This is a genomic window from Ruminococcus sp. SR1/5 (assembly GCF_000209835.1).
GTDB classification, from domain to species: domain Bacteria; phylum Bacillota; class Clostridia; order Lachnospirales; family Lachnospiraceae; genus Blautia_A; species Blautia_A fusiformis.
This window is the reverse complement of the sequence record NC_021014.1, coordinates 1,492,718-1,550,388: the sequence shown is the minus strand read 5'-3', so window position 1 is coordinate 1,550,388 and position 57,671 is coordinate 1,492,718. Positions and strand designations below refer to the sequence as shown.

At 46.0% G+C, this 57,671-nt stretch carries 43 protein-coding genes and 4 pseudogenes (2 of these 47 running past the window's edge); 13 read left to right on the top strand and 34 right to left on the bottom strand.

Going from position 1 to position 57,671, the window contains the following annotated elements; all coding sequences use genetic code 11:
• From gatA to purF, 10 genes and pseudogenes are all read right to left on the bottom strand, one after another.
• Positions 1-1,428: the 5' portion of an Asp-tRNA(Asn)/Glu-tRNA(Gln) amidotransferase subunit GatA gene (gatA, locus tag CK1_RS07980; RefSeq protein ID WP_015525752.1), read on the bottom strand. The gene continues 45 nt to the left of window position 1, outside the view; the window shows 1,428 of its 1,473 coding nt (coding positions 1-1,428); the start codon lies at positions 1,426-1,428; the stop codon falls past the left edge of the window.
• Between the two features lie 15 nt (positions 1,429-1,443).
• Positions 1,444-1,737, bottom strand: coding sequence for an Asp-tRNA(Asn)/Glu-tRNA(Gln) amidotransferase subunit GatC (gene gatC / locus CK1_RS07975; protein ID WP_015525751.1), 294 nt, complete (start codon positions 1,735-1,737; stop codon positions 1,444-1,446).
• 14 nt (positions 1,738-1,751) lie between these two features.
• A complete protein-coding gene (aspS, locus tag CK1_RS07970; RefSeq protein WP_015525750.1) occupies positions 1,752-3,083 on the bottom strand; it encodes an aspartate--tRNA(Asn) ligase in 1,332 nt (443 codons plus the stop codon).
• 121 nt (positions 3,084-3,204) lie between these two features.
• A complete protein-coding gene (locus CK1_RS07965; protein ID WP_015525749.1) occupies positions 3,205-3,759 on the bottom strand; it encodes an ANTAR domain-containing response regulator in 555 nt (184 codons plus the stop codon).
• 38 nt (positions 3,760-3,797) lie between these two features.
• A pseudogene (gene glnA / locus CK1_RS07960) lies at positions 3,798-5,119 on the bottom strand (type I glutamate--ammonia ligase).
• 229 nt (positions 5,120-5,348) lie between these two features.
• A complete protein-coding gene (locus CK1_RS07955) occupies positions 5,349-6,836 on the bottom strand; it encodes a glutamate synthase subunit beta (RefSeq protein ID WP_015525747.1) in 1,488 nt (495 codons plus the stop codon).
• Between the two features lie 13 nt (positions 6,837-6,849).
• Positions 6,850-11,403 carry a glutamate synthase large subunit gene (gene gltB / locus CK1_RS07950; RefSeq protein WP_015525746.1) on the bottom strand — a complete coding sequence of 1,518 codons (4,554 nt, stop codon included), beginning with the start codon at positions 11,401-11,403 and terminating at the stop codon, positions 6,850-6,852.
• Positions 11,400-13,028: a CTP synthase gene (pyrG, locus tag CK1_RS07945; RefSeq protein ID WP_015525745.1), complete on the bottom strand. Its 1,629-nt coding sequence runs from the start codon at positions 13,026-13,028 to the stop codon at positions 11,400-11,402. Before pyrG ends, gltB begins: the two co-directional genes overlap by 4 nt.
• Before the next feature lie 319 nt (positions 13,029-13,347).
• Entirely contained in the window at positions 13,348-13,554 is a 207-nt protein-coding gene (locus CK1_RS07940; protein WP_353611145.1) for an HPr family phosphocarrier protein, read from the bottom strand.
• Between the two features lie 303 nt (positions 13,555-13,857).
• Complete coding sequence (gene purF / locus CK1_RS07935; RefSeq protein ID WP_015525743.1) at positions 13,858-15,252, bottom strand: amidophosphoribosyltransferase; 1,395 nt, start codon at positions 15,250-15,252, stop codon at positions 13,858-13,860.
• A gap of 391 nt (positions 15,253-15,643) precedes the next feature.
• Between purF and CK1_RS07930 the strand changes: the two genes are divergently transcribed.
• A complete protein-coding gene (locus tag CK1_RS07930; protein ID WP_015525742.1) occupies positions 15,644-17,746 on the top strand; it encodes a glutamine synthetase III family protein in 2,103 nt (700 codons plus the stop codon).
• 292 nt (positions 17,747-18,038) lie between these two features.
• A pseudogene (locus CK1_RS07925) lies at positions 18,039-19,762 on the top strand (ammonium transporter).
• A 110-nt stretch (positions 19,763-19,872) separates the two neighbouring features.
• Here CK1_RS07925 and CK1_RS07920 read toward each other — a convergent pair.
• The 9 genes and pseudogenes from CK1_RS07920 to CK1_RS07880 form a co-directional block, all read right to left on the bottom strand.
• Positions 19,873-20,523: a trimeric intracellular cation channel family protein gene (locus CK1_RS07920; RefSeq protein ID WP_044961278.1), complete on the bottom strand. Its 651-nt coding sequence runs from the start codon at positions 20,521-20,523 to the stop codon at positions 19,873-19,875.
• Positions 20,524-20,740: 217 nt separating this feature from the next.
• Positions 20,741-21,253, bottom strand: a complete 513-nt coding sequence (locus CK1_RS07915) for a transcription repressor NadR (protein ID WP_015525738.1) — start codon at positions 21,251-21,253, stop codon at positions 20,741-20,743.
• Between the two features lie 192 nt (positions 21,254-21,445).
• Positions 21,446-22,299 (bottom strand): annotated as a pseudogene (gene nadC / locus CK1_RS07910) (carboxylating nicotinate-nucleotide diphosphorylase).
• A gap of 101 nt (positions 22,300-22,400) precedes the next feature.
• Positions 22,401-23,660, bottom strand: coding sequence for an FAD-binding protein (locus CK1_RS07905; RefSeq protein WP_015525734.1), 1,260 nt, complete (start codon positions 23,658-23,660; stop codon positions 22,401-22,403).
• A 73-nt stretch (positions 23,661-23,733) separates the two neighbouring features.
• Positions 23,734-24,648: a quinolinate synthase NadA gene (nadA, locus tag CK1_RS07900; protein ID WP_353611144.1), complete on the bottom strand. Its 915-nt coding sequence runs from the start codon at positions 24,646-24,648 to the stop codon at positions 23,734-23,736.
• A 428-nt stretch (positions 24,649-25,076) separates the two neighbouring features.
• Positions 25,077-25,997, bottom strand: coding sequence for a sugar phosphate isomerase/epimerase family protein (locus CK1_RS07895; RefSeq protein ID WP_015525733.1), 921 nt, complete (start codon positions 25,995-25,997; stop codon positions 25,077-25,079).
• Positions 25,994-28,102, bottom strand: a complete 2,109-nt coding sequence (locus CK1_RS07890; RefSeq protein ID WP_015525732.1) for a cytidylate kinase family protein — start codon at positions 28,100-28,102, stop codon at positions 25,994-25,996. Before CK1_RS07890 ends, CK1_RS07895 begins: the two co-directional genes overlap by 4 nt.
• A gap of 45 nt (positions 28,103-28,147) precedes the next feature.
• On the bottom strand, positions 28,148-28,981 hold the full coding sequence (locus tag CK1_RS07885) for a sugar phosphate isomerase/epimerase family protein (RefSeq protein ID WP_015525731.1): 834 nt from the start codon (positions 28,979-28,981) through the stop codon (positions 28,148-28,150).
• Positions 28,982-29,183: 202 nt separating this feature from the next.
• Positions 29,184-30,188 (bottom strand): Gfo/Idh/MocA family protein, encoded by a 1,005-nt coding sequence (locus CK1_RS07880; RefSeq protein ID WP_015525730.1) that lies wholly within the window; start codon positions 30,186-30,188, stop codon positions 29,184-29,186.
• Between the two features lie 587 nt (positions 30,189-30,775).
• Here CK1_RS07880 and CK1_RS07875 point away from each other — a divergent pair.
• Positions 30,776-32,059 (top strand): O-acetylhomoserine aminocarboxypropyltransferase/cysteine synthase family protein, encoded by a 1,284-nt coding sequence (locus CK1_RS07875; protein ID WP_021651113.1) that lies wholly within the window; start codon positions 30,776-30,778, stop codon positions 32,057-32,059.
• A 189-nt stretch (positions 32,060-32,248) separates the two neighbouring features.
• Here CK1_RS07875 and CK1_RS07870 read toward each other — a convergent pair whose 3' ends face one another.
• From CK1_RS07870 to CK1_RS07860, 3 genes are all read right to left on the bottom strand, one after another.
• A complete protein-coding gene (locus CK1_RS07870; RefSeq protein WP_015525728.1) occupies positions 32,249-32,542 on the bottom strand; it encodes a phage holin family protein in 294 nt (97 codons plus the stop codon).
• Positions 32,543-32,751: 209 nt separating this feature from the next.
• On the bottom strand, positions 32,752-33,762 hold the full coding sequence (locus CK1_RS07865; RefSeq protein WP_015525727.1) for a GGGtGRT protein: 1,011 nt from the start codon (positions 33,760-33,762) through the stop codon (positions 32,752-32,754).
• A gap of 40 nt (positions 33,763-33,802) precedes the next feature.
• Positions 33,803-34,495 carry an iron-sulfur cluster assembly scaffold protein gene (locus CK1_RS07860; RefSeq protein ID WP_015525726.1) on the bottom strand — a complete coding sequence of 231 codons (693 nt, stop codon included), beginning with the start codon at positions 34,493-34,495 and terminating at the stop codon, positions 33,803-33,805.
• A 246-nt stretch (positions 34,496-34,741) separates the two neighbouring features.
• Between CK1_RS07860 and CK1_RS07855 the strand changes: the two genes are divergently transcribed.
• A complete protein-coding gene (locus tag CK1_RS07855; protein ID WP_015525725.1) occupies positions 34,742-35,479 on the top strand; it encodes a TraX family protein in 738 nt (245 codons plus the stop codon).
• 124 nt (positions 35,480-35,603) lie between these two features.
• Here CK1_RS07855 and CK1_RS07850 read toward each other — a convergent pair whose 3' ends face one another.
• The 7 genes and pseudogenes from CK1_RS07850 to CK1_RS07820 all read right to left on the bottom strand — a co-directional run bounded on the left by CK1_RS07850 (position 35,604) and on the right by CK1_RS07820 (position 42,969).
• Positions 35,604-36,272: an LbetaH domain-containing protein gene (locus CK1_RS07850; protein ID WP_015525724.1), complete on the bottom strand. Its 669-nt coding sequence runs from the start codon at positions 36,270-36,272 to the stop codon at positions 35,604-35,606.
• A pseudogene (locus tag CK1_RS07845) lies at positions 36,269-38,319 on the bottom strand (DNA topoisomerase). The gene CK1_RS07850 and the pseudogene CK1_RS07845 overlap by 4 nt, the downstream one beginning before the upstream one ends.
• 1 nt (position 38,320) lies before the next feature.
• Positions 38,321-39,076: a formate/nitrite transporter family protein gene (locus CK1_RS07840; RefSeq protein ID WP_015525722.1), complete on the bottom strand. Its 756-nt coding sequence runs from the start codon at positions 39,074-39,076 to the stop codon at positions 38,321-38,323.
• A gap of 181 nt (positions 39,077-39,257) precedes the next feature.
• Positions 39,258-39,494: a putative Se/S carrier protein gene (locus CK1_RS07835; RefSeq protein ID WP_015525721.1), complete on the bottom strand. Its 237-nt coding sequence runs from the start codon at positions 39,492-39,494 to the stop codon at positions 39,258-39,260.
• 99 nt (positions 39,495-39,593) lie between these two features.
• Entirely contained in the window at positions 39,594-40,679 is a 1,086-nt protein-coding gene (asd, locus tag CK1_RS07830) for an aspartate-semialdehyde dehydrogenase (RefSeq protein ID WP_015525720.1), read from the bottom strand.
• 93 nt (positions 40,680-40,772) lie between these two features.
• Positions 40,773-42,152: an argininosuccinate lyase gene (gene argH / locus CK1_RS07825; RefSeq protein ID WP_015525719.1), complete on the bottom strand. Its 1,380-nt coding sequence runs from the start codon at positions 42,150-42,152 to the stop codon at positions 40,773-40,775.
• A 151-nt stretch (positions 42,153-42,303) separates the two neighbouring features.
• On the bottom strand, positions 42,304-42,969 hold the full coding sequence (locus tag CK1_RS07820) for an epoxyqueuosine reductase QueH (RefSeq protein ID WP_278654722.1): 666 nt from the start codon (positions 42,967-42,969) through the stop codon (positions 42,304-42,306).
• A gap of 129 nt (positions 42,970-43,098) precedes the next feature.
• Between CK1_RS07820 and CK1_RS07815 the strand changes: the two genes are divergently transcribed.
• Genes CK1_RS07815 through CK1_RS07810 form a run of 3 tightly spaced genes read left to right on the top strand, consistent with a single transcriptional unit; the run spans position 43,099 to position 44,650 of the window.
• Positions 43,099-43,866, top strand: coding sequence for an ABC transporter ATP-binding protein (locus CK1_RS07815; protein ID WP_015525718.1), 768 nt, complete (start codon positions 43,099-43,101; stop codon positions 43,864-43,866).
• 26 nt (positions 43,867-43,892) lie between these two features.
• The gene (locus CK1_RS18140) at positions 43,893-44,123 is read left to right on the top strand and encodes an ABC transporter permease family protein (RefSeq protein WP_353611143.1); all 231 of its coding nucleotides are present in this window, start codon (positions 43,893-43,895) and stop codon (positions 44,121-44,123) included.
• Positions 44,120-44,650, top strand: coding sequence for an ABC transporter permease (locus CK1_RS07810; protein WP_353611142.1), 531 nt, complete (start codon positions 44,120-44,122; stop codon positions 44,648-44,650). The genes CK1_RS18140 and CK1_RS07810 overlap by 4 nt, the downstream gene beginning before the upstream one ends.
• 29 nt (positions 44,651-44,679) lie before the next feature.
• Here CK1_RS07810 and CK1_RS07805 read toward each other — a convergent pair whose 3' ends face one another.
• Both CK1_RS07805 and CK1_RS07800 read right to left on the bottom strand, forming a co-directional pair.
• Positions 44,680-47,106 carry a putative bifunctional diguanylate cyclase/phosphodiesterase gene (locus CK1_RS07805; protein WP_242981896.1) on the bottom strand — a complete coding sequence of 809 codons (2,427 nt, stop codon included), beginning with the start codon at positions 47,104-47,106 and terminating at the stop codon, positions 44,680-44,682.
• A gap of 159 nt (positions 47,107-47,265) precedes the next feature.
• Complete coding sequence (locus CK1_RS07800; RefSeq protein ID WP_015525717.1) at positions 47,266-47,919, bottom strand: DUF3786 domain-containing protein; 654 nt, start codon at positions 47,917-47,919, stop codon at positions 47,266-47,268.
• A 354-nt stretch (positions 47,920-48,273) separates the two neighbouring features.
• Here CK1_RS07800 and CK1_RS07795 point away from each other — a divergent pair, with 354 nt between their 5' ends.
• Entirely contained in the window at positions 48,274-49,413 is a 1,140-nt protein-coding gene (locus CK1_RS07795) for a glucose-1-phosphate adenylyltransferase (RefSeq protein ID WP_021651100.1), read from the top strand.
• Position 49,414: 1 nt separating this feature from the next.
• Positions 49,415-50,536 (top strand): glucose-1-phosphate adenylyltransferase subunit GlgD, encoded by a 1,122-nt coding sequence (glgD, locus tag CK1_RS07790; RefSeq protein ID WP_015525715.1) that lies wholly within the window; start codon positions 49,415-49,417, stop codon positions 50,534-50,536.
• Between the two features lie 86 nt (positions 50,537-50,622).
• Here glgD and CK1_RS07785 read toward each other — a convergent pair whose 3' ends face one another.
• Positions 50,623-51,333, bottom strand: a complete 711-nt coding sequence (locus tag CK1_RS07785; RefSeq protein ID WP_015525714.1) for a hypothetical protein — start codon at positions 51,331-51,333, stop codon at positions 50,623-50,625.
• Positions 51,334-51,503: 170 nt separating this feature from the next.
• Positions 51,504-52,502: an acyltransferase gene (locus CK1_RS07780; RefSeq protein ID WP_015525713.1), complete on the bottom strand. Its 999-nt coding sequence runs from the start codon at positions 52,500-52,502 to the stop codon at positions 51,504-51,506.
• 234 nt (positions 52,503-52,736) lie between these two features.
• On the opposite strand from CK1_RS07780, the gene CK1_RS07775 reads away from it, so the two are divergent.
• The 4 genes from CK1_RS07775 (at position 52,737) to rfbD (ending at position 57,001) form a co-directional block, all read left to right on the top strand.
• Positions 52,737-53,918, top strand: coding sequence for a MerR family transcriptional regulator (locus CK1_RS07775; RefSeq protein ID WP_015525712.1), 1,182 nt, complete (start codon positions 52,737-52,739; stop codon positions 53,916-53,918).
• A 129-nt stretch (positions 53,919-54,047) separates the two neighbouring features.
• Positions 54,048-54,944 (top strand): glucose-1-phosphate thymidylyltransferase RfbA, encoded by an 897-nt coding sequence (gene rfbA, locus CK1_RS07770; protein WP_015525711.1) that lies wholly within the window; start codon positions 54,048-54,050, stop codon positions 54,942-54,944.
• 93 nt (positions 54,945-55,037) lie between these two features.
• Positions 55,038-56,072, top strand: coding sequence for a dTDP-glucose 4,6-dehydratase (gene rfbB, locus CK1_RS07765; RefSeq protein WP_015525710.1), 1,035 nt, complete (start codon positions 55,038-55,040; stop codon positions 56,070-56,072).
• Positions 56,069-57,001, top strand: a complete 933-nt coding sequence (gene rfbD, locus CK1_RS07760) for a dTDP-4-dehydrorhamnose reductase (protein ID WP_015525709.1) — start codon at positions 56,069-56,071, stop codon at positions 56,999-57,001. Before rfbB ends, rfbD begins: the two co-directional genes overlap by 4 nt.
• A 119-nt stretch (positions 57,002-57,120) precedes the next feature.
• On the opposite strand, the gene CK1_RS07755 is transcribed toward rfbD, so the two are convergent.
• Positions 57,121-57,671, bottom strand: partial view of an LCP family glycopolymer transferase gene (locus CK1_RS07755; RefSeq protein ID WP_015525708.1) — the 3' portion only. The gene runs 1,075 nt beyond the window's last position; 551 of the gene's 1,626 nt are visible here — the last part of the coding sequence; the start codon falls outside the window, past its right edge — the gene reads right to left on this strand; it ends in the stop codon at positions 57,121-57,123.

The following is a 57,671-nucleotide window of genomic DNA, read 5'->3' as shown; positions in this document are numbered from 1 at the left end:
TTTTTTCTCATAGGCGTGTGCTGCGCGGAACAGGTTGTTTTCTTTGAAGCAGTCGCCGATCATCTGGATCCCGATTGGAAGTCCTGCTGCGTCTTTTCCGCATGGAACTGTGATTCCGGGAAGTCCGCACAGGTTTACTGCTACCGTATAAATATCGCCAAGATACATGGCAAGAGGATCTTTCAGACTCTCTCCCAGCTTCGGCGCCGTAAAGGGTGATGCCGGGGCAAGAAGAACGTCATATTTGGAAAAGGCCTGATCAAATTCCTTTTTGATAAGGGCTTTTGTGCGAAGTGCTTTCAGATAGTAAGCATCGTAGTAACCGGAGCTTAACACAAAGGAGCCAAGCATGATACGGCGTTTTACTTCCTCGCCGAAACCTTCAGTCCTTGTCTTCTTGTACATATCATGAAGTCCCTCGTACTCTTTTGCACGGAAGCCGTACTTCACACCGTCAAAGCGCTCCAGATTGGAGCTGGCCTCTGCGCTGGCAATGATGTAGTAGGCAGGGATCATATATTCTGTTGTCTTCATGGAGAAAAATTCTACCACTGCGCCCATCTCGGTAAGGCTCTTCAGCGTATTCATAAAGGCCTCTTTTACCTCCGGGTTCAGTCCCTCTGAGAGATATTCCTTCGGCACGCCGAATTTCATTCCCACGATCTTATCTGTCATAGAAGCGGAGAAGTCAAGATTCTCTCTCTTCATGGAGGTGCTGTCCTTGGCATCGTGTCCGGCAATGATCTCAAGGAGTGCCGCACAGTCTGCAACATCCTTTCCTACCGGTCCGATCTGATCCAGAGAGGATGCATAGGCAACCAGTCCGTAACGGGATACTGTTCCGTAGGTCGGTTTGATTCCGGTAACACCGCAGTAGGAGCTTGGCTGACGGATGGAACCGCCGGTATCAGAACCCAGTGCCAGGTAAGTCTCTCCTGCTGCCACTGCCGCACAGGAGCCGCCGGAGGAGCCGCCCGGAACATGCTCCAGATCCCACGGGTTTCTGGTGACGCCGTAAGCGGATGTCTCTGTGGTACTTCCCATGGCGAACTCATCCATGTTTGTCTTTCCGATGATCACAAGACCTGCCTGTTCCAGACGGTCAATAACCTCGGCATTGTACTGCGGCACAAAATTCTCAAGGATCTTTGATGCACAGGTAGTTGTTTTTCCCTTAATGCAGATATTATCCTTAATTGCAATAGGTACACCGGCAAGAGGTCCTGTATAGGTTCCATCCTCAATGCCCTTCTGTACCTCTTTTGCTCTTGCATAGGCTTCTTTTTTGTAAGTATCAAGATAAGCGTGGACCTTGTCCTCTTTTGCTTCGATCTGATTAAATACGTATTTCACACCGTCCAGGACGCTTATCTGATGCTGCTTGATCTTTTCCGCAAGCTGTAATGCGGTTAATTTTCCCAAATCCATGTCCTGTCTCCTGTCTTATCCAATTGTTTTCGGAACCTGATACTGGTTTTCTTTCTGCTTCGGTGCATTGGCAAGCATTGCCTCATGATTATCTCCGTTTGTCACAACATCCTCACGGAATACATTTTCGTCCTCAAAAATATGGGACATGGGCTCTACGGAAGAAGTATCAAGCTCATCCAGCTTGTCTACATAGTCCAGCATCTTCTGCATGTCCTCTTTTGCTTTTTCCTTTTCATCCTCTGTCAGAGAAAGCTTTGCAAGGATGCAGACATTTTCCATTGTTTCATCATCGATTATCTTTGCCATCTTTTTTCTCCTTATTACGGCTCAAGTCTGTTCATATCACGTGGGAACAGACAGGTCTCACGAACGTTTTCTTCTCCGAGGATCTGCATGGTAAGACGTTCCAGTCCGATTCCAAGTCCTCCGTGAGGCGGCATTCCATGCTTGAAGGTATCCAGGTACTGCTCCATACCCTCTTCATCCATACCACGGGCTGCGATCTTATCCTTCAGCATCTGATAATCATGGATACGCTGTCCGCCTGTAGTTACCTCAAGTCCCTTGAACAGAAGGTCAAAGCTTAATGTAAATTTCTCATCTGACGGATCATCCATTGCGTAGAACGGACGCTTCTTAGACGGATAATGTGTGACAAAAACAAAATCAGCATCATATTCTTCTTTGAAATATCTTCCAATCAGCGCTTCTTCCTCCGGCTCCAGATCATATGGGTTGCGGATCTTACGATTATATTTTTCAGCTACCAGCTCTTTGGCCTTGTCAAAACGTACTGCCGGGATCTTGTCCACCTTCGGAAGCTCCACCTTCAGAATGGAAAGCTCATGAGCGTAGTCTTTCTTAAGAAGTTCTACCGCATACTGGAGAAATCCGGTTTCCATCTCCATGATATCCTCAAATCCGTTGATATAGCCCATCTCAAAATCAAGGCTTGTATATTCATTCAGATGACGTTTTGTGTTATGCTTCTCTGCACGGAATACAGGGCCGGTCTCAAATACACGGTCAAAAACACCTACCATCATCTGTTTATAAAACTGCGGGCTCTGTGCCAGAACTGCCGGTTTATGGAAATAACTCAGCTTGAACAGGTTTGCACCACCCTCTGCACCTCTGGCTCCGATCTTCGGTGTGTGGATCTCGGTGAACCCCTTCTCATAGAGGTAATCACGAAATGCCCGCACCAGAGCCTCCTGGATCTTGAATTTTGCACGCTCCTGCACATTACGCAGGGCAATAGGACGATAATTCAGCTTTGCCTCCAGGGAAGTGTTCAGCTTCCATTTGTCGATGGCCAGCGGAAGAGACTCTGCAGGTGAGGAAAGGATCTCCACATGGCTGATGCGGAGTTCTCTTCCGTGAGGCGCTCTTTCTTCCTCATGAAGAGTTCCTGTGAGACGCACACACATTGCCTCCTTCAGATCATGAATGGAAACATTTGTCTTGTCGTTTTCATATACGGTCTGAAAAAGCCCTTCTTTTTTTCGAAGTATCACAAATGCCACGTCACCCATATTACGGATGCTGTGTATTGCACCTTCCACTGTTGCTTCCTGGTCTTTCATGCTCTCGGAAAGAAGCACATCCCAGGCACATTCTCTAGTCTTACAGATTCCATCCATAAATTCCATTCCCTCATCCTCCAATTCAAAGTAGTTTCACCGAATCAGGAAATCCCCTGCGGAATTTTTCCCGATTCGGTGTGATATCAGGCATTCAAAGCAGATCATTTCTGTCCGCCCTATTGTTTTTTTACACAGAATCATATAAAAGCATCAGAACCATCTGGGCTGTCTCCACCATATTGGTCCCGGAATCCATACTGCATTTCTGGATATAGCGGTATGCGTCATCCTCGCTCAGGTGATTTCTTTCCATTAGAAGCATCTTTGCATTTGAAATATAATTCTGTTCTTTCCATGAACGCTGTTTCGGCTTTTTCTTATCTTTTTTCCAACGCCTTTCGATCTGGGAAAGCATCATGCTTACCGTATTTACCAGATCTCCGACTTTCAGAGGCATTCCCACGCATAAAATGGATGTTGGCGCCTCACTGATCACTCCCCGGGAAGCCATAAGCAGCATTTCAAAATAATCCGGCATATAGTCCAGAAGATCACGGTAGTACATATCCTGAAGATGATAACCGCAAAGCAGAACGCCGCCATCAAGCTCCGAGATACTGGCAAGGGCATTGGCACCTGAATTGCATACTGCCGCCACCGTGAATCCATATCGGTTAAGGACTGTGCGGATCTTTTTTGCATCTTCTATTTTCGGTAATGCAATCACGATACTCGTGTTCATAAGCCGCCACTCTCTTTCGTCCCATTATGCCTCGTTCATCAGATCCGATACAGATACTCCTCGATCTCCCAGTCGGAAATCTCCTGGGAATAACGTAGCCACTCTTTTCTCTTGGCCTGCGCATACTGTTTGCAGAAAGCTTCTCCAAGGATTTCCTTCATCCAGCTGCTGTCCTCAAACAGTGTGATCGCTTCCCGCAGGTTCTCCGGTAAATTCTCGATACCCTGTTCCTTCTGATCCGACTCGGAAAGAGAACGGTTAGAAGCTTTTGTAGGATAGATCTTCTTCTGGATTCCATCCAGGCCCGCTGCCAGGCATACCGCAAAAACAAGGTATGGGTTGGATGCAGCATCCGGGCTTCGAAGCTCGATCCTGGTATCAGCACCATTGACTCTCGGGATCCTTACCAGTGAATTCTGGTTATTTCTCGTCCAGGTCAGCTCTGTAGGCGCATCAAATCCAGGTACAAGACGCTTATAAGAATTTACAAGCGGATTGGTGATCAGAGTCATCTCACGGCTGTGAGCCAGAAGACCTCCGATAAAATAGTATGCCTCTTCACTTAATCTGGACGGATCCTCCGGATCCACGAAAATATTTTTCCATTTTTAAACAGTGAAAAATGGATATGCATGGCTGAACCGTTTACTTCCCGTCTTGGCTTCGGCATAAATGTCGCATGAAGTCCATGACGTTTGGCTACAGTTCTTACTGCCATCTTAAAGGTTATAACTTCGTCTGCCATCTCACGTGCTTCCCCGTAATGAAGGGCGATCTCATGCTGTGCAGGTGCTGTCTCATGATGAGAGGATTCCACCTCAAATCCCATATCCTCAAGAGTCAGTACCATGTCACGTCTTGCATTTTCGCCTAAGTCCACCGGACTTACATCCAGATATCCGGCCTTTTCGTGAGAAACCGTTGTAGGCATTCCGTTATCATCAATATGAAACAGGAAAAACTCGCATTCCGGGTCAACATAACAGGTATACCCTGCCTCCTCTGCTGCCTGCGCTGTTTTTTTCAGAATATATCTGGAGCTCATCTCATGCTCTGATCCGTCTGCACGGCGCATATCACAGATCAGTCTTGCAACCTTTCCCTGCTGAGGACGCCATGGAAGAATTGAAAAAGTATTATAATCCGGATACAGGATCAGATCCGGCTCCTTTTCTCCCACAATGCCCGCAATATGAGAGCCATATACAACGCACTGGTTATCCAGGGCTCTTGGAAGCTCTCTTGCTGTGATCGCAATATTTTTCAGAGTTCCAAACATATCTGTAAACTGGAGGCGGATAAACTCTACGTCTTCCTCCTCTGCCATTGCAAGAATCTCTTCTCTGGTATAATTCCCCATAGTATTCTCTCCTTTATTTCCTCATCACACAAAATAATTACCCTCAAAATCAGAAAAAGGGTGCACTTCAGAGAGCTTCCGCTCCTGAAGAACACCCTTGTTCATGGACGTAATTATAGCAATCGGTCAATTCTTTGTCAACCATTTTTTAAAAGGGGCAAAAGTTCAAAAGCTTTATCGCGGAAACACGAACAGTTTTTTTGACCTTTTGCCCCTGGTATCTGTTATTTTACTGTAAATATGAATAGCTCATCAGTGATTCATCCACTGCTTTCGCAGCCTCACGTCCCTCATGGATCGCCCATACGACAAGGGACTGTCCACGATGCATATCACCTGCTGTGAACACACGATCTACGCTTGTTGCATACTGCTCCGGTTTTGTTTCCACATTGGTTCTTGGTGTAAGCGCTACACGGAAAGCATCTGTCACATATTTCTCGCTGCCAAGGAAGCCGGCCGCAATAAGGACCACATCTGCAGGGATCACTTCCTCACTGCCCTCAACCGGTACCATATTGAATCTTCCGGTCTTTTCATCCTTTACGCCTTTCAGTTTTACGATCTTGGCCTTGCAGACATTTCCTTTTTTGTCCTTGATAAACTCGGTAACGGTTGTCTGATAGATCCGAGGATCATGGCCAAATACTGCAATAGCCTCTTCCTGGCCGTAATCGGTTTTCAGGACCTTCGGCCACTCCGGCCATGGATTGGAAGGAGTTCTTGCTGCAGGAGGCTGCGGCATCATCTCAAGCTGTGTTACAGATTTCGCACCCAGACGGATGGAGGTTCCCACACAGTCATTACCGGTATCACCACCGCCAATGACCAGAACATTTTTGCCCTTTGCAAGCTCATATGGGAATTTTGCAAAATCTGTATCCAGAAGACTTTTTGTTATCTGCTTCAGGAAATCCACTGCAAAGTAAATTCCCTTGGCATCTCTTCCCGGAACCTTGATATCTCTCGGATGAGAAGCTCCACAGCAGAGAAGGACACGGTCATAATCCTTCAGAAGCTGTTCTGCCGTGATGTCAACACCAACATTGATATTGGTAACAAATTTCACGCCTTCCTCTTCCATCAGCTTCAGTCTGCGGTCAATGACCTTTTTCTCCAGCTTCATGTTCGGAATGCCGTAGCGGAGAAGTCCTCCGATACGGTCGTTTCTCTCAAATACGGTTACGCTGTGGCCACGGCGGTTCAGCTGCTGTGCTGCTGCCAGTCCGGAAGGACCACTTCCGATGACTGCGATCGTCTTTCCTGTGCGGACAGGCGGGATCTGCGGTTTTACCCATCCTTCTGCATAGGCTGTCTCAATGATCGCTTTCTCATTCTCCTTTGTGCTGACCGGATCTCCGTTCAGGTTACAGGTACATGCAGCTTCGCAAAGTGCTGGACACACTCTGGATGTAAACTCCGGAAAGCTGTGTGTCTTGTTTAAACGAAGGAATGCCTGCTTCCAGTTTCCTGTGTACACAAGATCATTTGTCTCAGGAACCAGGTTGTGCAGCGGGCAGCCGGAAGCCATTCCGCCGATCATCATACCTGACTGGCAGAAGGGGACGCCGCAGGCCATGCAGCGTGCTCCCTGAAGTTTCTGTTTTTCTTTATTTAATGGAATACGAAATTCGTTGAAATTCTGAATACGTTCCTTTGGCGGCAGAACCTTTGCCGTTTCTCTTTCATAATCTAAAAATCCAGTTGGCTTTCCCATTTCCTCATCCTCCTTAATGTTTCACGCCGATGCTCTCATAGAACGCTTCCATCTGTGCCTGCTGGCTGGTCAGACCTTTTTCTTCCAGCTTTGCACTTAATGTGATCATTCTCTTGTACTCATCCGGAATGAGTTTTTTGAAGTGAGGCAGATAGGAATCAAAATCAGCCAGCACCTTCTTACCGATCTCAGAGCCTGTTGCTTCCACATGAGCCTCGATAAGATCACGAAGCTCTTTTTTATCATATTTATTATCCACTTTTTCAATGGAGATCATTGCTTTATTGAGGTTCTTGTAAAGAACGTTATCCACATCAAGGACATAAGCGATACCGCCGCTCATACCTGCTGCAAAGTTCTTTCCTGTTTTTCCAAGAACTACCACACGGCCGCCTGTCATGTACTCGCAGCCATGCTCGCCAACACCCTCAACAACTGCAACCGCACCGGAGTTACGTACTGCAAAACGCTCACCGGCAACACCGTTGATAAATGCAGTTCCGCTGGTCGCACCATAGAGTGCCACGTTTCCGACGATGATGTTCTCTTCAGCCTTGTATCCGGCCTTCTCCGGAACCTTAACGATCAGCTTTCCACCGGAAAGGCCTTTTCCGAAGTAGTCGTTGCTGTCACCGGTCAGTTTCAATGTCAGTCCTTTCGGAATAAAGGCACCGAAGCTCTGTCCGCCTGCACCTGTACAGTTTACAGTTACCGTATCCTCCGGAAGTCCATCCTTATGATTTCTTGTGATCTCAGATCCGAGAATGGTACCAAATGCACGATCTGTATTGGTAACATTTACATCAACAGAAACTTTCTCACCCTTCTGGATCGCCGGTGCACATTTCTTGACCAGAACTTTTTCATCCAGAGTTTTCTCAAGATTGAAATTGTATACAGCCTTCGGATCAAAGGTTACTTTGCCCTTTCCTGCATATGGGTTATTCAGGATGGCACTTAAGTCAACCTTACCCTTATGCGGCTCCTGCACACTGTCAGAAACTGTAAGAAGGTCTGTACGACCTACCATCTCATCGATGGTGGCAACACCAAGGCGTGCCATGTACTCTCTCAGCTCCTGTGCAATAAAGCGCATGAAGTTCTCCACATACTCCGGTTTTCCGCGGAATCTCTTACGCAGCTCCGGGTTCTGTGTAGCCACACCTACCGGGCAGGTATCCAGATTGCAGACTCTCATCATCACGCAGCCCATCGTTACAAGTGGCGCTGTTGCAAAACCGAATTCCTCTGCACCGAGAAGTGCTGCAATGGCAACGTCACGGCCGCTCATCAGCTTACCGTCTGTCTCGATACGTACACGGTTACGAAGTCCGTTCATGATCAGCGTCTGGTGTGTTTCTGCAAGTCCAAGCTCCCATGGAAGTCCTGCATTATGGATAGAGCTTCTTGGCGCTGCTCCTGTACCTCCGTCATATCCGGAGATCAGAACAGTCTGTGCACCGGCCTTTGCAACACCGGCTGCAACCGTACCAACACCCGCCTCAGAAACCAGCTTTACGGAAATATCCGCATATTTATTGGCGTTTTTCAGGTCATAGATCAATTCTGCCAGATCCTCGATAGAATAGATATCATGATGTGGCGGCGGAGAGATCAGGCTGACTCCCGGTGTGGAATGACGGGTTTTTGCGATCCACGGATATACCTTCTTTGCAGGAAGATGCCCGCCCTCACCCGGCTTTGCACCCTGTGCCATCTTGATCTGGATCTCTCTTGCGGAAACCAGATAACGGCTGGTAACGCCGAAACGTCCGCTGGCTACCTGTTTGATTGCAGAGCAGCGGTCATTGTCTGTTCCTGCTGAATCCAGACGCTCATCACTTTCACCACCCTCACCGGTATTGGATTTTCCATGGAGATGGTTCATGGCAATAGCCAATGTCTCATGTGCTTCCTGTGAAATAGAACCGTAGGACATGGCACCTGTCTTAAATCGTTTTACAATATCCTCAACACTCTCAACCTGGTCGATCGGAATAGGCTCCTTGGCAAACTTAAAGTCCAGAAGACCTCTTAAGTTTCCATGACCCTCGTCATCCACCAGCTTTGTATATTCCTTGAACATCTCATAGCTGCCCTGTTTTGTGGACTGCTGGAGAAGATGAATGGTACGCGGGTTATATTTGTGCTCCTCACCCTGGCTTCTCATCTTATGGGCACCTACGCTGTCCAGAGTAAGATCTGTGGCAAGTCCAAGGGGATCAAATGCCTCAGAATGAAGTTTTTCTACATTATCCTCGATATCTTCCAATGTGATTCCGCCTACACGACTTACAGTTCCTGTAAAGTAACGATCGATCACATCCTGGGAAATTCCGATTGCCTCAAAGATCTGAGATCCCTGATAGGACTGGATAGTGGAAATACCCATCTTGGAAGCGATCTTTACGATACCGCTGATCACTGCATGATTGTAATCATCAACGGCTGCGTAATAGTCCTTATCCAGCATATGTGTATCGATCAGCTCATGGATCGTATCCAGTGCCAGATACGGATTGACTGCACTTGCACCATATCCGAGGAGTGTTGCGAAATGATGTACCTCTCTCGGCTCACCGGACTCCAGGATCAGGGCAAGGGAAGTGCTCTTCTTTGTTTTTACAAGATGCTGATGTACTGCGGAAACCGCCAGCAGGGACGGGATCGGCATATGGTTCTCATCCACACCGCGGTCAGAAAGGACCAGGATGTTTGCTCCCTCACGGAAGGCTTTGTCTACCTCTACGAACAGACGGTCAATGGCACGTTCAAGCTTTGTGCTCTTATAATATAATGTAGAAAGTGTTACAACCTTGAAGCCGTCCTTTTTCATATTCTTGATCTTCAGCATATCGGTGTTGGTCAGAATCGGATTGTTGATCTTCAGCACCTGACAGTTCTCCGGCTTCTGGATCAGAAGATTTCCGTCTTTTCCTACATATACACTTGTAGAAGTAACGATCTCCTCACGGATCGCATCGATCGGCGGGTTTGTTACCTGTGCAAAAAGCTGCTTGAAATAATCGAACAACGGATAATGTTCCTTGGAAAATACCGCAAGGGGAGTATCATGTCCCATGGCTCCGATGCTTTCTGCGCCGTTTAATGCCATGTTTCGGATCGAAGTACGGTACTGCTCATAAGTATATCCGAAGGCTTTCTGAAGGCGTGCTCTCTCCTCCGGAGTGTATTCGACAACTCTCTGATTCGGGATCTTGATATCACGAAGCTGTACCAGATTGCTGTCCAGCCACTCACCATAAGGCTGTTTTTTCGCATATTTTTCTTTGAGCTCATTGTCATCAATGACACGACCCTGAACGGTATCAACCAGAAGCATTTTTCCCGGATGAAGACGTTCTTTTAATACGATCTTCTCCTCATCCACAGGAAGAACACCAACCTCGGAGGAAAGGATCATATAGCCATCCGATGTGATATAGTATCTGGATGGACGAAGACCGTTTCTGTCAAGAACTGCTCCCATCACATCACCATCTGAGAACAGAATGGACGCAGGACCGTCCCATGGTTCCATCATAGTCGCATAGTACTGATAAAAATCTCTCTTCTCCTGAGAAATCGTATCGTTGTTTGCCCATGGCTCCGGAATCGTGATCATCACTGCAAGTGGAAGATCCATTCCACTCATAACCAGGAATTCCAGGGTATTGTCAAGCATTGCAGAGTCAGAACCATTGCGGTTAACTACAGGAAGGACCTTGTGAAGCTCATCCTTCAGATACGGAGACTCCATGTTTTCCTCACGTGCAAGCATCTTATCGGCGTTTCCGCGGATCGTGTTGATCTCACCGTTATGTACGATGAAACGGTTCGGATGTGCTCTCTCCCAGCTTGGATTCGTGTTGGTACTGAAACGGGAATGTACCACTGCAATGGCAGACTCGTAATCCTGGCTCTGAAGATCGCCAAAGAAGGTACGGAGCTGTCCTACCAGGAACATACCTTTGTATACGATGGTACGGCTGTTCATGGAAACTACGTAAGTATTATCATTACTCTGTTCAAATTCACGACGTGCGATGTAAAGCATACGGTCAAAGGCAAGACCTTTTTCCACATCCTCCGGCTTTTTAACAAATGCCTGCATAATGCACGGCATGCACTCTTTCGCTTTATGACCAAGAACCTCCGGGAAGACCGGTACTGTACGCCATCCAAGAAGCTCCAGACCCTCTTTTTCCACGATGATCTCGAACATCTTCTTTGCCTGGGCACGTTTGATCTCCTGCTGTGGGAAAAAGAGCTGGGCTACACCGTATTCTCTCTCTCCGCCGATATCAAAGCCTTCTTTTTTACAGACCTTCTTAAAAAATTTGTGGGAGATCTGAAGAAGGATACCGACACCATCACCGGTTTTTCCTTCTGCATCCTTACCAGCACGATGCTCAAGATTCTCTACAATCTTAAGAGCATTGGCAACTGTATCATGTGTTTTCTTTCCTTTTATATTAACAACGGCTCCGATACCGCAGTTATCATGTTCAAATTCAGGGCGGTAGAGGCCCTGCTGCTGATTTGCTACTTCTCTCATTTTTCTCATCCTTTCATTGCAGCTTCTTCTGCCGTCTTTTTATCAACTGCCGCCTGCACAAATCCACGGAACAGCGGATGTGCATGGTTTGGCCTGGATTTAAATTCCGGATGTCCCTGTGTTCCCACAAAGAACGGATGTCCGGCAATTTCGATCATCTCAACAATGTGAGCATCCGGGGATGTTCCTACAATGGACATTCCATTTTCGTCCAGTTCCTTACGGAATGCGTTGTTTACCTCATAACGATGTCTGTGACGTTCCTGGATCTCTTTCTTTCCAAAAAGCTCATAGGATCTGGAGCCTTCTGCAAGCACACACGGATAGCTTCCAAGACGAAGAGTTCCTCCAAGATCTTCCACATCCTCCTGATCCGGCATCAGGGCAATGACCGGATGTGTTGTTTCCGGTGCCAGCTCAATACTGTTGGCATCTTCATATCCAAGCACATGGCGGGCAAATTCCACAATAGCCATCTGCATTCCCAGGCAGATCCCAAGGTATGGGATCTTATGAACTCTTGCATACTGTGCCGCAAGGATCATCCCTTCCGTACCACGGTTTCCGAATCCTCCCGGAACCAGGATTCCATCTACAGAATGGAGAGTCTGATCCAAATTTTTTTCATTGAGTTCTTCGGAGTCCACCCAGGTGATATCAACCTTTGCACGGCAAGAGATCCCGCCATGCTTCAGTGCTTCCACAACACTCAAGTATGCATCATGAAGCTGTGTATATTTACCAACCATGGCGATCTTTACTGTTTTATCCGGGTGGCGGAGATTTTCTACCATATTTTCCCAGTCTGTAAGATCTGGTTTGCGATTCTCCAGTCTTAAGCTCTGCAGTACTACGTCTGCAAGCTTTTCTCTCTCCATTGCAAGAGGAGCTTCATATAAATATTCCACATCCAGATTCTGAAGCACATTGCTTACAGGCACATTACAGAACAGGGCGATCTTTCCACGGATATCCTCGGTAAGAGGATATTCACTTCTGCATACCAGGACATCCGGCTGGATTCCCATTCCCTGAAGTTCTTTTACACTGGCCTGGGTGGGTTTGGTCTTCATCTCTCCGGAAGCACGGAGATACGGGATCAGAGTTACATGGATAAGGATCGCATTGTCATGTCCCACATCATGCTGGAACTGACGGATGGATTCCAGGAACGGCTGGCTCTCAATATCACCGACTGTACCACCAACCTCGATGATGGCAATTCTGTCTTCGTCTGCGGATTTTGCTCTGTAAAAACGGCTCTTGATCTCATTGGTAATATGCGGGATCACCTGAACGGTACCTCCGCCGAAATCACCATGACGCTCTTTCTGAAGAACAGACCAGTAAATCTTACCGGTTGTCACATTGGAATTTTTGTCAAGGCTTTCATCAATGAAACGCTCATAATGTCCAAGGTCAAGGTCAGTCTCTGTACCGTCATCCGTTACAAAAACCTCTCCATGCTGAATGGGATTCATAGTTCCCGGGTCAATATTAATGTAGGGATCAAATTTCTGCATGGTCACCTGATACCCTCTGGCTTTCAGAAGGCGCCCAAGAGACGCTGCGGTAATTCCTTTTCCCAGACCGGAAACAACTCCACCTGTTACAAAAACATACTTTACTGCCATCTTCGATTTCCTCCTCCATTTTGTGTCCCACAACAAAAAGGCGTCCGGAACAGATTCCAAGGGGTGAGAATTCCCCTGTGGTATCCGTTCCTGACGCCTTTGTCAGTTATCTTTCATATAAAATATGGTTTACTATAAACTATTTTTTTTATTTGTCAATAACTGATTTTTCATATAGTCTGCGGAATTTCTTCCTATGAAATGGATGCGAAGAAAAACAGACGCCTGCTGAGGATTTCAAACTGATCTCCTGTCTCTGCAGTCACGTCTGCCTTTTCTTTTTATGTCTTTCATATCTTGTCTGTCTCTGCACTGTCTGTCAGGCAACTGCATATTTCTGAAGGAAACGATCAAACTCATGATCCTCGCCATGACAGGTTACTGTAAGAACTCTGGTCAGATCCATGCTGAGGATTCCAAGAATAGATTTTGCATCAATTAAAATTCTGTTATATGAAATATCTACATCAAAATCACATTTACTTGCAGCCTTAACAAATTCTTTAACATCCTCTGTCGCATTCAATCTAATTTTTTAGACATAAATATCATCCTCTCTTTTATCTCGGCAAAAAACCGGCCTTTTTTCGGCCTTGCTGTTTTCCTGTATATTCCAGACCAGCGGCCTTTTTTCATCTGGCTGTTCCACATTATGTCTCATGTTGTCAGATTTGTCAAGTTGATGTTTTTTATCGTTTTTAAGAGTCTTTCTATAAAAACCCGGATTTTATATGACAAAATCCGGGTTTTTATATATTTATTGTGCAGTTTTTACATTTTCGTTTTTCAATCCATTATTTTTACTGTGAGATTAATTCCACATAGTTCATTAATCCTGTTTGATTTCTGCCGGTATTTCCATCGGATAATTGCCATCAAAACATGCTTTACACAGCGGAAGTCCACCTGCCATGCCTTCCAGATAATCGATCTGCATATAACCCAGGGAGTCTGCACCGATCATCTTACGGATTTCTTCCGTGCTGTGCTGTGCTGCGATGAGCTGGTCATTGGACGGCACATCGGTACCAAAATAACAGGGATGTAAAAATGGCGGGGAGCTGATACGTACATGGACTTCTTTTGCTCCTGCTTCTTTCAGCATGTGGATCAGATTGGCAATGGTAGTTCCGCGGACAATGGAATCATCCACCAGAACGATTCTCTTCCCCTTCACCACGGATTCCAGAACGCTCAGCTTCAGATGGACACTGGACTCTCTCTCCTGCTGTGTAGGCTTGATAAAAGTTCTTCCAATGTAACTGTTTTTATAGAACGCAAAGCCAAACGGGATTCCGGATTCCTCAGAATAGCCTTTTGCTGCCGGAAGTCCGGATTCCGGTACACCGGTCACCAGGTCCGCTTCTACCGGATAGGATTTTGCAAGAGATTTTCCTCCACGGATCCTTGCATCATAGATTTTCACGCCATCCATGGTGCTATCCAGTCTTGCAAAATAAATATATTCAAAAACACAATGAGCATGCTTTTTCTTCTCAGTCAGTTTACTGGATTTCAGTCCGTTCTTGGTGATCGTGACGATCTCACCCGGTTCAATATCACGGATAAATTCCGCTCCTACAGATGTCAGCGCGCAGCTTTCAGATGCAAGGACATAGGCATTATCTCTTTTTCCAAGACAGAGGGGTTTCAGTCCGTAAGGATCACGGGCACCGATCAGCTTCCGGGGGCTCATGATCACAAGAGCATATCCTCCGCGGATCTTCTCTACGGTTTTATGTACTGCTTCCTCTACAGTGGCAGAATGCACACGTTCTCTTGCGATATGGAACGCGATAACCTCTGAGTCGGTAGTTGTATGGAAAATTGCGCCTGTCTGAATCAACTCCCATTTCAGAGCTTCTGTATTAACCAGATTTCCGTTGTGCGCAAGTGCCAGACTTCCCTTGATATAAGAAAGTACCAGCGGCTGTGCATTCTCTGCGACAGATTCTCCGGTGGTGGAATAACGAACATGTCCGATTCCAATATCACCATTCATATTATGTACAACATCTTTTCGCAAAACTTCGCTTACCAGTCCGAGATCTTTATGGAACTGTACGTTTCCTCTTTCTCCGTCCGTCCTTGAAACGGCCATTCCGCAGGACTCCTGTCCCCTGTGCTGCAGCGAGGTAAGACCATAATAAATAGATGGTGCAATATTCCCTCCATCCAGATCATAAATCCCGAATACGCCACATTCTTCCTTTACTCCTGACATATTTCCCTCCATCTGTTCTTTCCGTATTGTACATCTTTGTCACTGGTCAAAAAGCTTCTTTTGCCTCAATCACTTATAGCGATTGCTGACTTTTCGACTGTATAACTACGATATCAGATTATAATAAAAGGACAAGATTTGTCAACCCTGCCTATTTTCCGACAGTCCGATCGCCCTGGTCAATTTTTTAGATTTTTTCAAAAAAGCTCTTGACAATATTTTATTTTGGTGTATACTGCAACACATAAAGCAAAGGCGCTTTGGATACGGCAAGTATCTGAAGCGCTTTTTTTGTTTTCCGGTCCGTTTATACCCGGTTCTTCCGGCAGCGGTCCTTATAAAATAATTAAAAATTATAATGAATGAGTGAAATCGAAAGGAGTGTACCTATATGGCACAGAGTATCCCTGAAATGTATGGCAGCCTTGTATTCAATGACAAAGTGATGCGAAGCAAACTGCCAAAGGACATGTACAAAGCATTAAAGAAAACAATTGAAAACGGAACTCATCTGGAACTGGACGTTGCAAATTCCGTAGCAGTTGCAATGAAAGAATGGGCTACTGAAAACGGTGCGACACATTACACACACTGGTTCCAGCCGATGACAAACGTAACTGCTGAGAAGCATGACAGCTTCATCTCCCCTACAGGTGACGGACAGGTGATCATGGATTTCTCCGGTAAAGAGCTGGTAAAAGGTGAGCCGGATGCATCCAGCTTCCCGTCAGGCGGACTTCGTGCTACTTTTGAAGCAAGAGGATATACAGCATGGGATCCTACTTCACCTGCATTCATTAAAGATAAAACTCTTTACATTCCTACTGCATTCTGTTCCTACAGCGGAGAGGCACTGGATAAGAAAACTCCTCTTCTTCGTTCCATGGATGTTCTGAACAAAGAAGCGGTTCGTATTCTTCACATCCTTGGAAACAAAGAGGTCCGTCACATCGACACAACCGTAGGACCTGAGCAGGAATATTTCCTGGTTGACAAGGATCTTTACAAAAAGAGAAAAGACCTGATCTTCTGCGGCCGTACTCTTCTGGGCGCTTCTGCACCAAAAGGACAGGAAATGGAAGATCATTACTTCGGAGCCCTGAAGCCTCGCGTTGCTGCTTACATGCATGATCTTGACGAAGAACTTTGGAAGCTTGGCATTCCAGCAAAAACAAAACATAACGAGGTTGCTCCTGCACAGCACGAACTGGCTCCTGTATTTGATACCACAAATGTTGCTGTTGACCACAACCAGCTGACCATGGAGATCATGAAGAAGGTTGCCGACAAGCACAACATGGTCTGCCTCCTTCACGAGAAACCATTTGAGGGAATCAACGGAAGCGGTAAACACAACAACTGGTCTATGAGCACAGACACAGGTGTAAACCTTCTTGATCCAGGAAAAACACCGGCAGAAAATACACAGTTCCTGGTATTCCTGGTAGCTGTCATCAAAGCCGTTGACGATTATGCTGATCTTCTCCGCGTATCCGTTGCAAGCGCCGGAAACGATCATCGTCTTGGAGCAAACGAGGCACCTCCTGCGATCGTATCCATCTTCCTTGGAGATGAGCTGACAGACGTACTGAAATCTATTGAAAACGATACCTTCTTCAGCAATAAGCATGCGGTACAGATGGATATCGGAGCAAAGGTACTTCCGCACTTCATAAAGGATACCACAGACAGAAACCGTACTTCACCATTTGCATTTACCGGAAACAAATTTGAGTTCCGTATGCTTGGTTCTGCAGCATCTGTCGCAAACCCGAACATCGTACTGAATACCGCTGTTGCAGAGGTTCTTGCAGAATTCAGCGCAGCTCTTAAGGATGTTCCGGAAGAAGAAATGGAAAGCGCAGTACATGCACTTCTTAAGAAGACCATTGAAGAGCATAAACGCATCATCTTTAACGGAAACGGATATACAGACGAATGGGTTGAAGAAGCTGAGAAACGTGGTCTCTACAATCTGAAAACAACTCCGGATGCACTTCCGCATTTCATTGCTGAGAAGAACATTGCGCTGTTTACAAAGCATGGCATTTTTACAAGGGAAGAGCTTTTCTCCCGTTACGAGATCTGGCTTGAGAACTATTACAAGACCATCAACATCGAGTCCAACACTCTGGCTGAGATGATCCAGAAGCAGGTAATTCCTTCTGTATATACATATGTTGAAAAGCTTGCAGATACTGCAGCTGCAAAGAAATCCGTAGTAGCTGATATTTCTGTAGCAAGTGAAGCTGCTCTGATCTCCAAACTGAGTACACTTGCAGATACCATGGCAAAAGATCTGGAAACTCTGAAAGCAGATACAGCAAAAGCTCTTGCTTCTTCTGACGATGTACTTGCATGCTCCAAGGCTTATCAGGAAACTGTTCTGGAAGACATGGAAACTTTAAGAAAATCTGCAGATGAGGCAGAGGCTCTGATCCCGGATGAGTTACTTCCTTATCCGACCTACGACGAGCTGTTATTCTCCATCTGATCACGGATATCAGATAACAATTTCATACGGTAAATACAGGGGATATCCCTTATGAACTCTACTTCATAATTCATTATCGATTTCCTCATCCATTAATCACACGATACAGATATCCCCTGTTTTACATATACTAATTTTGATTTCGTAAAGGCGCGGAAGAGAATTTCCTCTCTCCTGCGCTTTTTCGTTATACTGATACTGGATAAATTCTATCTGTTTTTTCTGTCCGGTATTACAAAAATTCTTTCTATACATAATAAGAAAGAAAAAAATTGGGAAAGGGAGTGTTACTATGTATTCTTCAGTAAACACAACTTGGGTCCTCGTCGGTGCAGCACTGGTCTTCTTCATGCAGGCTGGATTTGCAATGGTCGAAACAGGATTCACAAGAGCAAAAAACGCAGGAAATATCATCATGAAAACCTGATGGACTTCTGTATCGGTACACCGGTCTTCTGGCTGGTTGGATTTGGCATCATGTTCGGTGCAGGAAACGGTTTCTTCGGCAAGATTGGCGGAATCGCCTCAGAGGCAAACTACGGAAACGCAATGCTTCCGGATGGAGTTCCTTTCTGGGCATTTCTCATCTTCCAGACTGTATTCTGTGCTACTTCTGCTACCATCGTATCCGGTGCCATGGCAGAGCGTACTAAATTCATCTCCTACTGTATCTACAGTTTGCTGATCAGTCTCGTTGTATATCCGGTATCCGGTCACTGGATCTGGGGCGGCGGATTTATCAGCCAGATGGGATTTCATGATTTTGCAGGTTCCTGTGCTGTTCATATGGTTGGTGGTGTTGCTGCACTCATCGGTGCCATCATCCTCGGACCTCGTATCGGAAAATATTCCAAATCCGGTAAATCCAGAGCGATCCCGGGACATAACCTTACTGTTGGTGCGCTTGGTGTATTCATCCTCTGGTTCTGCTGGTTCGGTTTCAACGGTGCATCTACTGTCAGCATGGAAGGCGACGCCATTGTAAGCGCCGGAAAAATCTTCGTAACAACAAACCTTGCCGCTGCTGTCGCTACTGTAACAGTCATGCTGATCACATGGATCCGCTACAAAAAGCCAGATGTTTCCATGTCCCTGAACGGTTCTCTTGCAGGACTGGTAGCCATCACCGCAGGCTGCGATACCGTATCTCCTACATCTGCAGCTATTATCGGAATCCTCTCCGGATTCATTGTAGTATTTGGTATTGAATTTATTGATAAAGTTCTCAAAATTGATGACCCGGTTGGTGCTGTTGGCGTTCACGGTCTTAACGGTGCTTTCGGAACTCTTGCTGTAGGTCTTTTCTCCGACGGTGCAGGTACCGGATGGAAAGGTCTTCTCACAGGCGGTGGTTTCCATGGCTTCGGTGTTCAGTTTATTGGTATGGCTATCACGATCGCATGGGTTGCTGTTACTATGACAATTATCTTCCAGGTGATCAAACACACTATCGGACTTCGTGTTTCCGCTGAGGAAGAGATCGCAGGTCTGGATATGAAAGAGCATGGCCTCGCAAGTGCATACGATGGATTCTTTGTACAGGATACTATGACAAAGGCTCCGACTCCAATGGGAACTTCCGTAAAAGCCCCTGTTGTAAAACATGCTCCTTCTGCTCCTGCTGAATCTGTTCCTGAGATTCCTGCAGACGGCGTACATAAACTGACAAAGGTTGTTATCATCACACGTCAGAACAAGCTGGATGAGTTTATGCAGGCTATGAACGAGATCGGCGTAACCGGTATCACTATCACAAACGTTATGGGATGTGGTGTTCAGAAGGGTGCTCCAACCTACTATCGTGGTGTTGAGGTTGACATGAACCTCCGTCCGAAGGTTAAGATCGAGATCGTTGTAAGTCTTGTACCGGTTCAGAAGGTTATTGATACTGCCAAAGAAGTTCTTCATACCGGTCAGATCGGTGATGGTAAAGTCTTCGTTTACGATATCGAAAACGTTGTCAAGATCCGTACCGGCGAGGAAGGCTTCCTGGCTCTGCAGGATACAGACGCATGATTCTCTTATGAGAGGAACAGATAAAATCTTCTACGCAATATAAACCAAATAAAAGCCAAAAAGCTCCGGAACATTATTCCTTAAATGTTCCGGAGCTTTTCATATCTTTTTTATTCTCTTCTCAGTCTCGGCAGATTCCACCGGTAATGTGCCGCCAGGTACCGGATCAGGATCACTACTACCGTTCCGATCACCATGGCCGGCACTCCGCCCCACAGCCTGTATATCCAAACACAGGCAATGGCCCCTACAATAGACGCACAGGCATAAATATGGCGCACAAAAATATATGGCGGTACTCCTGCCATCATATCACGGATCAGACCGCCTCCAACTCCTGTGACAGTCCCAAGAAATACAAGAAAAAATGTTCTTCCCATATATCCCTGGGAAATCCCCTTATCAACACCCATAACGGTAAATACGCCAAGTCCAACCGTATCCATCACCAGCATCACCTTATCATAGACCAGCCGGTTCCCGCCTTCCAGAAGCTCCTGTTTCCAGTACATCACTGCAAAAACAATACAGGACGTCACTGTTGCCACAATGGTATACAGCGGATCCTGAAACATTCCCGGCGGCACGATTCCCAGGATAATATCCCTGGTAGCTCCACCTCCCACTGCAGTTACCACGCCAAGAACGCAGACCCCGAAAATATCCATTCCTCTCTGTGCTCCCACCATAGCTCCTGAAGCAGCAAACGCAATAGTTCCTGCCATCTCCAGCATAAATGTAAACATACTCTGATAATCCATTTCCCCCTCCATACATATCCGACCGTATTTTTCCTCACCCTCATATCTGCATCCTGTTTTCCCTGTCTGTACATTTCCACAGGATGCACATTTCTGCAGGGTGCAAGAAGGAACCCTGCCATGCAGGATTCCTTCTCCTATTTTCGTGATCACTATATTTTCATATTAACAGAATTTTCTCATTCTGTATATCTTTTCTTTTTGTTTCAGACTTCTGCTATTCTGCTTCGATCAGAAATCCTCGCCGTTTCAGCATATCCTGAATCATATCCAGGATTTCCTCGGATTCTGCTTCTACTTTATGATAATGATAATCAGATGTGATATTCTTCAGAGGACTGGACTTGCCGCTTCGGATGTCCTCCATAAAATTCTCAACCTGACGTCTGGATCTGATATTCAGTTCTGCCTCAATATGTCCGTAAATTCTGTGATTCACCATTACGTTGATCACTTTTCCGCCAAGATCCACAATTCCGCAGAGCTCATTCTCCAGATCTGCATCTGTATGATGCACTTTGAATATCCGGCTCACAGTATGAGGAGCATTGAAAATATATCCCCTGTTGGTGGAGATCACGTCGTTCCCTTCTGCGCGTATCAGCGCAATATCCTGCACGATCACCTGTCTGCTGACCTGAAATGTTCTGGCCAGAGCACTTCCCGAGACCGGCCGGTCACTGTTTTTAATTTGATCCATGATCGCTGTCCTGCGTTCTGAACCAGTCATTTAAGTTCCCCTTTCCTGGCTGTACCTGTACTTTTTATTCCGATATCTGTCTCCTTCATTCTCGCGATATCTCCCACCCGGTTCAGATATTACCTGTTATGCATCTGCTTCCGATAATTCTCGCTTCTTTTTTTCTGATATTCCGGATATTTCCTGTCACAGCACTCGGTATTTTGCAAAATTCTGTGATCTTCAGGAAAGCGGATGAAGATTCTTAAGTGAAATATCAAGGATTGGTGCAGAATGCGTTAATGCACCACTTGATACATAGTCTACACCAACATCCCTGATCTTTGCAATGTTTTCTTTTGTAACATTTCCGGAACATTCTGTTTTTGCTCTTCCGTCAATGAGTTTTACTGCTTCTTTCATCATTTCCGGAGTCATATTGTCAAGCATGACGATATCTGCTCCAGCCTCAACAGCTTCTTTTACCTGAGCAAGAGTTTCCACCTCAACTTCGATCTTGCGGACAAAAGGAGCGTACTCCTGCGCCATTTTTACAGCATTCGCAACGCTTCCTGCTGCTCCGATGTGATTGTCTTTCAGAAGGACTCCATCTGAAAGATTATATCTGTGGTTCTGTCCGCCACCTACACGAACTGCATATTTCTCAAAAATACGCATGTTCGGCGTTGTTTTTCTGGTATCCAGCAAAGTAATCCCTGTTCCCTCAAGAAGAGACGCAACAGAATGTGTGTAAGTTGCGATCCCGCTCATTCTCTGAAGATAATTTAGCGCCACACGCTCGCCGGAAAGAAGCACCCGGATATCTCCTGTAACTTTTCCCATTTTCTGACCTTTTTTACTTCATCGCCATCCTTGCAGAACAGCTCCACTTTTGTGTCAGCATCCAGAAGCGTAAATACACGACTGAAGATTTCCAGTCCCGCAATGATTCCATCCTCTTTACAGATCAGATCTACCTCTCCCGGAACTGCTTCTTTCATAACAGAGTTTGTGGTAACGTCTTCGCTTGAAATATCTTCCTTTAAAGCCTCCAGGATCAGGTGATCTACCTGAAGTGTCATTGTGATCGTATTCATTTTACAATACCTTCTCTTTCTTAATCATCACAGCTGCCCTGTTCTCCAAAGCAAGGCTGCTCCTGTTTTTCATAATACGGATATTTATATTCCGGCTGCATTTATGCCGCACCTGCAGTACTTTTCTTTTCTGCTGAGATTGCTTTGGCTGCACGTTTTGCAAATACAAGACTTTCCAGCAGGGAATTACTTGCCAGTCTGTTCGCGCCATGTACACCGTTGCAGCTGGTCTCTCCCACTGCATAAAGCTGATCCATGCTGGTCCTGCTGTCAGAATCTACCCAGATACCGCCCATGAAATAATGCTGGGCAGGAACAACAGGGATGCATTCTTTTGTCACATCATAACCTTCTTCCAGGCATCTCTGATAAATATTCGGAAAATGATTCAGAATCGCATCTTTATCAATATTTTCCATGGAAAGCCATACATGATCTGTTCCTTCTTTTTTCATTTCTTCCCGGATCGCATTTGTTACTACATCTCTTGGAAGAAGTTCATTGACAAAACGCTCTTTTTTGCTGTTATAAAGCACTGCACCTTCTCCACGAACCGATTCTGAGATCAGAAATCTGCGGCCTGGTTTCTTGGAATACAGCGTTGTCGGATGGATCTGCACATAATCCAGATGTTCCAGACGCACATTGTGTTTTTTTGCAATATCAAGAGCATCCCCTGTAAGATGCGGATAATTGGTGGAATGCGCATATCTTCCTCCGATCCCGCCGCTGGCCAGGATCGTATCCTGTGCATAAATCTCTACCGGGATCTCTCCGCCAGGCTGGATCTCTTCCTGGGTTTTCACTGCTTTTCCGGCTTCCATAGCTTCAAGACGTACCCTGTTCGCTTCTGCAGAAACTGCCTTCAGGCCTGTACATTTGCCATTTTCCACAAGAATATCCTGCATGGTAGTATATTCCAGAATTGTTACATTTTCAAGCTTCAGGACTTGCTGGAGCAGTTTTTCGGAAATTTCTTTTCCTGTGATATCCTCATGATAAAGGATCCTCGGTCTGGAATGTGCACCTTCTCTTGTATAGGCAAAATCATCTCCATCCATCTTGAAATCCACGCCATATCCGACAAGGTCATTAATGATGTCTCTGGAGCCTCGGATCATAATGTCTACCGACTCTTTTCTGTTTTCGTAATGTCCTGCCTTCATGGTGTCTTCAAAATAGCTGTCGTAATCGTTTTCATCACGAAGCACACAGATCCCGCCCTGGGCCAGGAAAGAATCACTGCTCCTCATATCCTCTTTTGTGATGATCACGATTTTTTTGTCCCGCGGAAGCTTCAAGGCACTGAACATACCTGCAACACCTGTTCCCACGATCACTACGTCTGTTTTAATTCTCATTGCTTTTCGCCTCTCTGTCTTGATTTCTCTTTTCAGCCAACTCAGACAAATCTTTTATACAAATGTGTTTTATTTATTTTGCCAGTTCCAGCATCCGCTCCAGCGGTCTCTTCGCGTTTTCACGTGTCTCGTCTGTTACATGAACCTCATTCTCCCCGGTTTTCAGAACGTGGAGAACTTTTTCCAGAAATACTTTTTTCATGTTTTTGCAGACCGGTACGGTTTCTGTGAAGTAGAATTTTTTATCCGGGCAGGTAGTTTCCAGCTTGTACTGAACGCCACATTCTGTGCAGATGATAAACTCTTTATTGTCACTTTCCTGTGCATATTTAATGATTCCGGATGTGCTTCCGATGTAATCAGCCTGTTTCAGAACTGTCTGAGGACATTCCGGATGTGCCAGAACCAGTGCATCCGGGTGCGCTTCTTTTGCTGCTTTTACTTCTTCCGGATTCATAAATTCATGGACAATACAGAAACCTTCGTTATAAATAAAGTTCTTCTCAGGAACCTGTTCTGCAATAAAATGTGCAAGATTTCTGTCCGGGATAAAAAAGATGTTTTTGTTCGGAAGCGCTTTTACGATCTTTACTGCATTTGCGGAAGTAACACATACATCAGAAAGCTCCTTCAATGTTGCTGTGGAATTAATGTAACAGACAACTGCCACATCGTCATATTCCTCTCGCACCTTGCGGATGCCTTCTTCTGTTGCCATATGAGCCATCGGACAGTCTGCATCCATGGCAGGCATCAGAACAATTTTATCCGGACTTAAGATCTTGGCGCTCTCTCCCATAAATCCTACTCCACAGAACACGATCGTCTTCTCTTTCGCGCTGGCTGCGATCTTGCTGAGATAAAAGGAATCTCCTATATAGTCAGCAACATCCTGCACTTCGGGACGCACGTAGTAGTGTGCAAGGATGATGGCATCTTTTTCTTTTTTAATTTCTGGATTTCTTCTGCAACTGTCATTATCTTTCACCTTTCCTGCAGGATTTCTTTTTTGAATTCCTGCTTTTGCTTTCTAGTACAGCGAATATTAAGTAACCGCCATATTGACTTGTCTGATTTTTCATCTGCTGCGTCAATATAGCAGAAACTTAATTTTCGCTGTACTAGTCTTTATTATGCAGATACTTCTGATCTGCTTTTTATTATCATGTAACTTTTTTCAAAACATCTTACACATAATACCACAGTCCTTTACATGTGACAAGACAGTTGTTTGATATATGTAAAGTTTTTTTGTAAAGAAAGACATCAAAAAACACGGTTTCCACAATGAAACTTTCATCCTGGAAACCGTGTTTCTGCACACATTCATTATTTTATCAGTCTTATTCACCGTTCTGCGTACTGTCAGCTGCTCATTTATTACAGTTTTCTTTCTGATCTGCCGCAATCACCCGATCATTTCCCCAGCAGTTCTCTCTCAATCCGCTCTCTTGCTTCCGGGGCCTGCTTATCCATCTTTTCCGGAAAACCAAACATGGAAACGCAGGCAATGTTATCGCCGCCGGCTTTCGGTGCATCCGGTTTCAGCTGCTTGCTGGCAAAATCCATTTCTCTCAATGTTTCAAAAATACCATCAAAATCCACATCACCCTCACCCATTGCAAGATGCTGATGCACCGTCACATCCGCTTTTCCACGGCCATTCAGCCACGGCGGATTTAAAATGTATCTGCAGTCCATGGTCTGGTTAAAGGTATCCGCAAAAAGTACATGGGTCAGTTCATCTCCCGCATATTTCAGCATGGACCGCACATCTCCTTTGCCCTCATCGTAGAAGAAGCCGTGAGGAGAAGAATACACATAACCAAGATTTGGAGAACGGAAGGATTTCACCATATCACAGGTCTCATTATTCAGCTCACAGAAATCATAAGGATGAGACTGGATCTCCACACGGATACCCTCACGCTCGATCAGCGGAAGCAATTCCTCCATGGATCTAAACCACATTCCATTGCAGATCTCCTGCTGGTTCGGATCACCCGAAAGCTCTGTATTGATAACCTTCACTCCCATATCTCCGGCGATCTGGATCATCCGTTTCCAGTTTGCAACTGCAAACTGTCTCTGTTCCTCCGTCGGACCAGACCAGCGATACACCACGATAAAGGACGAAATCTCAACGCCAGTCTCTTTAAGAGCCTGTCTGTATTCCTGTTCACATTCTTTTGAAAACAACGGATGCTTATAGAACGGATTGATTCTCGGATGCGGAGACTGTTCAATATATTTATATCCCCAGTCCGCCACCTGATGGACCATACGGTTGATATCCATCTGTTTCGCAAGAACATCTACGTCAAATGCGATCTTCATGATGCATTCCCTCCTTTTTCCTCTTCTTTATTCCGGATATAATCCAGAATCAGGCTGGCCGCTCCGGCTACACCTGTTTTGGATACATTGATCACCATATCGTAATAATGGGGATCGTCTCTGCGGATTCCGGTAAACTTCTCATAGTATTCATTTCGGATCTGATCACGTTTCTTCAGTTCTCCAAGAGACTGGCCTTTATAATATTCCTGGCCCTCTTTTTCCCGGTAAGCATCATCTGCATAAACGAAAAAGCTGTATGTATGCGGCTCTCCACGAAGCACATAGTTGGCACATCTTCCCAGGAATACACCTGGTCTTCTCTCAGAAAGCTCACGGATGATCCGGCTCTGCACCTCAAACATCTGAACACCTGTATAATCTGCTGCCGCACCTGCCGATGAATGTCCATACGGGGAAAATGTAAGCTCAGAATCCTCATAATTGTAGGAATCCAGATACTGCCTTACACTTTCCAGATCTGCTTTTTCCATACCGAACTTTTCTGCCATAAGACAGATGATCTGGCGATCATAAACCTTGCAGTCCAGTGCTTTTGCAACACCCTCGGCAATCTTTCTTCCACTGCTGCCATACAGTCTTCCAATTGCCACGTTGATCCGGTTTCCGGAAGCTTCCGGTAACGGCATGGACTGGATCTCGCCCGGCACAGAGACGCTTTCCTCTCCCGATTCTCTCTGGATCAGTTCACGCATCATTTTGTCATAAACTTTGTCCAGCTGGTAGCATGCTGCGATCACAAACATCACTACCCAGATCGCTATCGGAACATACAGATAAAATCCCTTGATCACGCGGATTGCCTCTGCAGACTGCTCTGCCGCTGTCGCCTTTGTTCCGTCAAAGTATGCCGCCGAAAGAATTCCTCCCATAATAGCAGAAGTCAGTCCGGAACCGGCTTTCTGACCCATGCTCATAGATGAGAACATCAGACCCTCCACACGCTTGCCTGTTTTCCACTGGCCATACTCAATAGCATCGCTTGGAAGAGAATACTGCACACCATAGAATGGGGCGATTCCGATACCTCTCATGATACAGGTTACAACACCAAGCGAAACACTGGTAATATTCATCAGGAACAGAAGCTGTCCTGCAACGCCCAGGATGCAGCCGACACAGATGAGATTTCTTTTTCCATAGCGGGGAAGCACCTTCGGCAAAAGGGCAATTCCTGCCACAGTTGCCAGTTTCTCAGCTGCGGAAAGAGGCATGACGAGGTCTACATTTCCGAGTACATACTGGCAGTAATAGGTAAGGTCCGTTCCGATAATGATCTGATATGCGGTATAAAAGATCATCAGCCCCAGAGCGATAAGGAAATACCGGTTGGTAACGGTTGCTTTAAATGCTTCCACAAAAGGAATATCTTCCTTTTCCTGTTTTGCTGCAGAAACACGCTCTGTACAGACCATATAAGTATTCACAAGTACACCGACAGAAATGATCGCATAGCCGGCAGTTACCAGGATCCAGGCCATCTGCTGATTGCCGGTAATATTCGCTACGATATTGATCAGCGGCAGTGTGAACGCAGTAATGATCATACTTGCTGTGATCGACAATACCATGCGGATGTTACAGATCACATCACGTTCACGACGGTCACGGCTCATCAGAGATCCCAGTGCATGGAATGGCTGGCTGATAGCAGTGTATACAACCGTATTCATGATATTATAGGTAACAAAAGCATAGATGATCTTTCCCATATTTCCCATTGGCGGCATGGTGAACAAAAGCACCGCTGCCAGCGCATAAGGAACCGCAAGTCTTAAGATCCAGATTCTGGCTTTTCCATACTTGGAATGAGTCCGGTCGATAATAGTTCCCATCAGCACATCGGAAAATCCATCAAAAACACGGGACAAAAGCATGATCATTCCTACCGCACCTGCTGATATTCCAACAACGTTGGTATAAAAATAGATCAGCAGAGTTGTAGTCATGGTATACATCAAGGTCAGTGCCGGATCACCAAAACAGTATGCCAGCTTTTCCGACAACGGAACCTTGATGAATTCATTCAAGTCTTTCCCCTTCTGCTTGTAATTCAACAATTCAGGGATTCCCTTACCAGCCATAGTATCTACCTCCTATCGGTTTAAGGTCGGACCTTTCTGAATGAATTATCCGAAATATTTCTGCACAAAGTCTCTGGTAACTTCCGCAGCCTTTTTCACGTTGTCCTCATGGCTCATTGCATAGTACTCCGGACGGAACTCTTCGATGGTGCAAACGCCATCAAAACCAATCTCCTTCAGTGCAGCTGCGATTCCTGCATGATCTACAACACCCTCACCCGGCCACAGTCTCTTGTCGTCTCCGCAGGAGCCAAGCGGAAGATCCTCACAGTCATTTAAATGGTATGCAAAAATCTTCTTGCCATCAGCAGCTCTCAGGTCCTCAAGGCGGGAGCACATCTCATGGAAATGGAAGGTATCCACGGTAACGCCTACATTATCTCTGTCTACTGCTTTTACCACATCATAGGCTGTTCCAAACTGGTTGATGGAGCAGTTCGGTGCACCACAGAACTCCAAGGAGATCTTCATATCCGCGCCAACCTTATCGGAAAGATAACGAAGACGTGCAACTGCTTCTTCTTTGATCTCACTGACAGATTTGTCTTTTACATCAAAGCTTGGAACGGTGATCAGTATTTTCATTCCGATCGCTTTGGAAACCTTCAGGATAAAATCAACTTCTTCGTCAATCTCTTTTTCCCCTGCCTCATCTCTCTGGTTAAAGAAGATCAGAGTGTTGTATGCCCATGGTTTCAGATGATGATTCTTAAACCAGTCTGCAAGTTCTTCCAGTGTATGCTCTTTGAGATAGTCCTTTACGCAGTCAAAGCGGATCTCAATATAATCAAAACCATATTTCTCGCACATCTCCAGGTCTGCCATAAGAGACTGTCCTTTACATTCCAGTGCAGTTGCTTCATTAAATCCTAATTTCATCTTCAATACCCTCCATATGTTTTTACTTTTCAGCCAATTTTTCCGGTTAATCTCACCGGCAGGTTTTCCACTGCAGTTTCAACAAAGCCGAAGCGGAATCGGATCCTGCCGGTAACTGCCGCCGCAGACTCATTGGGGAAGTCTGTAGCAATAAGTTGGTATGATAACTCACACTTGATGAGGTGGAGCTCGTAAAATATATTTATTTATAAAATTCCGGCTTCTCAACTGCTGAAACGATTTTCTCGATCTGTCCGGTTTCCTGCGCTTTTACAAGAGCATCTGCTGTGATCGCTGCCAGGTATCCATCCCATGCATTCGGTCCTGTGATCACTCCTGCCTCTGCGTTATCAACCCAGTCCTGAACCTCTTTATCATAAGCGTCTTTAAATCTTACGAAGCAGTCTGTGTCAATAGCAGTGGACACTGCCGCATTCTTGCGGATAGACGGATAAGCCGGCTGTGCCATTTTCAGTGCACCGTCCTCACATACAACTTCACAGTTGATGTCATATCCAAACTTGCAGTTTACAAATACTTCTACATCAATGCATACACCTTTTTTAGTACGGAGCATCATGATCTGCGGATCCTTCAGCTCAGAGTGGGAATATTTCGTCACTTTTGGCATTACTACCTGTGCTGATTCATACTCATCATCTACAAGCCAGTGAAGGACATCGATCTCATGGATTGCGGTATCGTGCACAGCCATTGGTGTATTGTAATTGGTACCTACCTCCGGATTTCTGTGTGTACAGTGAAGGATCAGCGGCTCGCCGTATTCTCCGGTTGCAAGTGCTTCCTTGATCTGCTGATATCCCTTGTCATAGCGTCTCATAAATCCAAGCTGGATGAGATGTTTGCCGGCTGCCTCCTCTGCCTTTACTACTTTCAGGCAGTCCTCAGCAGTTGTACATAATGGTTTCTCACAGAAAATCCTCTTACCGGCCTCGATCGCCTGAAGAAGAGAATCTACATGTGCGAAGCCCGGAGATACGATAAATACTGCATCTACGTTCTCTGCATTGATGAGCTCCTTACTGTCTGCATAGACTTTTGCTCCGCAGATCTCGGCTGCTTTCCTGGCACTTTCCTCAAATACATCGGAAACAGCTACTACTTCTGCTCCCTGGATCTTCTCTGTCAGTCTTCTGATATGATCTCTTCCCATTCCGCCGCATCCGATAACTCCTACTCTTAACATTTTAAATTCCTCCGTTCATTTTTTATTGTTTTCTGTTTTTGTGTTCTTTTTGATGATGTTATATTATCATCTTGTGCACGTGAACGCAATATCTTTTTTGTACAAAATATCCATTTTGTTTTTATGCGATTTTCACTATTTGTTACTTTATTCACATATTTTGTTTGTTTTACAGTATTTTTCCGACCTTCGCTCAAATTTCCGCATATATAAAATGACTTACTATGCTTATTACGAACGTTGATCATGTAGCATTTTATTATGTGCACCAGAACGCAACATTTTATTTCCCTTATACCACAGTGGAGTTTATGTAGAATATTGTTGTATTTCAACACATAAAGAGTTATACTTATATGTAGTTTTATTTAAAATACACAAATGCACTTTTCATACTTTATTTAGCCGAACTACAAGGATCAAAGCTTCTCTCAGAAATCCCTGAAACGCATAATACAGGAATGAAGTATCCGGAAATACAGGAAGCTTCCTTAATCCAGATCAATGGGGTATCCGCATCTGAAGCAGCAAACTTCCCTGATTCGGTTAAATTCATACGAAAAACACAGCAGAAAGGACTTATCCCTATGAGCGACTATAATTTAGAGACTAAATGTATCCACTCCGGCTATACCCCATCCAAAGGCGAGCCCTGTGCACTTCCTGTCTATCAGAGCACCACTTACAAATATGACACCACCGACGAAATGGGCCAGTTATTTGATCTGAAGGCAGACGGATATTTTTACACCCGTCTCCAGAACCCGACTAACGATGCCGTAGCCGCAAAGATCGCAGATCTGGAAGGCGGTGTTGCTGCAATCCTGACTTCTTCCGGACAGGCAGCCAACTTCTACGCAGTATTTAATATCTGTGAGGCAGGCGATCACGTTGTTGCCGCTTCTACCATTTACGGAGGAACCTTCAACCTTCTTGCCGTCACCTTCAAGAAACTTGGCATTGACTGCACCTTTGTTGATACCGATGCAACAGAAGAAGAGATCGCTGCCGCATTCAAACCGAACACAAAGGTTCTCTTTGCAGAAACTATCGCCAATCCGGCTCTGGTAGTTCTTGATATCGAGAAATTTGCACACGTTGCACACCAAAACGGCGTGCCTCTTATTGTGGATAACACCTTTGCCACACCGGTAAACTGCCGTCCCTTCGAGTGGGGTGCAGATATCGTTACCCACTCCACCACCAAATATATGGACGGACATGCCGTTCAGGTAGGCGGCGCCATTGTCGACAGCGGTAACTTCGACTGGGATGCCTACGGCCATAAATATCACGGCCTGACAGAGCCGGATGAATCCTATCACGGCGTTATCTATACAAAGCAGTTCGGAAAAAAAGCTTACATCACTAAGGCTACTTCCCAGCTGATGCGTGATTTGGGCTCTATTCCGTCTCCGATGAATTGCTTCCTTCTGAACCTCGGTCTGGAAACGCTTCCGCTGCGTGTTGAACGCCATTGCTCCAACGCCCAGAAGATTGCAGAATACCTGAACGCACACGAAAAGGTTTCTCATGTAAATTACGCAGGACTTCCGGAGGATAAATATCACGCACTGGCTCAGAAATATATGAAGGATGGTCATACCTGCGGCGTTATCTCCTTTGAACTGACCGGTGGCCGTGATGCAGCAGTCCGTTTTATGGACAGTCTGAAGCTTGCCACCATCGCAACTCACGTTGCCGCCTCCATCACTATGGTCCTTCACCCAGCCAGCCATACACATCGCCAGATGAACGACGAGCAGTTGGTTGAAGCAGGAGTTTCTCCTGGAATGATCCGTCTTTCCATCGGTATCGAAAATGTGGATGATATTATCAAAGATCTGGAACAGGCACTGAAAAATGCATAAATAACCAATTCAAAAAGGAAGGATACATCTGCTCATGCATGATGTATCCTTCCTTTTTATGATATATTTTCTCCTACTCTCAATTATGACATTTCCGCAAATTACCTGCATCCTGTTCTGAACGGCTTTCTTCTGGCGCATAAATTCCTGCAGCTGCTGCAAGTATCTGAAACTACCTTACAAAATCCATTATTCATCTTTTTCCAGCTGTTTGATCAGCTGGTTCACATATGTAGAAAGCCCCGCCACCAGGACTCCCTGTGTCGTGGATGTAAATACTGCCATTGCAATATCCTGTGCATTTTTACAGGAACAGGTAGCAAAAATATAAATTCCGCATATAAGGATCCCTGCACACCCCAGTATCAGCGGAATATATTTGTCCTTCACAGCCTGAGCCTCCTTCAGTGCGATCCCCATAAAATACAAAGCGATCGCTGTGATCAGCAATTCCGGTTTAATATAATCCACAAGCGCTTCCATAAATATTCTCCGTATCTCCCCTGCCGCTTTGATTTATTTTATGAATTTCTCCAAAAAATATTTCATAAATTCCCACAAAATGTTAGCTACGTGTTCGCTATTACTGTTTTCGCACTTTTTGAGAATATTTTTTCTATTGCAGAGCAAAAAGAAAAAGGCCATAAACCCTAAGGTTTACAGCCTTTCCCACTATTTTTCGTTATCTGAAATCAGAATTTGCCAGCGTCAGCAGCTTCCTGTACGGAAACAGCTACAGCAACTGTCATACCAACCATCGGGTTGTTTCCAGCGCCGATAAGACCCATCATCTCTACGTGAGCCGGTACGGAAGAAGATCCTGCGAACTGAGCGTCAGAATGCATACGTCCAAGTGTATCAGTCATACCGTAGGAAGCAGGACCTGCTGCCATGTTGTCCGGATGAAGTGTACGTCCTGTACCACCGCCGGAAGCAACGGAGAAGTATTTTTTGCCTTTCTCGTTGCACTCTTTTTTGTATGTTCCTGCTACCGGATGCTGGAAACGAGTCGGGTTTGTGGAGTTTCCTGTGATGGAAACGTCAACGCCCTCTTTCCACATGATCGCAACACCTTCCGGAACGCTGTTAGCGCCGTAGCAGTTAACCTTTGCACGAAGTCCCTCAGAATAGGATTTACGGAATACTTCCTTAACCTCGTTCTTATATGGATCATACTCTGTCTCTACATATGTAAAGCCGTTGATACGGGAGATGATCTGAGCAGCATCTTTTCCAAGACCATTCAGGATAACACGAAGAGGTTTTTTACGAACCTTGTTTGCTTTCTCAGCGATACCGATCGCACCCTCAGCTGCTGCAAAAGACTCATGTCCTGCAAGGAAACAGAAGCAGTCTGTCTCTTCCTCAAGGAGCATCTTTCCAAGGTTTCCATGTCCAAGACCTACTTTACGTGTGTCTGCAACGGATCCCGGGATACAGAAAGCCTGAAGGCCTTCTCCGATAGCTGCTGCTGCATCAGCGGCTCTTCTGCAGCCTTTTTTGATCGCGATAGCTGCACCTACTGTGTAAGCCCAGCAAGCGTTCTCGAAGCAGATCGGCTGAATGCCTTTGATCTGATCGTAAACGTTCAGTCCTGCGTCTTTAGTGATTTTCTCAGCTTCTTCGATAGAAGCGATTCCATAGCTGTTTAAAACAGAATTGATCTTGTCAATTCGTCTCTCATATGATTCAAATAAAGCCATTTCCTGTAACCTCCTGATATTTTCACCTTACGAAGTGTAATTACTCTTTTCTTGGGTCGATGATCTTAACAGCATCTGCAACACGGCCGTACTGACCTTTTGCTTTCTCCCATGCTGTGTTCGGGTCATCACCTTTCTTAATGAAGTCAGTCATTTTTCCAAGGCTTACGAACTGATATCCGATGATCTCATCGTTCTCATCAAGAGCGATACCTGTAACATAACCCTCAGCCATCTCAAGGTAACGAGGTCCTTTTTTCAGAGTTCCATACATTGTACCAACCTGAGAACGAAGTCCTTTTCCAAGGTCCTCAAGACCAGCGCCTACTGCAAGTCCGTCCTCGGAGAATGCAGACTGGGAACGTCCGTAAACGATCTGAAGGAAAAGCTCTCTCATAGCTGTATTGATTGCATCACATACAAGGTCTGTGTTCAGCGCCTCCATAACGGTAAGTCCTGGAAGGATCTCAGAAGCCATAGCTGCAGAATGAGTCATTCCTGAACATCCGATTGTCTCAACAAGTGCCTCCTGGATGATTCCCTCTTTAACGTTAAGGGAAAGCTTGCAAGCACCCTGCTGCGGAGCACACCAGCCAACACCGTGTGTAAATCCGGAGATATCCTTTACTTCTTTTGCCTGAACCCATTTTGCTTCTTCCGGGATCGGAGCGGCACCATGATGTACGCCCTGTGCCACTGGACACATTTCTTCTACTTCGCGTGAATAAATCATTTTAAAACTCCTTTCAAGTATAGATTGACCGATGTTATTGAGAAAAAAAGTTCGATAACACCCTATCGCTATTTTCTCACAAAACCTTTGTTTCGTCCAGTCATATTTAATAAAATTTTGCCATAAAACGCATAATATTGGTAGTTATTCCGGCAGTATTGCATGCCTAACTGTCAAATATTTCTGGCAACTGCTGTATGTATGTGATAATATATTAGCAAGTTTAACCCTGGAGGTATATTTTTCATGAATGCATCTGTGGATTCTGTTTTTCCAGAAAAATACCGCATTCTCAGCGGAAGCGCTCTGAAGATGATCGCGGTCATCACCATGCTGATCGATCATATCGGAGCTGTGCTGCTCAGTATGTATCAGCCTGCACAGAAAATCCTGTTTACACTTTTCGGCAGAGAATATACTGTATATCTTATTTTCCGCGATATCGGAAGAGCTGCTTTTCCCATCTTCTGTTTTCTCCTGCTGGAAGGCTTCCGTCATACACGGAGCCGGTTCCTCTATGGAAGAAATCTCCTTCTTTTTGCGCTGCTCTCAGAAATTCCGTGGAATCTGATGTTTACAAATACGCTGCGTTACGAAAGACAAAATGTGTTTTTCACGCTTTTCCTCGGATATCTGGCCTTTTGTGCCATCGAATATTTCCAGACCAGACCTTCGATGCAGCTTCTCTGCATCCTGGGACTGCTTGTCATTTCCATTTTTCTGAAAGCAGACTATGGATGGCGGGGGTATATCTTCCTGCTGATCATGTACTATATGCGAAACGATAAGCCAGGCCAGGCAATCCTCGGAAGCTGCTGGCTTTACTATGAATGGAGAGCCTCCTTTGCCTTTCTGTCCATTAACCTGTACAATGGAAAAAGAGGCTTCATCCGCGGAAAATCAGCAAAATATTTCTTTTACTGGTTTTACCCAGTCCATATTATGGGACTGGTCATACTTCGACAGCTTTTGTTTTTATCTTAATCCCGCCCGCTCCCGGTCGTTTCATCCTTCCACGACCAATACTGTTGCATCCATCACCCCATCAAAAAAAAGCTGCACTTTCTCAAAAGTGCAGCCTAAATGCGTGTCCAGAAGAATCTGTTTCTTATTTTTTCTTTACGATCTCTTTTGCATTTTTATAAATGAAATCCGCCGGAACACATCCACGTACCGGTGACAGCGGGTAAATATTGGAATTCCGTCCGATCACAGTACCGGGATTCAGCACAGAACCGCATCCGACTTCAACATGATCTCCGAGCATCGCTCCGAATTTCTTAAGACCGGTTTCGATCTTTTCATCCCCGTCTTTTACGACAACCAGCTTCTTGTCTGATTTTACGTTGGAACAGATCGATCCGGCACCCATGTGGGACTTATATCCCAGCACAGCATCTCCAACATAATTATAATGAGGAACCTGAACCTTGTTAAACAGCACTGCATTCTTAAGCTCTGTGGAATTTCCCACAACTGCGCCCTCACCAACGATAGCCTTGCCGCGGATAAATGCACAGTGGCGCACCTCGGCGTCTCTGCCAATGATAGCCGGTCCGGTGATACTTGCAGTCGGCGCAACTGTAGCGGATCTTGCGATCCATACATTTTCGCCCTTCTCCTCATATTCAGAAGGATCCAGTGTTTTTCCCAGCTTGATAATGAAATCTCCGATCTCCGGAAGAACCTCCCACGGATAGGTTTTTCCCTCAAAAAGCTCTGCTGCAATGGTCTCATTCAGATCCAGCATATTGCTGATAGTAAAATCTTTCATCATGATGATCTCTTTCCTCCCTGTCTGGAAGCTCGCTCCGGCTTCCTGTAGTTTACAGCGGCCGCATCAAAAAACTGCCGCAGGTTATACTGATAATTGCTTGCCTCCACCTGCCGGGTACGTACCCGCACAAAATGCTCCAGTTTGTCCATATATTCCTGTTCCGTGATGCTGCCCTCTGCCACATAGGTGAGCCCCTTTTCCCAGCTTGCCGTAAGCTCCGGGTTCAGAAGCTGCCGGATAGAACAATTTACCACATCAAAGATCATTTCCCCAAGAAGCGTTGGAGTGATCACCTGGGTCTTTTTGTTCAGTGCCAGATATTTGATGTTAAAAAGCTTCTTCAGGATCTCGGCACGGGTAGCACTGGTGCCGATCCCGCTTCCCTTGATCTGGGCTCGAAGCTCCTCATCCTCGATCAGCTGTCCTGCATTTTCCATGGCAAGGATCATGGAACCGGAATTGTATCGTTTGGGCGGTGAAGTCTCACCCTCCTTGATACTCAAACCGTTCACAGGAAGTATATCACCCTTTTTCAGCTTCTGCAACGCCTCCAGGAGCACAGTATCACAGGAAACCTCGTCTTCCTCTCCATTTCCGTTTTTCTCACTGTCTGAAGCCCTTTTCCGCGAAAAAGAATTCGTGACGATCTTCAGATAGCCTTCTTCTTTGAGAACCTTAAAGGATGAAAAGAATGCCTCGCCGTCCAGCTTCGTCACAAGACTCACCTTCTGATAAACGGCCGGCGGATAAAAAATACACAAAAATCTCCGTACAATGGTCTCGTACACACGCTGTGCAGTAAGAGACACACTTCCCAGCGCGTTCAGTCCCTGACCGGTAGGAATGATCGCGTAATGGTCTGTGATCTGCTTGTCATTCACATATCTGGTCTTTGCAATGCTTTTCCAGGATTCCATCCCCAAAACCTCTGCCGCCGCAGCACCGGCCTGCTGATAATTTCGAAGACCGGAAATATTCTTGTATATCTCCTTGGCCACTGCCGTGGAAAGAACTCTGGCATCCGTTCTCGGATAAGTCACCAACTTCTTCTCATAAAGCTCCTGTACGATCCGGAGTGTCTCGTCCGGACTGATCTTAAACAGCTTTGAGCACACATTCTGAAGCTCCGCCAGGTTAAAAAGAAGCGGCGGATTTTTGTTTTCTTTTTTCGTTCCACCTTTTCCACAATACAGGAAAGGGGCTGGTTCACCATCAGCTGATCGATCAGCATCTGTGCATGCTCTTTTTTCCTGAAGCCGTTTTCTTTATAAAGATACGGGGACTGGAAATACCGGCTGCCTTCCACAGCTCTCCATTCACCGTCAAAATTTTCGCCTGCAAGTCCAATGCTGCCAAGGACACGGTAAAACGGTGTCTTCACAAAGACACGGATCTCCCGTTCTCTCCGCACCACCATGCCAAGAACACAGGTCATCACACGCCCAACTGCAATGGCCTGATATTTGGAATGGAGATAATTGGTGACACTGCTTCCGTAGCGCAAGGTCAGAACTCTGGAAAAATTGATTCCCATAAGATAATCTTCCTTTGCGCGGAGATACGCAGATGCTGCCAGATTATCATACTCCGAGATATCCTTCGCTTCACGGATCCCTCTTAAGATCTCTTCCTCTGTCTGGGAATCGATCCACACACGTTTCTGGACTTTCCCCTTTACTCCTGCCATCTGGGCTACCAGACGGTAGATATATTCACCCTCACGTCCGGAGTCGGTACACACATAAATGGTATCCACATCCGGCCGGTTCAGCAGTCCTTTTACGATCTCGAACTGCTTTTTGACCCCGGGGATCACTTCATATTTAAATTCGCGCGGCAAAAAAGGCAGGGTATCAAAACTCCACCTTTTAAACTTGATATCATATTTTTCGGGATAGCTCATGGTAACCAGGTGTCCTACACACCAGGTTACCACAGAATCATCAGATTCCAGATATCCGTCTTTTCTCTGACCGTTGATCTTCAAAGCCTTCGCAAATTCCTGTGCCACGCTGGGCTTCTCCGCTATGTATAAAGCCTTTGCCATACTATTTATCTGCACTCATCTTTCTAAGCGGCCATGCCAGAAGCACAGCTCCGCCAACTATATTTCCCAGTGTTACGATCACCATGCTTTTAAGCATAGCGCCGACAGACAATCCTGGCACCATACAGAATGCAACTGTAAAAATACCCATATTTGCAATACAATGCTCAAATCCGCTGACAACGAAACCTGAAATACAGATCACGATCATCAGGAACTTGCCTGACTCACTCTTCAGCTTAATGCCGCAGAGAACAGCAAGACAGACGAAGAAATTACAAAGTACCGCACGGAAAAACATCTGACCTGCCGGAATACTCAGTTTTCCGTTTATAAATCCGGCAAAATAATCTGCTGTACCGGACGCTCCGGCACCTACAAAGATCAGTGCCAGGATCAGGCAGCCCACAAAATTGCCGATGTAACTGATTCCCCAGACCTTTCCAACATCTTTCCATGATACGCTCTTGTCATACGCACCAAAAGCCATTACCAGATTGTTACCGGTAAACAGCTCTCCTCCTACCATTACGATCAGCAGGACCGCAATGGAGAACACGATGGCTCCAAGGAATTTCCCCCATTCCGGGAATGTCTTGGAAAATACATTTCCAACAACGTTACTGTAGATCATCGCCACATCAATAAAAAATCCGGCCATGATTGCCCGCATAAAGTATTTTCCGAAATTGCTGTTCAGTAAGTTTATCTTACCCTTCGCAGCGGTTGACAGTTTCTCTACATCCTCCCTGTTCATAAATAGCACCTCCACATATTTTTAGCAAGCGTGGCACTTTGTTACTGCTTCTTTGTTCACAGTAACACGCTTTCCGGAAATCTGTTTGTTATATTGTAACACTTTACTAATTATTTAACAATAAAAATGCGAAAATTTTCAAAAATTTCCGTTTTGTTACATACAACAAACAATATCCGTTTTATACCAGAACACGATAGATGCCATCCCAGGCCAGTTCCTTTTTTTTCAGGAAATTTTCTGTTTCCTCCTCTGATTGCTCCACGCATTTCCATGCCAGTCCGCACTGGGCACTGATCTCTGAAGGGATCGGGATCAGCCTTCCCGGAAATTCAGATTCCTTGGCCGTTCTTTCCATTTTCATGGCAGCCGTGGTTGTGGAAAATGTCACAACTGTAGTAATTACTTTTCTGCGCATATCTCCTTTGTTCCTTCCACATACGCAAAAACAGGACACCGGAAAAACCGATATCCCGTTTCTGATGATTTTCTTTATTTCCTGTAAAGGATCCAGTTCTTATTTAGCCTGGATATATCCTTTCGCTTTCAGAGTTTCTGCACAGAGAACTGCTCCGCCTGCGGCACCTCTTACTGTGTTATGGGAAAGTCCGATGAACTTGTAATCATAAACAGTATCCTCACGAAGACGTCCTACAGATACTCCCATTCCATTCTCATAGTTTACATCCATCTGTACCTGCGGACGGTTGTCCTCCTCAAGATACTGGATGAACTGCTTCGGAGCGCTTGGAAGCTCAAGCTCCTGCGGAAGTCCCTTAAACTCAACCAGCTTCTGGATCAGCTGCTCTTTGGTAGGTTTCTTGCGGAATTTAACGAATACAGCTGCTGTATGTCCGTTGAGGACCGGAACACGTACACACTGGCATGTGATGACAGGTGTGGTGGCCGGAACGATCACGCCGTCCTCGATCTTGCCCCAGAGTCTTAACGGCTCCTTCTCACTCTTCTCTTCCTCACCACCGATGTACGGAATGATGTTGTGCTCCATCTCCGGCCAGTCCTTGAAGGTTTTTCCTGCTCCGGAAATAGCCTGGTATGTAGTGGCAACTACTTCATACGGCTCGAACTCTTTCCATGCGGTAAGTACCGGAGCGTAACTCTGGATAGAGCAGTTCGGTTTAACAGCTACAAAGCCGCGTTTTGTTCCGAGACGTTTCTTCTGGAATTCGATAACCTCGAAGTGCTCCGGATTGATTTCCGGAACTACCATCGGAACGTCCGGTGTCCAGCGGTGTGCGCTGTTGTTGGACACAACCGGTGTCTCTGTCTTTGCATATTCTTCCTCGATCGCCTTGATCTCATCCTTAGTCATATCAACTGCGGAAAATACAAAGTCAACCGTAGCTGCAACCTTCTCAACCTCGTGGATATCCATAACAACCAGCTTCTTTACTGCCTCCGGCATCGGAGTATCCATTTTCCATCTGCCGCCTACAGCCTCCTCGTAGGTCTTGCCTGCGCTTCTCGGGCTTGCCGCTACAGTAACCACCTCAAACCACGGGTGATTCTCCAGAAGAGAAATGAATCTCTGACCAACCATTCCAGTTGCACCTAAAATACCGACTTTAAGCTTTTCACTCATAATAAAACTCTCCTCATCTTGTGTCCCTCCATGGCACACATTTGTCTTTTCTGTAAATACTATACCAATTTTTCCTAAAATGCAAGCATTATCTTAATTTTTTTCAAGATACTCTTTATTCTGAGCAATCACCTGCTCCATCACGTCCGGTCCCGGCGCTCCCAGAGTCACACGTTTTTCCACGCAGGTCTTCATACTGATGGCTTCATAGATGTCCTCCTCAAACACAGGACTGATCTCTTTGTACTCGGAAAGCGGAAGCTCATCCAGAGAGATTCCCTTATCCAGACAGAGAAGGACCAGTCTTCCGACGATGCCATGAGCATCACGGAACGGTACACCGTGGTTAACCAGATAGTCTGCTGCGTCTGTGGCGTTTGTAAAGCCTCTCTTTGCACTTGCCTCCATGTTGGCTTTGTTGAACTGCATAGTGGAAACCATGCCGGTAAACAGGGCGATACAGCCCTTTACGGTGTCGATGGCATCAAAGGTCAACTCCTTGTCTTCCTGCATATCTTTGTTGTATGCAAGCGGGATTCCCTTCATTGTTGTGAGAATAGATGTCAGCGCTCCATAAACACGGCCTGTTTTTCCACGGACAAGCTCTGCGATATCCGGATTCTTCTTCTGCGGCATGATACTGCTGCCTGTGCTGTATGCGTCATCGATCTCAACGAAACGGTACTCATTGGAATTCCACAGAATGATCTCCTCTGAAAAACGGCTCAGATGCATCATGATCGTAGAAAATGCACTGAGAAGCTCGATGACATAATCTCTGTCAGATACGGAATCCATACTGTTTCTGGTTGGTGCATCAAAGCCGAGAAGCTCTGCAGTATAGGCACGATCCAACGGATAAGTGGTTCCTGCCAGTGCTCCTGCTCCAAGCGGACAGGTATTCATTCTCTTACGGATATCAAAAAGTCTGTCACGGTCTCTGCGGAACATCTCAAAATATGCGCCTACATGGTGTGCCAGAGTTACCGGCTGTGCCTTCTGAAGGTGGGTAAATCCCGGCATGTAGGTGTGAACATTCTCTTCCATGATCTTCTGCAGGGCAAGAAGAAGGTCCTTCAGCTCCTTATCTGTCTCATCGATCTCGTCGCGGACATAAAGCTTCATATCCAGAGCTACCTGGTCATTACGGCTTCTTCCTGTGTGAAGCTTCTTTCCGGCATCTCCAATACGGTCGATCAGGTTTGCCTCCACGAAGCTGTGGATATCCTCATACTCTGCTGTGATCTCCAGCTTGCCTGCTTCCACGTCTGCAAGGATTCCGTCCAGTCCTTCTGTGATCTGCTCCTTTTCTTCCTCTGTCAGGATTCCCTGTTTTGCAAGCATGGCAACATGTGCCTTGCTTCCACGGATATCCTGTCTGTAAAATTTTTGATCAAAGGAAATGGATGCGTTAAAATTGTAAACCAGCTTGTCCGTTTCTTTTGTAAAACGGCCTCCCCATAACTGTGCCATATTGATTCTTCCTCACTTTTCTTTTTTGCGGCAGAACTGTCTTCTCCGGACATACACGAGCTCCGTCTCCCGGACGTCTGCACTTTTCTGTGTTAGTGTAACATATTTTTATAAAAATGCAAAGTTTTTCATAATTATACGTTTGCTGTCTTCAGCCGTTGTTACTGTTCACTCGGTTCTCAGTAACCAGCCGTTCTCTGTCCATGGCTTCTTTCTTTGAAAATACACAGCCGCAGTAATTCTGCCGGTACAGAGCATGCTCATGAGACAGCTCAATAGAACGCTTGTAGCCATTCTTTTTCTTAAAATCTGAAGTCAGATGTGGCACTTTATAGATTTCTGCCAGTTCCTCACCGATCTCATTGATCTTCTGTGCATTCTTCAGAGGACTGATACTTAAGGTTGTGGTGAAATAATCATATCCGCCCTCCTTCGCCAGCTTTGCCGCCTCTTCCATCCGCAGGCGGTAACACCGAAAGCACCGTTCTCCTCCTTCCGGAACATCTTCCAGGCCTTTTGCCATCTCATAAAATTCCTTCGGGTCATACCGGCCCTCCATAAGAGTTACCGGATGGACAAATTCCATCTCCCCGATCAGGCGGCGGATCTCAGCCACGCGGTGTGAATATTCCTCCACCGGTGCGATATTGGGATTATAAAAAAATATCGTGATTTCAAAATACTGCGACAGATATTCCATCACATAGCTGCTGCATGGCGCACAGCAGGCATGCAGAAAAAGTCTGGGGATTTTCCCTTCTTTCTGGTTTCTTTCAATCAGTTTATCCAGTTCTTTCTGGTAGTTTCTCTTGTTCAATGTTTGTAATTCCTTTCTCTATGACTGTTTTCAGGCAGACATCAAAGTATGCATCTCTGCCATTGGCCTTCTCATGTTTCAGACATATGATAATATTATACCATTATCTACGAAAAGGAGGCAACATCCATGAATCCTGTCCTGAAAGTGCGGGACGTGTGTCTCTCCTATCACACATTATCCGGTGAGACACCCGCCCTTTCTCATATATCCTTTGACCTGATGCCCGGTGAATTCCTGTCCATTGTAGGACCTTCCGGATGCGGAAAATCCACTCTTCTGAATCTCATTGCCGGCCTGCTCACTCCGGAGCACGGTTCCATTACTCTGGGAGGCCGGCCGGTATCCTCCGGCAGTACCACTGTAGGATATATGCTCCAGAAGGATCATCTTCTGGAATGGCGGAGCATCTACAAAAACATCCTTCTCGGCCTGGAGATCCGGAAAGAACTCACACCTGAAAAGCTGGCACATGCAGAAGCCCTTCTTCAGACCTACGGTCTGGACCGTTTCCGTGATGCCCGCCCTTCCCAGCTTTCCGGCGGTATGCGCCAACGTGCCGCTCTGATCCGGACCCTTGTGCTGGAACCGGAGCTCCTTCTTCTGGATGAACCTTTTTCTGCACTGGATTACCAGACCCGCTTAAATGTCAGTGATGATATCGGAAAAATCCTCAAAAGCTCCGGCAAGCCTGCGATCCTGGTCACTCACGATATCTCAGAGGCCATCAGCATGGCCGACCGGGTACTGATCCTTTCTGCACGTCCTGCTACTGTACGAAAGATCATTGATATCGATCTGGATATCAGCGACCGCACTCCCCTCTCCTCCAGAAATGCTCCGGATTTTAAGAAATATTTTAACATCATATGGAAGGAGCTCAATGAAAATGCCTGAAATTTCCAGACAGCAGAAACAATATCTTGCACGGCAAAAAAAGAAAAAACATTATCCTGGCTGCACGGACACTTCTTTTTGTTCTGTTTATGGGACTTTGGGAAATATCCTCTGATCTTGGATGGATCGATTCCTTTATCTTCAGTAGTCCTTCCCTGATCGCAGAGACCTTTCTTTCCATGTGCAGGGATCAGTCCCTGTTTGCACATATTGCCGTGACACTGGCAGAAACTCTTGTCAGTTTCTTTTTGTTGTGATCCTGGGTGTAGGAACCGCAGTACTTCTCTGGTGCTCCCGACGGATTGCACGGATCCTGGAGCCATGTCTGGTGGTACTGAACAGTCTCCCGAAATCTGCTCTGGCCCCTCTTCTGATCGTATGGCTTGGTGCCAACGAACGTACCATTGTGGTCGCCGGCATGTCTGTAGCCATCTTCGGCTCCGTTATCAATCTGTACTCCGGCTTCTGCCAGGCAGATCCGGAAAAGCTGAAGCTGATCGAAACTCTGGGGGGACACAAAAAGGAAAAGCTTCTGAAGATCGTCCTGCCCTCCTCCGTTCCTCTTATCCTGAGTGTGATGAAGGTCAACATCGGGCTTTGCTTGGTAGGCGTGATCATCGGAGAATTTATCGGTGCACGAAAAGGCCTGGGATACCTGATTATTTACGGAAGCCAGACATTCAGACTTACATGGGTCCTGATGTCCATTGTGATCCTCTGCATCATTGCCATGCTGCTGTATTTTGCACTTTATCTTATTGAAAAACAGGTCCGGAAGCATTAGCTGTAAAAAGGGCGTGTAAAAATGATCTCTCATTTTTTACACGCCTCTTTTGCTCTTATAACCTTTGTTTCAAAGTTTTCCCACGGCAAAGGCCGTGCATAATAAAAGCCCTGGATCTCATCGCAGCTCAGGCTTCGCAGGATCTCCACCTGTTTTTCTTTCTCCACGCCCTCGGCAAGAACCTTCATTCCCAGGCTGTGTGCCAGCGAAATGGTATGACGGATTACCTGCTGCCCACGAAAATTCTCTATGTAATCGATCAGACTTTTATCCAGCTTCAGAGTATCGAATGGCAGCTGGTTCAGGCTTGTCATAGATGAATAGCCGGAGCCAAAATCATCCATATGCAGCTCGAATCCTGCATCCACCATCTTCTCTATGAGCTTACTGATCCGATCATTATACAACGCAGCAGTTTCTGTCAATTCAATGGGAACAGAAGAAAACGGAATGCCATTTTCTTCCACGATCTTCACATAACGACAGATCATATTATCGTAATGGATACTGGCACGTGACAGATTCACCGAAATCGGAAGTATCTTTTTCCCTGATCTTATACGTTCCCCCTGGATGCTGCATACCTTTCGGAAAACATATTCATCAAGGCGTACGATCAGACCATCCTTCTCAAAAAGAGGGATAAATTCTCCCGGCGAAACCATAGTTCCTTCCGCTCTCTTCCAGCGCACCAGTGCCTCCGCCCCAACGATCTCTTCTGTCTCCACACTGTATTTCGGCTGCAGGTAGACTACGAATTCTTCATTGCGTATAGCCTCCACGAAAGCATTCTCCATCTGTCCGTTACGGATATGCCTCTGTCTCATCTCATCATCATAAAAAGCGATCTGGTGCTCATAGTCATCCCGGATACTCTTCATGGCCAGAAAAGCCCTGTCACAGATCAGGGTAAAAGGCAGTGTCTTATCCACATTCTCATAGACCCCATAGTTGACCACCAGATTAGGAATCGGTGCTCCACTCTCGACCCTGTGGATAAATTTCTCCATATCTGCCCTACGGATCTCTTTCTTTCCATATATGATGGCTACAAACTGGTCTCCTCCATATCTGCCCACCGTCCCGTAGCGAACCTGATTTCTATACGTATCTCCCAGATAAGTAAGAACCTGATCACCGATCTTCTCTCCATAGGTTCCATTGATCCATTTAAAGTTCTTTATATCTGCCACCACCACATGAAAATCCTGATTCGTATTAAAGCGCATCAGCGTCTTTGCATGATGGAAAAAGGCCTGTCTGATATAAAGCCCTGTAAGATCATCATATTCCAGAGCTGAGAGTACCATCACGGACTCTCTCAGCTTGATCACATTGTTGATCTTACTTTTTAATATACGGACATTATACGGTTTCCGTACAAAATCCACTGCTCCCAGTTCCAGACATCGCACCTCATCCTCCAACCGGTTACTTCCGGTTATGATGATCACAGGCACAGAGGTCAGCATCACATCATCACGGATCAGCTCCAGAAACTGAAATTCATCACATACCGGCACACTCATATCAAGAAGAATTGCAGAAAGGGTTTTGTAATTCTCAGACAGACGCTTCATCCCCTCTGCTTCATTCATCGCAGTGATAACCTCAAAACTGCCCTCCAGATGTTCTGTAAGCGCTTTCCGATCCGTCTCATCATTCACTACAATAAGAAGTTTTCTTCCGGATGCTGTTCCTCCTGGTTCCAGTATGGCCTCCATCTCACTGTACCGTACATCCATATCCTCATTGGCAAAAGCAAACACCACGGTCTGAAAATCCTCAGCCGTTCCTACCCTGGCACATTTCACATAGAAATATTCAATCCTCCCGTTGCTTCGGCGTACACGATAATGTACCATCAACTGGGGAATCCTTGTAAGACGTTGGCATATCTTCTCAAAATCCATCATCTGATGCATCCGGATCCTGTCCTCTGCCGCAACACTGCTCTCAATATAAATATCCATGATCTTCTCATAGGATTCATCCCTGCGAAGTCCCTCCTCCCCATAAGCTCCACTCTGCCCCTGGAAGCGGCATACCTGGACCTTATGAGTCTCTCTGTCAACAGAGTAGATATTGATAAAATTTTTTCCGAGAACATTAATGATCCCCATAAGAAGCGGATTCTCCATCATTCCGCTGCTGATCTCATCATTCGTCTTTGTATCCGAAAAAACAAGGGCATGTCCTGTCCCGCCGGATTCCAGCGGAATCTCCACAGCATCAACCGAACGCAGGATATTCCGTCCCGGTTCCAGATAATTCTTCGGACCTTTGATCCCGTTAACGACCGGACAGATCTCACAGGGAGTTTCTCTGTTTCTCAGACAGTGATAGCATTTCTCGCCCCTCTTCAGCTGCGGATAGATCTCACGTGCTGCCAGGTTATAGCTGATAATCTTATAATCCTCATCTATGACATACATTCCCGATGCATTTTTCCCCACGAGCATCACCTCCGGATTCGTAAATTTCTCATAGATCCTTCGTGACAGTTACTGTCTCAAAATCCTTAAATATTCCTTCATTATATACGATTTTTCTGATAACTGCAATTATCTTTCGTATTATTTATTTTTCATATTGGTTTTATTATATTTCGGTTATCAGCGCATCTGAAAAGATTTCCCCCTGAGCGGAACCCCGGCAAGCTCCGCAAGCCTTTTGATCCCGGAATCTGCTATGGATACCGCACTCTCCACATGATTGAAATCTGTGGCACTGTAATCAAACAGGATATTTCCCTGTGCTTCAAACTCCTCGTCCCGTTCCCAGAAAAAGAATCTCATAGGCATACAGTCAAAGGCCCTGATCTCATATCCCACATCACCCTGGGGCAGTTCCCTGCCGTCAAGCTTCTGAAACGCCTCCCTCAATTCCTTTTCATGGCCGGAAAATGTAGCACTGAACACATCCGTCTCTCCGATCTGATACGCCGGCGCAAATGGTCTTGCATTCCTGAGATCTGCAAAAGGGACCCACTTATCCATAATAAAAGCCCCCTCTTTCGCATACCCCAGAAGCGTATAAATATTCAGCATCTCCGTAGTATCCGGTTCTCTCTGTCCATCCAGGCTCCGGATACTGCCGTCTTCCAGACTCACCCCATATCTTCTTCCGAAATGAATGATCGTGAGAAACCCGTTTTCTTCCTTCAGTTCCGGCACCCGTTTATGCAGATCTGCCTGATCCATCTTCAAAAAGCGTTGTGCCCACTCTTCACATAGTTTTACATAGTTGGAAATTCTTTCTTCTTTCATCCTGTCTTCTCCCTGTCTGATATCGATATCCTTTCTCCGCTGTATTCCGGACTTTTTTTACAGAATACACTGCTTTCACATTTTCCGCAAGAATCTTCGCCGATGTATCCGAAATCCGGCTATTTTCAGTGTTACTGTTTTTTCAGCATCCCGGAATCTTCTTAAGCGTTTCTTTTTTCGACAGATCATCCATCAATTTTCCCAAATCCGTCTAATTTCCCAATATAAAAATAACGTTTTTTTGCACAAAAAACTGGATTTTCTTTTTAAAAGGTGTATAATATTAACAAAGTTTATTGTTTTTATGGTTAAAGACACCTGGCAGTAAACAAGAAATGAAAGTGAGGATTCGCCATGAAACAAAACAGTATGTTAGCAATGATCCTGGCCGGTGGAAGAGGAAGTCGTCTTCACGAGTTGACGAATAAAGTTGCCAAGCCAGCCGTTGGTTATGGCGGTAAATACCGTATCGTGGATTTTCCGCTCAGTAACTGTGCCAACAGCGGCATTGATGTCGTAGGTGTACTGACACAGTATGAATCAGTTTTACTGAACAGCTATGTAGCAGCCGGTGGCCGCTGGGGCCTTGATGCCAAGGACAGCGGAGTTTATGTACTTCCTCCACGTGAGAAGGCTGATGCCGGTCTGGATGTATACCGTGGAACAGCTGATGCGATCTCTCAGAATATTGATTTCATCGACTCACAGAACCCGGAATACCTTCTGATCCTTTCCGGTGACCACATCTATAAGATGAATTATGCAAAGATGCTTGATGACCATATCCAGCATAAGGCAGATGCGACTATTGCAGTTATCGAGGTTCCCATGAAGGAAGCCAGCCGTTTCGGTATCATGAACACCGGTGAAGATGATCGCATCGTGGAATTTGAAGAGAAACCGGAACACCCGAAGAGCAATCTTGCCTCCATGGGTATCTACATATTCAACTGGAAGCTTCTGCGCAAGCTCCTGCTGGCAGATATCAAAAATCCGGATTCCAATCACGATTTCGGTAAAGACATCATCCCTACACTCCTTGCACAGGACAAAGCACTCTACGCCTACAAGTTCAAAGGCTACTGGAAGGATGTAGGAACCATCGATTCCCTCTGGGAAGCAAACATGGATCTTCTCAGTCCTAACAGTGAACTGGATCTTAACGATCCTACCTGGAAAATCTACACTGAGGATGCTACCTCTCTTCCACAGTATATCTGTGATACAGCTGTGATCAACACTGCTTTCATTACTCAGGGCTGTGTTGTAGAAGGTGAGATCACCAACTCCGTACTTTTCACAGGCGTCAAGGTCGGTCCTGGTGCCAAGATCATCGACAGTGTCCTGATGCCGGGTGTTGTTGTTGAAGCAGGTGCCGTTGTCCAGCGTGCTCTCGTTGCAGACGGAGTCGTGATCGGTGCCAATGCTCGTGTCGGTTCCAAGGACAGTGAGCACATCGAACTTGTATCAAAACGTGTAAAGGGGGCTGAGTAATATGTTTAAAGCATTTGGAATCGTGAATTCCTCAGAAAGAAATATCCATGTGGAGGGGCTTCAGGACTACCGTGCGATCGGCGCCTTTTCATTTCTCGGAAGATATCGTGTCATCGACTTCCCGATCTCAAATATGACCAACAGCGGAATTGAGTACATTCAGGTCTATGTAAAGAACAAACCCCGTTCTCTTGTAGAACATCTCGGAACCGGACGTCACTACAACATCAACTCCAAGAGCGGTAATCTCCAACTCCTCTTTTCAGAGCATTCCGGAGTCAACGATATCTATAACACCGATATCGACAACTACTACTCCAATCTGGAGTGCATCGAAGCAGTTCATTATCCGTATGTTGTTATCGCTCCGAATTACATGATCTACACCACCGACTATTCCAAGCTGATCGATGCCCATATCGAATCCGGTGCAGATGTGACCATGCTTTATCATTCCGTTGATAATGCCAAGGAGAACTATCTGAACTGCCACATCCTGAACCTGAACCGTCAGAAGGGTGTTCTCTCCATTGAGCACAACCACGGCAATGCAAAGAACCGCAACATTTTCATGGATACCTACGTAATGAGCAAGGAGCTTTTCATCAGCCTCATCCATAAGGCAAAAGAGATCTCCTCTCTTTATACCCTTGCAGACGTGATCAATGCCGGCTGCAGAGACGGTGAGCTGGATGTGCGTGGTATATCTCATCGCGGATATTTTGCATCGATCACTGATTTCAAGAGCTATCACGATGCAAATATGGATCTGATCGACTACAAAACTGCAACCGATCTTTTCCATGATAACTGGCCGATCTATACACGCACCAACAACTCCTGTCCGACCCATTATTTTGACACAGCCAATGTTTCCAACTCCGTTATCTCCAACGGCTCCATGATCGAGGGAACTGTAGAAAATTCCATTGTCGGACGTGGCTGTACCATCAAAAAGGGCGCTGTTATCAAGAACTGTGTCGTTCTTGCAGACTGTACCATCGGTGAGAATGTCCATATCGAAAATCTGGTGGTAGACAAGCATGCCAAGATCACGCATGCCAAGGAGATCATCCGTCCTGCGGATGAGCCTGGCTACATCAAACGTAACGATACACTGTAATATTCATATATAATAAGGCCTCCGGTTCCTGTGTTACGAACCGGAGGCCTTATTTATCTCTGTACTCAGCTAAACATATGGATCCATCATTTCAGAACAGACTGGATCCATTTCAACGCATTCTCTTTATTCTTCACATTACCCGGAAGGCAGATGCACACCGGATCATATCTCAGGCCAAAGTCCTGAGCAACACTACTGCTGCCGTCAAGCTCCAGATGCTGATCATCCACAGCGCCCAGAGACTCAAACACCTCATCTCCAAACGTTTCCCTGAGATTTGCATACATTCCGCTATCTTTCTCATGTTCATAGAGTTCCTTCGGCATGATCAGGACATCAACGGTAGCACTCTGGATTTCCGTCACATATGCGATCCTGGCATAGTAATCAAAATCCTCTCCTGTCTCGTCCGTCATCAGATTCTGCGCCACACTGACTTCTGCATATTTATCCTCTGTTCCCAGTGTCTTCAAAACATCCTCTTCCACCTTCTCAGAGTCATAATTCCCTGCATTCACCACCGCAATGGAAAGCACCGTCTTCATCTGTGCGTGACGATAAATATTCACTCCCAGACAGACTCCGCCAATGGCAAGAAGCACGCACAGCATATGTATCTTATAATACATCCAGATATACTGAATCTTCTTACCTGTTCCCATTCCCTTCAGTTTCTCTCTTTCGATCCGGCGGCGTTCCTTCTTCGTCAGATCAGTTTCGTTGGGCATCTCCGGATTCAGTACACTCTCATCGTGTCCGTCACTGCCGGCCTCCGCTCTGTTTTGTAAATCCATAAAAATCTCCTTTTTCTTTCATGTCTCAGTATTTTTTACCCTGAAGCGGGATATTCCAGTCGCTTTCCCCACATCCTCCGGGTGGGTGCTGTGACTTATCAATAAAGGATATTTTAGCATATTTTGGTACAAAATCACAGCGCATAAATATGAAAATACCATAAACTCTTCTATTTCCGGCAGATCTTCATTCCATATCCATACATTACCGCCACAGCAGTCACAAGAACACAGACCATCACCGGTCTCATCCACAGATATAAAAGATTTTTCTCAATTCCAGCTGCCACAGCCACATCCTTCAGGATATCAGCCACGCAGAGATGGAACAGATAAATAAAAAACGCATATTTCTGACCGATGGCTGCCGGAAGCTCGGGCACTTTCCGATTCTTTCCCATGATCGCAATGAGAAAAAGACCAACAGCCATAAATACTGACCCCAGAAACAATTCCAGTTTGCCAAAATACCGGTATTCCAGCAGACTTGCGATCCCGCCGCCAGCTGCCATGCCATACAAAAGAAGCACTTTTTTTCCGGCAAACCAGGCTTCCAGCTTTTCCTGATGTCTGTGTATCAGATGTCCCAACATAAAAAACGGAAATCCGGTAAACAGATAGTTTCGAAACTGCATAACACGGAAATGCTTTTCCGGGAACAGGAAGGTCGAAAATTCCTCCATTCCGAAATGGATCAGAAGAAGCACCGGTATCAGAACATATACCTGCTTACAAATCCGGAATCTTGCTGCCAGGGCAAAAAGAAGATAACAATAGAGCAGTGCCGGGAGAAACCACAGATGCCATTTCACCTGAGAGCTGTTATTATATAGAAGAAACTGGCGGATATGTTCCCCCGAAACCAGGGCTTCCAGCCATTCCTTCTGGCTTGCTCCGTCGATGTGGTTCTGGATCAGCTCCCACAGACAGCAGACCGGAAATGCCACAAGCATCAGCTTCAGAACATGCCGGATCTTTTTTCCGGTTCTTATAAATTCCGTATCATCGCCACGGAAACAAAAATATCCGGATACCATAAAAAACACAGGTACTGCAAATCTGGCAAGTACATTGGCTATGATTCCGGCATTTCCCGGAAAATGGACGTGAAGAAGCACAACTGCATAAGCACAGATCGCCTTTACCATATCCAGAGTACGGTTTCGCATAAAAATTACTCCTTTTTATATCGAACGCTTATCCCGGAAATATGATTCCGGGGTTCCCTTTTTTTCGAAACGATATACTAACAAACCAGCAGAATTTTGTCAATGCTGTTTTTCTCCTGTACGGTTTACTCTTATACGTTTTACTCTTGTACGGCTTCCGGATCTGAATTATAATTCTTTTATGACTTCTATGACAGGATGTTTGTTATTTCCTCAGAAAGGATTCTATTTTTTATGAAAAAAGACGGCTACTATTCTTCCGGCGAATTTGCACGCATGGCACACGTAACTCTGCGTACTGTCCGCTATTATGATAAACAGGATATCCTGAAACCCTCTCTCGTCACCGAATCCGGCGCACGTTTTTATACAGACGAGGATTTTGCGAGGCTTCAGCAGATCCTCCTTCTGAAATACCTGGGCTTTTCCCTGGATGACATCCGTGAAATGACCATCGGTGATTCCGATTATCATTTCATGCTGAATTCTCTGAATATCCAGCTTCGTCTGGTCCGTGACCGGATCGAACAGATGCAGCTGGTGGAAAAAGCGATCCAGGATACCGCACAGATGATAAAGGAACAGCACACCATTGACTGGAGCCAGATGCTGAACCTGATCCACCTGACCGGCATGGAAAAAAGCCTCAAGAATCAATATCAGAATGCCACCAACATTTCCTCCAGGATCAACCTCCACAGCCTGTACTCCCAGAACAAACAGGGATGGTTTCCCTGGATCTTTGAGCAGTGCCAGATCTCACCCGGTCTTCGTATTCTGGAGCTGGGCTGCGGAGACGGAACGTTATGGACCGACAATCTTTCCCTTCTGCCGGAGGATATCTCCATCACACTTTCCGATATTTCCAGCGGTATGCTCCGCGATGCCAGACGAGCCATCGGTTCCTCGGATACCCGGTTTGCATTCCGGGCCTTTGACTGCCGAAAAATCCCCTGCAAGGACGAAAGCTTTGATCTGGTGATCGCCAATCACGTGCTTTTTTACTGCGATGATATTCCTTCCGTCCTGAAGGAAGTCCGCCGTGTCCTCGCTCCCGGCGGAAGATTTCTCTGCAGTGCTTACGGAAAGGCACATATGCAGGAGGTCAGCCAGCTGGTGCAGGATTTTGATGAACGGATCGTGCTTTCCGCAGACCGGCTTTATGAACGGTTCGGACGTGAAAACGGCCAGAGTATCCTGGCGCCTTTTTTCCCAAAGGCTCAGTGGCTTTCTTATGAAGACTGCCTTCTGGTCCAGGATGCGGAACCGCTGATCTCCTACGTCCTCTCCTGCCACGGCAACCAGAATCAGTATATATTGGACCGTTACAAGGAATTCCGGGCCTACACCGCCAGAAAAACTGCCAAAGGATTCCGCATTACCAAGGATGCCGGCGTATTTCTTTGTGAAAAATAGCCAAAAATAAAAAATATGAAAAAAGCTCTTGAAGGTGACCTTGCGTCACCTTTTATAATACAGTTACAGTAACAAAGTTATGTGCAGGCACGACTTATGCTGCACATCATCACGCAAAGGAGAAAACATATGAAAGGAATTATTTTAGCCGGAGGCTCCGGAACACGTCTTTACCCGCTTACCATGGTGACCTCCAAACAGCTTCTGCCGATCTTTGACAAACCGATGATCTACTATCCTATGTCTGTTCTTATGAACGCAGGCATCCGTGATATCCTGATCATCTCCACCCCGCAGGATACCCCGAGATTTGAGGAGCTTCTCGGTGACGGCCATCAGTTCGGTGTCAACCTTACCTATGCTGTACAGCCAAGCCCGGACGGACTTGCTCAGGCATTTATCATCGGCGAGGAATTCATCGGCAACGATACCGTATGTATGGTCCTTGGTGACAACATTTTCGCAGGACATGGCCTCAAAAAGCGCCTGAAAGCTGCTGTAGACAACGCAGAAACAGGCAAAGGTGCCACTGTTTTCGGATACTATGTAGATGATCCGGAGCGTTTCGGCATCGTGGAATTCGACCAGAACGGAAAAGCGGTTTCCATTGAAGAGAAACCGGAAAAGCCAAAAAGCAACTACTGTGTAACCGGTCTCTACTTCTACGACAACAAGGTTGTAGAGTACGCAAAAAATCTGAAGCCAAGCGCAAGAGGCGAGCTTGAGATCACAGACCTGAACCGTATCTACCTTGAGAAGGGACAGCTGAACGTTGAGCTTCTGGGCCAGGGCTTCACATGGCTGGATACCGGTACACACGAAAGCCTTGTAGAGGCAACCAACTTCGTAAAAACCATGGAGCAGCATCAGCACCGCAAGATCGCATGCCTTGAGGAGATTGCTTACTTAAACGGCTGGATCACAAAGGAGGACGTGCTCAAGGTTTACGAAATCCTTAAGAAAAACCAGTATGGCCAGTATCTCAAGGATGTTCTGGACGGAAAATATCTGGACGCGCTTCACTAAGCCGATCTGATTTTCCGACACTGAATTTACCTGCGGACTCCGTTTCGACGGAATCCGCATAAGATCAATCATTTATTATAAAGGAGATTTTTTATGACAATCATCGTTACCGGCGGCGCCGGATTTATCGGAAGCAACTTTATTTTTCATATGATGGAGGCTCATCCGGATTACCGTATCGTATGCCTGGACTGCCTGACCTATGCCGGAAACCTTTCCACTCTTGCACCGGTCATGGACAAGCCGAACTTCCGCTTTGTAAAAGAAAGCATCACAGACCGTGACGCTGTTTACAAGCTTTTCGAGGAGGAGCATCCGGACATCGTGGTAAACTTCGCAGCTGAGAGCCACGTAGACCGTTCCATCGAAAACCCGGAGGTATTCCTTGACACCAACATCAAGGGTACTGCTGTTCTCATGGATGCCTGCCGTAAATACGGAATCCAGCGTTATCATCAGGTTTCCACAGACGAGGTTTACGGAGATCTTCCTCTTGACAGACCGGACCTCTTCTTCACAGAGGAAACTCCGATCCATACAAGCAGCCCGTACAGCTCCTCCAAAGCAGGTGCTGACCTTCTTGTTCTCGCATACCACAGAACCTACGGCCTGCCTGTGACCATCAGCCGCTGCTCCAACAACTACGGCCCGTATCACTTCCCGGAAAAGCTGATCCCGCTGATGATCGCCAACGCTCTGAACGACAAACCACTCCCGGTTTACGGAAAGGGTGAAAATGTCCGCGACTGGCTCTATGTTGAGGATCACTGCCGTGCCATCGACCTGATCATCCACAAAGGACGTGTAGGCGAGGTTTACAATGTAGGCGGACATAACGAGATGAAAAACATCGATATCGTAAAACTGATCTGCAAGGAGCTTGGCAAACCGGAAAGCCTGATCACACATGTAGCAGACCGTAAAGGCCATGACATGCGCTACGCTATCGACCCGACCAAGATCCACAACGAGCTTGGATGGCTTCCTGAAACAAAATTCGCAGACGGAATCAAAAAGACCATCAAATGGTACCTTGACAACAAGGAATGGTGGGAAACCATCATCTCCGGTGAGTATCAGAACTACTACGAAAAAATGTATGGAAACCGCGAGGAGGTTAAAGCATGAGATTTTTCGTAACAGGTGTTGGCGGCCAGCTTGGCCATGACGTAATGAATGAACTGTCCGGCCGTGGACATGAAGGCGTAGGAAGTGACATTGCTCCTTCCTACAGCGGCATCGCTGATGGTACTCCTGTTACCACCATGCCTTATGTGCAGCTTGATATCACAGATAAAGAAGCGGTAGCAAAAACCATCCGTGAGGTAAAGCCTGATGCAGTAGTACACTGTGCCGCATGGACAGCCGTAGATGCTGCAGAGGACGAGGAAAACCGTGAGAAGGTACGTCTTGTCAATGTTGTAGGAACACAGAACATTGCGGACATCTGCAAGGAGCTTGGCATCAAGATGATGTATATTTCCACAGACTACGTTTTTGACGGCCAGGGAACCACACCATGGGATCCGGACTGCAAGGACTACGCTCCACAGAACGTATACGGTCAGACCAAGCTTGACGGTGAGCTGGCAGTATCCGGCACTATAGATAAATTCTTTATCGTACGTATTGCATGGGTATTCGGCAAAAACGGCAAAAACTTTATCCGTACCATGGTAAATCTGGGAAAAACCCATGACAAGCTTACCGTAGTCAGTGACCAGATCGGAACTCCGACCTACACCTACGACCTTGCACGTCTTCTGGTAGACATGGTCGAGACAGAGAAATACGGCTACTATCACGCAACCAACGAAGGCGGCTTCATCAGCTGGTATGATTTCACTAAAGAGATCTTCCGCCAGGCTGCTGCCCTCGGCCACAAGGAATACGAAAAAGTAGAGGTATCTCCTGTCACAACTGCAGAGTACGGCGTTTCCAAGGCTGTACGTCCATTCAACAGCCGCCTGGATAAATCCAAGCTTGTAAAAAACGGCTTCCAGCCACTTCCAACATGGCAGGATGCCCTGGAAAGATATCTGAAAGAGATCCTGTAAAAAAAATCCATCGGTGATCGCCGGTGGATTTTTTTCGTTCTGTTTCTCATGAAAAAACAGCCGGTGGAAAGCTTTACGCTTCCCCGGCTGTTCTTATGCTAAAATTTAATAATTTTATCTTACTGCTGTGCAACAGTTCCGTCTGCACTCTGGGCATCTACTGTGCCATTCTGTGTGGCATCTGCAGTCTCACCCTGCGCTTCTGCTGTACTTCCCTCTGCAGCTGCCTGTGCATCATTATCCGTAGCTACTGCCGCTGATGTTGCACTGTCTGCCTCCTCCTGGGAAACAGTCTCTCCGTCACGAACCTTCTTCATCATGGCCTCCGCCTTCTGAACGGTAGACTCATCCGGAATCATAACGTAAGCCTTCTGGCTCATAGAATACGGCTTCTGTGTGTCACCGGTACCATTTACACTGTAGCTTACGATGTTCCAGTCACCGCCGTTGTTCAGCTGCTGCTGGAGCAGTCTGGCGATCTCCTCGTAGGAGATATTGGTCTCAAAGCATCCCTGGATGCTGGAAAGAACGGAAGAATAATTCTTCAGAAGCTCCGGTGAAAGAGCCTTGTTGATCACACCCTTGATCACTGCCATCTGGTTCTTGCCACGCTGACGGTCGCCCTCTTTAAAGGCATAACGCTCACGGCTGAATACCAGAGCCTGCTCAC

Bases quoted from the DNA above. Each gene is read 5' to 3' on its own strand.
- gatC (WP_015525751.1), bottom strand. From the start codon at position 1,737: ATGGCAAAGATAATCGATGATGAAACAATGGAAAATGTCTGCATCCTT.
- aspS (WP_015525750.1), bottom strand. From the start codon at position 3,083: ATGGAATTTATGGATGGAATCTGTAAGACTAGAGAATGTGCCTGGGAT.
- CK1_RS07965 (WP_015525749.1), bottom strand. From the start codon at position 3,759: ATGAACACGAGTATCGTGATTGCATTACCGAAAATAGAAGATGCAAAA.
- CK1_RS07955 (WP_015525747.1), bottom strand. From the start codon at position 6,836: ATGGGAAAGCCAACTGGATTTTTAGATTATGAAAGAGAAACGGCAAAG.
- gltB (WP_015525746.1), bottom strand. From the start codon at position 11,403: ATGAGAAAAATGAGAGAAGTAGCAAATCAGCAGCAGGGCCTCTACCGC.
- pyrG (WP_015525745.1), bottom strand. From the start codon at position 13,028: ATGGCAGTAAAGTATGTTTTTGTAACAGGTGGAGTTGTTTCCGGTCTG.
- purF (WP_015525743.1), bottom strand. From the start codon at position 15,252: ATGTCAGGAGTAAAGGAAGAATGTGGCGTATTCGGGATTTATGATCTG.
- CK1_RS07930 (WP_015525742.1), top strand. From the start codon at position 15,644: ATGGCACAGAGTATCCCTGAAATGTATGGCAGCCTTGTATTCAATGAC.
- CK1_RS07920 (WP_044961278.1), bottom strand. From the start codon at position 20,523: ATGGATTATCAGAGTATGTTTACATTTATGCTGGAGATGGCAGGAACT.
- CK1_RS07915 (WP_015525738.1), bottom strand. From the start codon at position 21,253: ATGACTGGTTCAGAACGCAGGACAGCGATCATGGATCAAATTAAAAAC.
- CK1_RS07905 (WP_015525734.1), bottom strand. From the start codon at position 23,660: ATGAGAATTAAAACAGACGTAGTGATCGTGGGAACAGGTGTTGCAGGT.
- CK1_RS07895 (WP_015525733.1), bottom strand. From the start codon at position 25,997: ATGAAGATCGCATTTGACGTAGATGTTCTTGCGAAACAGATGGATATC.
- CK1_RS07890 (WP_015525732.1), bottom strand. From the start codon at position 28,102: ATGGCTGGTAAGGGAATCCCTGAATTGTTGAATTACAAGCAGAAGGGG.
- CK1_RS07885 (WP_015525731.1), bottom strand. From the start codon at position 28,981: ATGAAATTAGGATTTAATGAAGCAACTGCACTGGAATGTAAAGGACAG.
- CK1_RS07880 (WP_015525730.1), bottom strand. From the start codon at position 30,188: ATGTTAAGAGTAGGAGTTATCGGATGCGGCGGAATGGGAAGAGATCAT.
- CK1_RS07875 (WP_021651113.1), top strand. From the start codon at position 30,776: ATGAGCGACTATAATTTAGAGACTAAATGTATCCACTCCGGCTATACC.
- CK1_RS07870 (WP_015525728.1), bottom strand. From the start codon at position 32,542: ATGGAAGCGCTTGTGGATTATATTAAACCGGAATTGCTGATCACAGCG.
- CK1_RS07865 (WP_015525727.1), bottom strand. From the start codon at position 33,762: ATGGCTTTATTTGAATCATATGAGAGACGAATTGACAAGATCAATTCT.
- CK1_RS07860 (WP_015525726.1), bottom strand. From the start codon at position 34,495: ATGATTTATTCACGCGAAGTAGAAGAAATGTGTCCAGTGGCACAGGGC.
- CK1_RS07855 (WP_015525725.1), top strand. From the start codon at position 34,742: ATGAATGCATCTGTGGATTCTGTTTTTCCAGAAAAATACCGCATTCTC.
- CK1_RS07850 (WP_015525724.1), bottom strand. From the start codon at position 36,272: ATGATGAAAGATTTTACTATCAGCAATATGCTGGATCTGAATGAGACC.
- CK1_RS07840 (WP_015525722.1), bottom strand. From the start codon at position 39,076: ATGAACAGGGAGGATGTAGAGAAACTGTCAACCGCTGCGAAGGGTAAG.
- CK1_RS07835 (WP_015525721.1), bottom strand. From the start codon at position 39,494: ATGCGCAGAAAAGTAATTACTACAGTTGTGACATTTTCCACAACCACG.
- asd (WP_015525720.1), bottom strand. From the start codon at position 40,679: ATGAGTGAAAAGCTTAAAGTCGGTATTTTAGGTGCAACTGGAATGGTT.
- argH (WP_015525719.1), bottom strand. From the start codon at position 42,152: ATGGCACAGTTATGGGGAGGCCGTTTTACAAAAGAAACGGACAAGCTG.
- CK1_RS07815 (WP_015525718.1), top strand. From the start codon at position 43,099: ATGAATCCTGTCCTGAAAGTGCGGGACGTGTGTCTCTCCTATCACACA.
- CK1_RS07800 (WP_015525717.1), bottom strand. From the start codon at position 47,919: ATGAAAGAAGAAAGAATTTCCAACTATGTAAAACTATGTGAAGAGTGG.
- CK1_RS07795 (WP_021651100.1), top strand. From the start codon at position 48,274: ATGAAACAAAACAGTATGTTAGCAATGATCCTGGCCGGTGGAAGAGGA.
- glgD (WP_015525715.1), top strand. From the start codon at position 49,415: ATGTTTAAAGCATTTGGAATCGTGAATTCCTCAGAAAGAAATATCCAT.
- CK1_RS07785 (WP_015525714.1), bottom strand. From the start codon at position 51,333: ATGGATTTACAAAACAGAGCGGAGGCCGGCAGTGACGGACACGATGAG.
- CK1_RS07780 (WP_015525713.1), bottom strand. From the start codon at position 52,502: ATGCGAAACCGTACTCTGGATATGGTAAAGGCGATCTGTGCTTATGCA.
- CK1_RS07775 (WP_015525712.1), top strand. From the start codon at position 52,737: ATGAAAAAAGACGGCTACTATTCTTCCGGCGAATTTGCACGCATGGCA.
- rfbA (WP_015525711.1), top strand. From the start codon at position 54,048: ATGAAAGGAATTATTTTAGCCGGAGGCTCCGGAACACGTCTTTACCCG.
- rfbB (WP_015525710.1), top strand. From the start codon at position 55,038: ATGACAATCATCGTTACCGGCGGCGCCGGATTTATCGGAAGCAACTTT.
- rfbD (WP_015525709.1), top strand. From the start codon at position 56,069: ATGAGATTTTTCGTAACAGGTGTTGGCGGCCAGCTTGGCCATGACGTA.